The following is a 57,671-nucleotide window of genomic DNA, read 5'->3' on the forward strand; positions in this document are numbered from 1 at the left end:
GCTTGGACTGTTCCGTAGCCTTTTGGCCGAGAATCGTCTCGGCCGGATCTCCAGGAATGGCATGAATAATAGAGAAAACAATAATCGTCATGCCAATCAATACAGGAATTAAAACCATGACTCTTTTTAATAGGTAGGCATTCAAAGTCAGCTCACCTTCCAAAGGTGTAATGGTACCCTAACGATGGTTAAAACCATACACAGGTTAACACGGCTATTCAAAATACACTTCGCTATAATATTCCGTGCCTGTCGGCCCTGGTACGAAGCCCCTCAGATTAGCCTTGCCGGCCAGAAGCGGTGTCGTGTGCACCAATGGAACCCACGGAGCATCGGCTTTGATAATTTCCTGCGCCTTCTTATACAAGTCGGAGCGCTTGCCCTGATCTGTTTCCTTCTGAGCGCCAACTAGCAGGGTATGCAGTTCTTCATTGACATAGAAGGTCCGGTTATTACTTGGAATGGCGTCTTTGTCGAGCAAAGTATAGATAAAATTATCCGGGTCACCGTTGTCGCCGGTCCAGCCGAGCATATAGATATCATCTTTCTCGCCCACCTTGGTATCATCCAGATACGTAGCCCATTCCGGAGATTCAATCACCGTTTTTACACCAATTTTCTCCCAATCCGCCTGAATGGCTTCTGCCACCTTCTTGCCATCAGGCATATAAGGACGAGGTACAGGCATAGCGTACAAGGTTACAGGGTCGGGCAGACCATTCGGATACCCCGCTTCTGCAAGCAGTGACTTGGCCTTGTCCAGATCAAATTCATAATCCTTCACGCTGTCATTATAGCCCCACAGTGAAGGCGGCATTGGATTGACGGCTGGCTTAGCCTGACCAGAGAAGAATGCATCAATAATGGCTTGTTTGTTCACCGCATGATTAAGTGCTTGTCTAACCTTTACATTATCAAACGGCTTCTTCTTGAAGTTAAAGCCTAGATAAGAAACGTTAAACGGCGGGCGCTCAATCTTTTGCAGGTTACTGTTGCCCTCCAGCGTGGACAGATCATCCGGACTCAAATCTTCCATCAGGTCAATCTCGCCGTTCTGCAAGGCGGTGAAGCGGGCTGAGTTATCCGGTATGGAACGCACGATCACTTTGTTCAGCTTCGGCAATCCCGATTTCCAATAGGCGGTATTCTTCTCCAAGGTGATGGAATCATTGCGTTTCCATTCCTTGAAAACAAACGGCCCCGTACCGACCGGCTCATTCTTGAAGTTCGCCTTCTTCTCCTTGATCGCAGTAGGGCTGGCAATCCCAAAGGAGGTCATTGCGATGTTCTGCAGGAAAGGCGCCTGCGGCTGGTTTAGAATAATCTGCACCGTTTCGTCATCTACTGCCTTTACTTCTTTAATGACACGGCTGCCTTCTGGACCAAACATGGAATCATAATAATCGAATGAGTCGCCCTCAAATTTGAATTCACTCTTCGGATCATTCCAGCGTTCGAAGTTAAACACGACTGCTTCGGCGTTAAAATCAGTGCCATCATGGAACTTTACCCCAGGGTGCAGTTTGAATGTATAGGTCAAACCGCCCTGAGTTACTTCCCAACTGTCGGCGAGGGAAGCCTGTACTTCGGAAGTACCTGGCTTATATTCCAGCAAAGAGTCGAATACCTGATGGGAAATCTTCAGGGACTCGCCATCTGTGACAATAGCCGGATCAAGTGAAGCAGAATCTCCGCCTCGTCCCAGGATTAACGTATCCTGAACCTCTTTGGGCTTGTCCGTGGCATCTGCCGGAGCATTGGTTGCCGCTGCGTTGCCTCCAGTATTGCCATCCTTACCTGCATTGTTGCTACCTCCGCAGCCGCTCAGCGTGAACGCCAGGCTAAGCGTTAAGACCAGTACAAGACTACCCCATTTCTTCATTTCATCGAAAACTCCCTTCTGCTATTGAAAGTATTAAAGTGTTTATATAGAGCTGTGCCAAAGCGCAGCCATAAACCGGTATCTATGCTTTCTAAGCTGTCAGACTAGCGAGCTATGAATGGGTTGTTCCGTCCTGTAAATGACAGGCGGTGAAATGGGAGGAGCCCGTCTCCAGCAGTGGTGGCCGTTCCTTGCGGCAGACCTCCATCACCTGGGGACAACGGGTATGAAAAGAGCAGCCAACCGGCGCATTAGCCGGGCTTGGCACCTCACCCTGGAGAACGATTCGCTGTTTTCGGATATCAGGATCAGGTTCGGGAACAGCAGATAGCAAAGCCTTGGTGTAGGGGTGCTGAGGGTGGGAGTATAACGAGTGTTTGTCCGTGATTTCAATGATTCTGCCCAGGTACATAACGGCAACCCGGTCGCAGATATGCTTGACGACACTAAGGTCGTGGGCAATAAAAAGATACGTCAATCCAAATTCGCGCTGTAAATCCTGCATAAGATTAATGACCTGGGACTGTATGGATACATCCAGCGCGGAGACCGGCTCATCGGCCACAATCAGCTTGGGCTGAAGGGCAAGTGCTCGTGCAATACCAATCCGCTGTCGCTGCCCGCCAGAGAACTGATGCGGATACCGCTGCAATTGGCTCTTCGCCAGTCCCACCACATCAGCAAGCTTGTCCACGGCGGCACGGCGCTCCCTGGCATTGCCGGTACGGTGCACAATCATAGGTTCCTCTAGAATCCGCTCTACGGTGTGCCGGGGATCTAGTGACGAGAACGGGTCTTGGAACACCATCTGCATCTCGCGGCGCTGCTTGCGCAAATCTCCAGCAGAGAGCTTAATAATGTCCTGGCCTTCAAAAAGAATCTCTCCTGCCGTTGGCTCCATCAGCCTCAGCAGCGACCGGCCTACGGTCGATTTGCCGCAGCCGCTTTCCCCCACGAGTCCGAAAGTCTCTCCTCTGCCGATCGTGAAGGAAATATCATCGACCGCCTTCACGAACCCGGCTGTAGAATTAAGAAATCCTTTTTGCACCGGATAGTATTTCTTTAGTCCCTTGACTTCCAGCAGATTTCCGCTCATACCGCGTCCTCCTGACTTCTTTCATGCAGCCAACAGCGGCAGCTGTGCTGTTCTTCCTGCAGGGTGAGCTGCGGAAGGGATTGGTGACATATTTCCATGGCCTCGGAACATCGCGGTGCGAACCGACAGCCCTGCATTTCTGTACTGAGTACAGGCACATTGCCCGGAATGGAGTATAGGCGCTCGCGGGTGTCGTCCATTCTCGGTACGGATTGAATCAAGCCACGCGTATAGGGATGCAGCGGGTGCTTAAAAATATCATGCACACTGCCCTCCTCTACTACTTTGCCCGCATACATAACGGCCACACGATGGCACATCTCCGCAACTACACCCAAATCATGGGTGATCATCATTACAGCCGTTCCCTGCTCTTCATTCAGCCTGCGGATCAAATCCAGAATCTGGGCCTGGATCGTCACATCAAGCGCGGTGGTAGGTTCATCGGCAATCAAAAGCTCCGGATTGCAGGAGATGGACATTGCGATCATAACTCTTTGGCGCATACCGCCCGACAATTGATGGGGGTATTCGTCAATAATGGACTCCGGTCTTGGAATGCCAACATTGCGCAGCATATCAACGGCATGGTCCCGCGCTTGTCTTTTGGACATTCCCCGGTGCAGGCGCACAGTCTCAATAATTTGCTGCCCGACAGTAAATAGTGGATTAAGCGAGGTCATCGGCTCCTGAAAGATCATCGAAACTGTATCTCCGCGGATCTTGCGCATCTCCTTTTCCTTGAGCGTTACAAGATCCTGGCCTTTCAGAAAGATTCGGCCTTCTACAATCCGGCCAGGGGGACTGGGAACCAGTCTTAGCACAGATAGTGAGGTTACGCTTTTGCCACAGCCGGATTCTCCAACTACACCCAGCACCTCGCCAGGATTAATGTAAAGATCAACGCCGTCAACAGCCGGAATTTCACCGCGGTCAGTAAAAAAGTGGGTATGCAAATTCTCAATTTTTAAAATGGGCTCAGACAAGGAATGATACCTCTCTTCTGTTTAAAAATTGAACAAAGGTCAAATGAGGGCGAACAAAATAAAAAATCGGGAAGTTTAAGTAACCTGTAGTTAACATATAGTGGAAGTATATAACCTTATGAGGTCGTTATTTCTAATTAATGTATAACATTACTATATAAATCCAAGGTACACAAGAAAAATTTGTTATATAAAATTACCCTATAAAATTAGTCAGAATATACCTTGTGCAAAAAAAAAGACTGCGCTATTTATACAGCGACAGCCCTTTCTCTAATTGATACCGCATGACTTCACGGTAATATGATGGTTCCACAAGTTCAGCTTCTTCTCCAAACTCGAGTATCCAGCGTACGAATGTGATTTCCTGATCCACCGACACTTTAAACTGAAAATAACGATTCTCTTGATCTACCTTGATGGGCTTCATCAACACCCCCTCTTTCCTGATCCGCTCCATAGACCATTCAGAGAACTTGATTTTAAATTCGACCTGTAGGCTATCCTTGTCCAGCGCCCATTTATGTTTCATAAAAGCCTGCAGATCAAAATTGTCTTTTGAAAATCCGTACTTAAGGGGTTTAACATTGGATAGCCCGTTCGTATGAAAGGTACGAATGACCTCAAAGTGGTGACAATAACCAATTAAATAAAATCGATTTTCCAGCAATATAATATAATAGGGATCAATAGCGATCCCCTTTTCTTCGTGCGCATTCTCGTTATAATCGGCCTGGATGCTTTTCTGCTTCAACATGGCGACGAACAGCTCGATCAAAAAAGTAGGCTGCTCCGGCTGCAAGCCGCCTCTTTCCATCCAAGCGGTTCCTGCCTCTCTTCCCACGATCTCCATCTTTTCTTCTTTTTCAGCTCTATGCTTATATTCAGCCGCCATTACTTTCTCATAGGCACTCTCAAAGCCCGAAGGCAATAGCGGTTTAATGTCATCCATAAGGTTGCGAAGCTGGGCAAATGCCATCGCTTCTTCGTCTGACCAGTCCAAGGGGTACAGCGCAAAATTCCCGATAAAGGCATATCCTTTCCCATGACCCAAATGGGTGATCGGAATATGCATGGCACTGAGGGCATCCATATCCCGGTAAATCGTCCTTTCACTGTTGCCGCATCGTTCGGCTAGCTCCCGAGCCAGAATGCCCGGTTTGGCCTGAACCAGCGTAATAATGCGCATCAGCCGGATTAATCGGTCTGTCATATTCAGTTCTCCTTGATTCATGGTAAAATAGACCCATTATTTTAAATTAATTAGTCGTATATATCTAGAAACCAAGGAAGCAATAACCGAGATTAGGAAAATATAATAGAACTATTTTACTATTTTACCGCAATTATATATCACATTCCCGGTTTCCTGTTTTTGCAAACATGAGAAATAAGGCTATTTATGTATAAAGTTTTTTTCGTATATATGCATTATCTATGTTCTGTCCCGACAACTTTTCCTTTCGGCTTCAGCTCTCTGTCACTCCGTTTATACAGCGCTTCCGCTTCTTTGAGCAGAGATAAGTCACCAGATCTAGCTGCCAACAAGAGCAAATTATCGGCATGACGGCGCAGGTGCTCTGCAGCCTCGATGTTCTGCCCCTTGTCCTTTAGAAACGTAATTTCATCAAGCATGATCGGTATTTTCAACAATTCCAGGTGCTTCTCTACATGAAAGCAGACGGTGTCTCTGGCCACCGCTGTGTGACGACTATAATCCAGGCTTAGTTTTTGCAAGGGCAGTTCACGAATTCGTCCTCCTGGCGGCTGTTTGTAAAGCCACTGCACCCATAGGGCATCATGTTTGCCGGCCGGCATGGCGCTTGTGGAAAATTCCAATGCCAAATACTTCTGCTGTCCGCAAAGAATATTTCCCAGGTTTAGCAGCAGTGAGCGTCCTTCTCCTGCTTCTGCCCTGCAGCCATGGCATGCGGTGAGGTTCAGGTGGGGTTCAAGCCATATTCGCAGTTCGATGTCACGTGCGGCTATTTTATGGCTTCGTTTACGAAGTTGATCTACTTTTACAATACCTCTCCATTCCACCAGCAAAACAATATTATGGGTCCCACCTGCAAAAATATGTTCTTGACTCCAAGTAAATATCGGCTGAATACTTGCTTGCATATTTCCACCTCTTTCTTTTTTTGGTTCTTCTATTAATGTACCAATAATGGCGGACAACTCCTTGTCATGGAATATATGTTCGGGGTTATAAAATCGACAAAAAAAGAGCCAACTCCGTCAAATAGACCAAGTTGCCCCTTAAAAGTGAAATCACAAATGTCGATATATGTAGATAAATATGCATCCCTGCCGCTAACCCCTTTTGCCTGTACGTACCCGCTGGGCTTTGAAGAAAAACTCCAGGGCCCATTTCGCGCACAGCAGAGAAAACAGAAAGAACAAAGCCGCCCAGAAAAACGACGGGACTCCCGTCAGTCTTGCCAGGTTGCTAGCATCGCCAGCCCGGGACGGAGAAGTCACCGAAGCGGTGACCAGATAAAGTGTCCCGGTCACGGACTCTTCCAGAGTAAGGAAGGCCAACAGTAGATAGTAATACTTGCTGACTTTGTCCCAGAAGAACAGCATCACGATATTCAGGGCGATAAATCCGCCAAGCCACATCATTCCGAAGCTGCTCCGGACATACAACAGCAGCATAATTAACGCTACACCAGTGGCCAGTCCCAGACCCCAGTGTATCTTTCCTTTTCCATAGAGAAAGAACAGCAGCAACGCAAACAGAGACGCAAGCGGATACCCCGCCAATGCCACTCCAATTGCCCGGCCCCCCGCCTGGATTGCCGAATAGGTTACTCCACTATGATCGGCATACAGCTCAATGCGTAGCACCTTGCCCGATAAAAGCAGCGTAACCAGCGCATGGCCGAATTCGTGAATCATCGTGTCCAGATTACGGAACAGAGACGAGAACGGAATGAACCGTGTCAAGAAGGCTGATCCGGCCAAGATTAGCAGTGTCTTCACCCATTTATTCATCATGCACCTCCTCTTTCCGTCCAAAGTATACGATAAACCCCTTCTGTTCTCAATGAAGGATGCTCAGACAGGAAACGCTTGTCTTCTCTATACGTATTATCGTTTAAAACCTTTGCCACCCCTTGCTGGAAACTGTCGAACACTGTAAAGCTATGGTAAAATAAAAGGAGAACAAGCCTATTCAGGTGGTGATGCAATAATGAGAAAAAAGATAATACACCCAGGGTTTAAACTCTTTTGCTCAGCTCTGCTGCTGCTCGGAATATTCGTATGTCTTCCGGCCCCTTCAGTGCAAGCTAATTATTTCAGCGATCTATACAACGGATTTCAGAAATTCTCCGAGCTTCCCGGAGAGGTCAATAAGTTACAGGAAAGCTACCGTCAGACGTTGGAAGAGCTCGAACGAACCAAGAACGAACTCGGCGAAGCCAAAGATCAACTGGGTGCAACAGTATCACAGAATGCTGCCCTCCAGGAGCAGAACCGTCAGCTCAGCCAAATGGTCAATGAGTTAAGAGATGACCGCCAGGCGCGCGACAACAACTTTAACCGAATTAAGGTTACTATCATTACAGGACTGTGCCTGATCCTGGGCTATTTCCTGCTGATTCGGTTGGTTCGTCTAGGGATGCGCAGCCGCTCCAGAAGAAGTGACCGCCTCCGGTAAAACAGGAATGGAGCGTATATAGATAATGACACAGAAGCAAGGGGGAAGGCCGGATGAATATTGATGTTCAGGATGAAGGCAACAACAGTGGACAAGCCCTGTCCTTCTCCGTCAGTGAAAATGAAACGGTACATGTGCTGCATCCCCAGCAGATCATCGCTTATCAAGGGCCTTCGTCAGGCCGGGCGGACCGGCTGATGGATGTGAAAGGGATCTATCGCAAGCGTAAACTGATCCGTTCCGATATGTCCGGCCCTTGCCGCTTCGTAGCGGCACTACCCCCAGGCTACCGGGTTAAGACGCTCGAACTGGAAGGCAACAATGATCTGCTTTACGATTTCAGACACCTCTTCTACTACAGCGAAGGCATAACCATGCAGACACGCGTGCTCAGTATGAAGAATATGTTCATCACACGTGACATCGTTAAGATCAAATTCTCTGGTAGAGGAAGCATCGGCATTCTAACGGAAGGCACAGTATGCGAAGCCGAGCTGCACCCTTATGAACCTCTGTATGTAGACGCCGGCAGTATTATTGCTTACCCTGAGAACGCCAAGCTGGAGCTTACCGTGTATGGTAATCATCTCGCCAGCCAGCATATGAGCTATCACTGGAAAATGACTGGCCATGGACCCGTGCTATTTCAGGCTGGAGTTCAAAACCGGCGTTTTGAACGGGACAACAACGATGACGGGATTATTAAACGTTTCTTGCGGGAAGCCCTGCCGTTCGGAGGCGTCTTCATTAAGTAGTCATTTCTCAGACGATATGGGTCACATCACCCGCCTTGGAATCCAACTGCTGCGCAGAGGATAGAATGTTGCTGAACTCATTCATGGCAACTTCAATCTGCTGCTGGCTCAGGCTCACGTAATGCTGTACCTCCGTCGTCCCTTTGGAGATTTTCGTTATTTCCCGTGCAATTCCCTCAACACTGTCTCTGATCTCAATGATGGACTCATGGGCCCTATTCGACAGTTTCCTCACTTCCTTGGCGACTACATCAAAGCCCCGGCCATATTCTCCGGCATGTGCGGCTTCAATAGCGGCATTCAGTGACAGCAGTTGGGTCTGGGAGGCGATGTCACGAATCGTCTGCACCACTCCCTGTATGGATTGTGCTTGTGCCCGCAAGCCTGCCAGTGTTGCTGTATTATTGGAGGATACGCCCGCAATCACAGAGATACTGTCTAGCAGCTCCTGGCTGCGTTCAATTCCCTGCTCGGCACGAGCATTCAGGCTGGTGGACATCTGCTTCAACTCTTCCACAACTGTGGCGATATGATTTTGACGATTCGTAATATTGGTCGCAATCTTGCATACTCCCAGCATATGCTCGCCAGCATCATCATAGATTGGCATGTACGTGGCCTCTAGCCAGATAGGATGACCTTGAGCATCTTTACGTTCAATCTTGTCCTGAAAGCTTGTGCCACCAATGATGCTATCCCAGAATTGTTCATAAGCAGGACTGTCCGTGAATTCGGGAAAGCACAATTCCCGGTGCAGCATCCCCTGCATTTCTGCTGGTGTATATCCCATGGTGTTGGCGAATATTTCATTTACATACGTCACCCGGCGCTGCAGATCGAAGCGGATCATCGCCAGATTACGATCCAGCGCCTTGATTATATTTGCTTCATTGATTGAATTCTTAAGTTGTTCAATAGTCATTTTCAATCTCTTCCTCCATACCTCAAATCAAAATGATTTGTTAGCCTCTGCGCTGCTCCATTCATTCAGCCCTGCCCGGCTTGGGACAAAAAACTGCTGCTCCACATCGTTAGCGGATAAAGGACGGCTGTAAAAATACCCCTGAACTTCATTGCAATCCTGTTCGGCCAGGATGTCCAGTTGTGCTCTGGTCTCAATTCCTTCCGCAATGACGTCCATATTTAACTGCCTCGCCATCGTAATGATCGTGGAGACAATCGCTTTATCATTTGAATTCACAGCCAAATCCTGAATGAAGGAACGATCGATCTTCACTTTATGAATCGGGAACATTTTAAGATAGCTGAATGAACTGTAACCTGTGCCAAAATCATCCAGACTGATCCGAATACCATATTCAGTCAGTTGATTCAGAATATCGAAGGATAGCTTCGCGTCCATCATCATGCTCTCTGTAATTTCAAGTTCCAGATATTGCGGGGAAAGTCCTGTCTCTGACAGAATCTGCTTAATCTGTTCTACCAAATTGGGCTGATGGAACTGCTGAGAGGACAGGTTTACCGCTACTGGAACTACGGGCCCGCCAGCTTGGTGCCATTCATGCATTTGGCGACAGGCTTCATACAGCACCTGATTTCCCAGCTCCATGATCAGCCCTGTCTCTTCCGCCAGCGAGATGAATACATCGGGCGACAATAATCCGTGTACAGGATGATTCCACCTCACCAGTGCCTCAACGCCGACCATGTGGACATCACCTGTCCGGATCTGCGGCTGGTAGTACAGCACAAGTTCCTTGCGCTCCAGCGCTTTTCTCAGATCGGCTTCCAGCTCCATTCGTTCCTGGAGAACAGCATACAACTCCACGGAATAAAACTGATGACCGTTTTTCCCATTCTTCTTAACTTCATACATCGCCGTATCTGCATTCTTCAACAGCTGTACGACATCTTGACCATGCTCCGGGAAGAGCGCAATCCCAATGCTAGCCGTGACGTAAAACTCATTATCCTTCAAGTAATAAGGTTGTCCTATCTCCTGAATGATCTTATCCGCCAGAACTGCGGAGTTCTCCACGTCCGTATCTGGATAAAACAATACTGCGAACTCGTCTCCTCCCATGCGCGCCAGCATCGCCTGTCCACTATTTACAATTCGCAGAATCCGGCTGCTGACTTCCTGTAAGAAAAGATCCCCATAGATATGCCCCAGTGAATCATTGATTATCTTGAATCGGTCGATGTCCATAACCATCACGGCGAAGGGCTTCTGATCCTGACTTCGGACTTCTATCATTTCCGATATGGTCTGATTGAACTTACGCCGGTTAGGCAGACCCGTCAATTCATCATGAAATGCGAGATAAAGATGTTTCTCTTCCGCCCGTTTCTCTTCAGTAATATCGCGCAGGATAATGTAGTTCCCCACTACCTGTTCATCCACAATGACAGGCGCCAGTACGACACTGACATGAATTCTGTCGTGACTGCCATGCCTGAGCACAGTCTCGTAACGCACAGCTTCACCATCAATCGTTCGCAGGAAGAACTCCCGGATACGTTCCTGTTCTTCTTCGACGACCAAAGTCAGGAGTGATGATGCGGGCCTGTGCCTGAATTCCTTCTCCTGGACGCCGGTTATCCGCGCGGCTGCAGGATTGATACCGATAATCTTTCGGTGCAGATCGATGGAGACAATACCGTCCTGATTGTGTTCATAGAGCGACCTGTACCACTTTTCATTCTCCTGTTTCTCTAGCGCCTGTTTGGAAAATAGCCTGGAGATGTAGAGTCCGATTAACGATAAACCCAGCGTAAACAAGGTACCGGCAGCGATGATATAACCTAACTTTGTCTGGTCCAGGATCTGGCTTAGGGGCGACAGCATTCGATCCGCAGACGTTTCTGTCTCATAATGGGCTGCCAGCATCCCGGTATAATGCATACCAGCAATTGCTGCTCCCATAATTAAAGCACTGCCAAATTTCTTTATAAAACTACTGCGTCTACCCTGCTGGACAAAATAAAGGGACAGCCATAACGCAGTAATGGATGCCACAAACGCAACCAATATAGACAAAGCCACATAGCCGATGTTATACGAGATATTGACTTGCATAGCATACATGCCGATGTAGTGCATGGCTGAAATGCCGAATGCGAATAACGAGGCACCCCCAAGCAATTGACTCATGGACAGCTTTTGCCTGCCCAGAATTAACAAGGCCACGAAGGATGCCACAACTCCTACTACTACCGAGAGAAGTACAACCGACAGGTCATAGTAGACAGGAAACGGCAGCTTCATGGACATCATTCCAACAAAATGCATGGACCAAATCCCCATCCCCATGACAATGGAGCCGAAAAAGTGCCATAGCCAGCGCCTTCTTCCCTTGGTGTTGTTAATCCCCTCCGCCAAATCCAAGACGTTGAATGAAGCAGCAACCGCAATGAGATAAGAAATGGTCACCAGCATGTAATCGTGCGAACTGTGAATATGATTCATCGTTAGGCCTCTTATTTTCTTAATAATTACCAACATTATAAGGGATCGACTTGAAAGATTTCTGAAATTGTATCCCCATGCCAAATAGACCCGCTCGCCAAACAAGTGGGTCTAAAACATAATGCATCCACTATTCCGTGTTAGCATCTCCCGGCCCTTCCCGTTTCCACGCCTCAAACCATCGCTGCACCTTCGGATGTGGCACCATATCCATATCCCGCCGCAGCATTCCGGACAGCAGTCCGTACTGGTATTCAACCGAACGCCGCTCCCCCATGACGTTGTATAGATGCATCAACTCGAAGTAAATGCCCTCTTCATTCGGCAGCACCCGTTGAACTTTAAGATACAGGGACACTGCTTCCTCGTACTGCTGTGCATCCATATAATAACCCGCCAGCTGACGGATATGCCTTACCCAGAGGACACGTAGTCTTGTCTGCTCCATCTCAGCCCATTCATAAGCATAATCTCCAAAGTAGTCTCCCTTGTACAGCGAGGCAATCTGTAAGTGAGCAGGCAATGTGGATTCATTCAGAGCCGGCGCCATGGCCATCTGTTTCTCCCAAAGCTCAATATCCACTACGGCGCCATTCAGTTCAAGCATGTATCCTTCCTCCAGATTGGATATCTGGATATTAATATACTCGGTCTGCAGTTGCTTGCGAATCTGGTAAATGGCTGTGTAGAGCTGGGTTACACCACGCTTCCAATCGACGCCCGGCCACAACCGTTCCAGTAGCACTTCCTTTCGGACAGGCTTGCCTCTATTTTGAAGCAAAAAGCAAAACAGCTCCTGAGCCCTGAATGTTTTCCAGCGCACAGTTGCTGGGGGCTCTCCGGCTCGTTCAAACTTCAGGGGACCGAAGCAATGAATTTTAAATACCGGGTCGGTTGCGAGAGCTGTACCGGTTGCGGTTGTGGTTACGGTCGCGGCCAGCCGCGAAATCGTCTTGGACAACCGTTCCGTCTGGAGCGGCTTCAGGAGATAATCCAAAGAATTCAGCTCGAAGGCTTTGACTGCATATTCATCGAAGACCGTGACAAAAACAATGTGTGTATGTGGAAGCTGCTGCAAAATATGCTCGGCCAATTCAATTCCGCTCATCTCGGGCATCTCAATATCCAGAAAAACAACCTCCGGTTGTTCCTGGAGAATATGTTTCAATGCCTGCTTTGGGCTTCTGAACGTTCCAATAATCTCAATTTCACTTAAACGCTGCAGCTCCTCCGCCAGATGTGTCAGAGCAAGGGGTTCATCATCGATCAATATGGCTCTCATGGATACCCACCTTTTCGACCGGAAGTCGGATTTGAATTTCTGTTCCCTTATCAAGCTCGCTATGGATGAGGAGTCCATATCCGAATAGCTGCTTGAGCCTACGATCAATATTGCGGATACCTATGCCACCTTCTCTAGAGTCCGTGTCAAGCAGATTAGCTACTGTCTCTGGGGTCATTCCTATCCCATCATCCTTGATGGAGATCCAAATGTACTCGATGTCACGACTAACTACAATCCAGAGGGTGCCCCCCTCAGACCGGCGCATGATCCCATGCCGCACTGCGTTCTCCACAAGCGGCTGAATCGTCAGCGGCGGAATCCGGAATTGGGTGGATGTGGACAGCTCGATCTCGAAATTTAGCCAATCCTCAAAGCGGACCTTCTCAATATGAAGATAGGATTGGACAAGCTTTAATTCACGCTCAAAGGGCGTCAGCGGTTGAGAACTGTCAAACCGGAAGCTTTCCCGCAAATAATGCCCTAATTCGGCCAGCAGTTGATTCATCTGCTCCGGTCTACGCTTGCTCAGCGCAGCGATAGAGTTTAGGGTATTAAACAGAAAATGCGGCTTGATCTGCGCCTGCAGGAAACCCAGCTCCATTCGGATCCGTTCAGTCACCGAGCGTTTCATCTGCACAAGAGTGCGGACACGGACACGCAGTTCGGAAGCCTCAATCGGTTTTTTCAAAAAATCATTAGCCCCGGCCAGGCTCGCTTCAATCGCCTGGTCCGCATGTCCCGGGGAAGTCAGCAGGAGAATCGGTAGTTCGAACAATGTATATTGCTCACGAATGACGCGGCAGATCATAGACCCTGTGGTGCCTGGCAATGTACGGTTAACAATCACCAGATCTGCCTTGGATAACTCGTGGAGCCGGTCCCTCAACTGCTCGGGGTCTCTGATTACGGTAATCCGATGTTGATCCTGTGCAAGGATAGCACGTACTAGTCGCAAATTCAGCACATCATCATCGATCACAAAAATACTGCCTTCAGAGAAATCCATCTCGCAATCCTGATCCTTCTTATGAATGTCCCAAGGGCTGTCCATCATAACGGCGTCGTTCTTAGATTCAAGCGTAGGCAGGCCCGGGATTAACGTATCCTCTTCATTCCTCCCCACCAATGGGAACGTCATAATGAACGTGACCTCCCGGTCAAATTCCGTAACAATCCTTGACGTCCCCTGATGCAAGTCAACTAGTCTTTTAATCAGAAACAGACCGAGGCCATCATTGCTCTGCATGAAATTAGAATCTGCCGCCTGGCCCCATATCTCCCTGACCAAAGCTTGTTCTACAGAGGTGATCCCTTTGCCATACAAATATATCCGGATTTCGGTACATTCCTCGTGGGAAGTTCCATCAACGGTAATGGCTCCCTCCCTAATGAGCTTGATTCCCTGCTGAAGAAATCCTGTCAAAATCTGATATAGCCGCTGCTCATCTGCAATCATCGGAGACATCGTCTTCTCAATACGATTGGTAATCGTAATCGAATCGTTATAGATCATGTAGCGGGTATGCTCCATAACCTCATCCATCACTGCATACAAATCCACTGGACGAAGATTTAGTCTTATCTCCTGCTCCTGCAGACGGGAGAAATCCAGCAGATCATCAACCAACCGCCGCATCGTCCACCCTACAGATGTCACTAGCTGCAAATCTGCCCGTTGCTCCGCCGTCAGCCGCTCATCGGAATGCAATCTGGCATCGGCAATGCTAATGACCGCATTCAGCGGTATCTTCATCTGTTCCGATACACTGGCAGTGAAATCATTATTTAACCGCTCCATCCGCTTGATCTCGGAGGTCAGCATCTTCAGCTTGCGATAGGCTAGCAGAAATTGATGCATAAACATCAGGATGAAAAAGCTTGTGAACAGGAGGATCTGCAGGAAATACCAGAAGCCGATATGATTAACGCCAATCTGCACCAGCATGTTGGAAAAACAATGCGCAGCAAATAGGAAAAACGACAAAAATTGATACACACTATATCGGTCTTCATTCTTCATCGCACGCAAAAGGATAAATAGAACATAACCAAAAACGGCTATCGTTTCGAAAATTAACACTGGAGTCAGCCGGGTTAATACCGATAACGGAAGTCCTAGCATCAGACCAATAAACAGGATATTAATGATGATAATTCCACGTTTAACCCGCTGACTTGTCCCCATATTCTCCTGAGTATACACAAACATAAACATCCAGAAGGTGATGCTAAGGATAGACAGCCAGTAGAGTATTAACATCATGCGGAATGAAATTCCCGGCCAGATCGTAAATATCCATCTCGTCCCTTGGAATACGACTGGAAAAATCAAGCTCAGGAAAAACAGCGAAATATAGATCCACCCATTCCGTGGCGCTTGAAAGTGCATAAACCCGAAGAAAAAACTTAAAAAACCAAAGATAACAACGATACCGAATTCCAAAGCGGCATCTCGCTGCTCTCCTTTATACAAGGAATCCACCGTACCCATCTGAATGGGGAGAATGATTCCCCCACTGGTTGCAAAATCATAGTTAGCCACCTGGACATACACATCCAGAATGTCACCCTTAAGTTCAGTATGCGATATGTATGGTGCGACACCGGACTTGTAGCCTTTGATCTCTGGAGAAACAATGCCCTTGGCGCCAATCTCCCGTCCATCTACAAACAAACGATGAGCTGTACGGATAAGCGGAACCCGAAAGCCAATCTCATCCTCACTCTCTTCCAGCAGTACCTGCAGCCGATACGTGCCATATCCCAATGCGTTCTTGTGAAAAACAGGGTCGACGGCTTTCCTCCAGTTTCCAGGCACCTGAATGAAACGCATATTAGAGCCTGTCGTCTCTTGCTCTGTCCCGGTTAGGAGTTGCCCAGGATAGAACATCCACTCTCCTAACAGAGCAGTACTTGCACTGTTCAGACCTTTCCCTGAGCGCAAATCCAGTACGCCTTTCCGGGCCACCACCTGACCTTGGGACTGGAGACAAGATAAAAGAATCAGCCCAAAAAACAACGCAACAACACCCACTACAAACCATCTATATTTTTCACGACTCAATAGGCTAACCCCATCTAGTAAAATATATTTATCGTATGTTTGCGTACTTATGAAAGTATCGTAACACAAATAAAGGGTCTATTCATTAACAGACTGCACCATAATATACTGTCAACGGCTCTCGAGGTGCTGTCTGGAATAAGTTGCTTACCTTGAAGTTAACCCCAATAACTATATTGTAAAAGTCGCTACTCATAAAATATCTTCATTGCATCTCGTATATCTGTATATGCCCTCGAATCACGACAACCTTGTTATTTATACTTAGGCGCAGCAAAAAAACACCCATGCGCGTTAACCTGCGCAGGGCGCTTACTTGTTTATATATAGGAATTACAGCAGCAGTCTTAGCCGAGATAAGCGTTCAACATCCAGGCGTGCTTCTCTACACTGCTTCTGATGCCAATCAGCAGGTCCGCTGTAGGCTGGTCGCCAAGTTCTTCCGCAGCACTAATCGCTTCCTTGCTCTCTTCGGCGATGGAAGCAAAGTCCTTGACCAGCTCTGCTACCATATCATGGGCGTTCTCGCCACCACGTGCTTCTTCCAATCCGGAGAGGGCTAGGTATTGCTTCATCGTTGAGGCAGGTTGTCCACCAATGGCCAACAAACGTTCCGCCAATTCATCCACATATCCGGCAGCCTCATTGTAGAACTCCTCAAACTTCTCATGCAGCGTGAAAAAATGCGGTCCGCTCACATACCAATGATAATGATGCAGCTTCACACCAAGCAGGGTCCAGTTGGCGGTCTGACGGTTCAACGCAGCTTGCAATTCCGTTTGATTCTTCAATTGTGTGCTCATTAATAAAACCTCCCAAAGTTATTTATTATATTTAGACTCGTTCTAAATCTATATTTAATTTAACACATCTTTAAACCTTTTGCAATCTATTCTCCTAGGCGGGCGTTTCACTCCTACAGTTCCAAACTTCCCCCTTCGTTCCTACTCGCTTTGTATTACTTTCTTTTGTTTATCCTGTACAGAACCAAACGTAGCATAACCACTTATTCATCGCATATTATTTGCGTCACACTAAAGAAAAATCCTTCCATTTTCAAAGCAAATTGGCACTCCCCCGATTGATTCCCTCATCGTGGATGAAAGCCAGGGACAGCAGTCCAAGCTATACCGTATGTTCCCTTGCCGCCTTTCTCGGACCGCACCGGAAAAGAGCCCGCATCTCCTCCCGCTTGGCCTTCGGACTGAGCACATATACCGTATCCCCGGGTTGGATCGTCGTGCTGCCATGCGGGGTCACGATGTTCTTGTCACGAATAATGGCCGTAAATAGAATATCTTCCGGCAGTCCCATATCAGCGATCTGCTTGCCGGCAATGGGCATCAGTGAGTCGATCCCGATGTGATTGAACTCGCAATCCGTTCTTCCTAAGGCCACCAGCTCCATAAGCGAAGGCTGAGTGTTATCGTCCTGTCCGATAAGCTTCAACCTTGAGGCCAGGGGAGAAATCGTCGTCCCCTGGATAACTGCAGAGGTCAGCACAACGAAAAAGACAACATTAAAGAACAAACGGCCATGATCAAGGCCAGCCAGCAGCGGATAGGTAGCGAGTACAATGGGGACGGCCCCGCGGAGACCCGCCCAGGAGATCAGCGTCTTCTCCCGCAGGGAGAACTTGGCGAACATCAGGCTCAGAAATACCCCGATGGGCCTCGCGACGACCATCAGAATGACAGACAGCAAAATACCCTGCCAGGCGATAGAAGACAGCTCCTCTGGGAAAACAAGCAGCCCCAGCAGAATAAACATGGCAATCTGCATCATCCAGGCAAACCCGTGATTGAAATTCATAATGGTCCGGTGATACACCAGTTCAGAGTTGCCTAAGGTAAGGCCCATAACATAAACAGCTAGCAGACCACTGCTATGCGTCAATGCCGCCATCCCATAAGTAAGCACGGCAAAGCCGATGGCCAGCACCGGGTAAAGCCCCGAGGATTCCAGGTTAATTCGATTGATTAGATAGACAGCCAGCTTGCCGAGCAGAATCCCCAGCAGTAAGCCTAGCCCCATTTCCCATACAAAAGAAAATATCAAACTCCACCACGCCGCATTTGGATGCTGAATCCATTCAATCAGTGTTACCGTCAGAAATACAGCCATAGGATCATTGCTGCCTGACTCTGCTTCCAGCGTAGAGGTAAGGCGTTTGTCGATGTTTTTGCCGCCAAGCACGGAAAAAACAGCCGCTGCATCCGTTGAACCTACGATGGCCCCAAACAACAGACTTTCTGTCCAGGGGACATCAAGGACAAGTCTGGCAAATACGCCAACTACACCGGTAGTCACGAGCACGCCAATTGTAGATAACGACAGGGCAGGCCAGATCACAGGCCGGATATCCTTCAGACTCGTCTGCATGCCGCCCTCGAATAGTATGACAACCAGGGCAAAAATACCGGCAACTTGTGTCAGTGATGCATTGTTAAAATAAATGAAATGGCTCAGGACCATTCCTGCAGCAATAAAAAGCACAAGCGCTGGCATGCCAAAGCGTGTGGAGAACTTGGTAGACAGCACCCCAATCAGCAGAAGCGCCGCCAGCAACATAATAACTTGATCCGCCAGATGACTCATCGAGATCTTCACACCCCTCCTGTATTCGGCAGGCCGCACGGCTGCGGCTGTATCCATCCATTATTACCCGCATATCCGTCTACTTGAGACACTTGGTAGTATGGACAAGACTGGATATTAAATCTCACTGTCCTTATACTTTAATTATTAAATTCCACCGATTACTTCATTCCATACCAGGGGGCAGACTATAAATGCAACTAAGATTAATCAGAAACAACGAGCTAGATCAAGCCGCGGCACTGGCAGACGCCATTTTCCGAAATGAGGGTGATCTCTCCATGAAGCATCTGTTCCTGGCGATCTTTCAGCCGGGAATCAGCCATTCTTATGGTGCTTTTACCAGTGATGGTACACTGGCAGCATTCATGGGGCTTGTCCCCTCTGTTATTAAGAGTGGGGAAGCGCTGCTGGAGGTCTTCTCCATTGGGGCAGTATGTACTGCCCCGGCTTATCGGGGCGTCGGCTTGGCCGGACAGCTGCTGAAGCTGTGCCAGGCCCATGCGGCCAGAGCCGGAGCGTCACTGATCTTCGTGTCCGGCGACCGCTCCCTGTATGAACGCGCGGGCTGCGTACCCTTCGGAGCAGCCGTGCATGCCGAGCTGACGCAGGACTCGGCACAAGCCCTTGCCGCTGCAGCCGGGAACGCTTGGACGCTGCGGCCGATGCAGCCGGGCGACCTGCCCGCGGTCAACCGGCTGCTCCTGTCCCGGCAGGCCGGACATGTCCACAGTCCGGCCGAGCTAGGTCTGCTGCTGGGCGCCGCGGCGTATGCGGGTGTGCTGGGCTTGCCCCAGCGCACCCTCGTCGCCGAGCGGGACGGCAGCATCGAGGGCTTTGTCGCCGTTGCGGTGCCGGCGGCGGGCGATGGCGCCGGGGCTGGGCGGCCGGCGGCGGACAGTGACGCCGGAGCCGGGCGGCCGGCGGGAGTGAGTGACGCGCCGAACCAAGGGACGGTGCTGGAATGGGCCGGGCGGCCGGAAGCGGTAGCTGCGCTACTCGCCAAGGCCGCCCTGTGCACGGGCACCGGCAAGCTGCAGGTGCCCGTGCCATGGCAGGAGCGCAGCCTGCTGTCGCTGCTGCGCGATGCCCGCGCCGCTGTGACGAGCGGCGCGAACAGTGGCACGGTCTGCATCGCTGACCGTGGGGCCTTGCTGCGGCAGACCGAAGCGTTCCGGACCAGCCGGAACATCGACCTCTCCGCCGCAATAGATGACCGCGGGCTGATCTCGCTGCTCTTCGATCCCGCCAGCCCGCTTCTCTCGGCTGGAACTCCGGAAGGGGACGCTACGCTGCCCCTACCTTATTTGGCCGGGCTGAACTTTATTTAAACAGGGACAAGGCCACGTTGTCCCTTCATTCAATCCAGCGTGCTAAATACAGCACAGGCGTGATGACAAAAACGAATAAGCCTCCGATCCGCTTAATCTGCGGATGGAGGCTTGTTTGTTTTATTATAATGATATTTAAAACGCATCTAAAAACACAACGTCATTTCGAAAATAGACATCGACATCTAGATAACACGCTCTTTTGTCCTAAGGCATAAAATGAGCCCTTGATTTACAAGGATTACACTCCTTCAGATGACAATTCCACCGGAAAGCCCAACTTTACTCCACAGGGCATGGGAATAACGGGAATGATTCCTGTTAATTTGATTAAATCTTCTTCTTTTCTAAAGATAACTGGAAAAACTCCCGTTAAATCACTTCTAATCCACCCAATGACGGAGAAAAGAGGCTTTTTAACGGGAGAAATTCCCTTTATTTTTCACAAATAAGGCGAAAGAAAATAATTAAAGGTATTTTTTCCTGTTATCAAAGCCCCTCTTATTCTCGAACGTGATGCCTCAAGTTACACCCTTGTATAGCAAGAGTGTTCCCTAGCCTGAATGTTAGACTTTTAAGTTCGTACTATATAGAATAATTTCAAGTTGCTCTAATCTCTTGAGTAAATTTGCAGCTCATGAATCGACCAGTAATTTCCTCCACTGCCTGTCTGCAAAATCTTCACATAGCGCGCCCTTTTCGGAGCAAAAGTAATGGTCGTTGCTTCTGTTCTGCCTTTGCCCGAAGCAATCCTGCTCCAGTCCCCGCCATCTTCCGAGACATAGACTTCATAACCTCTAGGATAATCATAGGGGGACAAAGTATTATCAAGATCCAGTCTCTCAATGCTGTGGACCTCGCCCAGATCCACCTGATAATACTCTCCAGAGGCTTGGTGTTTGCCCGTATCCCAGCGGGTTCGGCGATCACCGTCAAAAGCGCTTCGCGGATTAGATGTCCCGCCGCTTGCGTTGGAGGAGGCTTGCCATCCGCTACGGTCCAGCGGCACCAGTCCGGTAGCCGTGATCTGTACGGGCTCCGACATTACCGTGGAGCCAGTAACACGCACCCTGTAGGTATAGAGAGTGCCCTCCCGCAATTTAACATCCGTATACTGCGTGCTCTGAACACCAGAAGCGATGACCTGCAGCGCACTGCCGGTACCTTCGCCTCGCAGCACTTCATAACTTGCACCCGGCGCTTCCAGCCAGTTTAGCTGAACGGCTGGGCCCTTGAGGGCAACGGCCTTCAGATTCTGTGGCGCTGACGTTTTCACCTCAGCTGAAGGCTGCAAAATATATTGCACACCCTCCCCTGGCGCCAGCGTCTCCTTGAAGGACAGTACCGGAGATGCTTTTTTCCCCGTTACATAACTCCGTGCTTCTTCATAGGTATTCCCGTTGCCGAACCGCTCTCCCTCATAGACTACCGCCTTCGGCATGGTCACATTCACGGACACCGTCTGCACCGTGTTCTCGAAATTCACGAGGTTCACCAGCACCTTGTTCGAGGTCGCGCCACTACCGGCAAGCGGGTCCAGCGTGGAGGTATCTACGGCACGGACGTAGACAAGTTTATCATCCAGAGCTGCTTTATTCGTAACCTCATAGGTCAGCGGAGCCCCGTGTGTAGCATAGGCCAGACTCAGACGACGCATAATGCTGACCCGGGAGTCCTCATTATTTTTCGTATAATAAATCTCTGTCTTGGCAGGGTCATGCTCTTCTAGATTAAATCCGTATTTGAACAGGCTGAAATCCTTGAAAAATGCAGCGTGCTGGATGAACATATCCGCATAACCGATATGCGCCCGCATTATCCGGTCGAATACGGCAGCCGTTCGTTCGGTCGCGCCATATTGGTAGGCATCCACATGACTGTCTGAGGTTCCAAATTCGGTAGTCAGCATTTTTTTGGCCAGACCGTCCGCAGCTCCGCCAAAGGTTTTCAAATTTTCCGTGAAGCTCCCGCCGTTGCTGAAAATATATGAATCGCCATAAGAATGTCCATTCGTCAGATCCGTTACTTGTTCTAGCTCCAGCCGCTGCCCAGGATCTCGTTCCCACCCATCCGGGTCTCCGCACTCACGTACTCCCCCCTTCTGGTTACCGCAGGAGTTCTGCTGGTATTCCGGCCAATACGCCCAGCCTGGGGCTACCGTCTTCAGGTACGGCGCAATCTCTTTCCCTTCAGTATTCAGCCATTGGGCGACAGCCAAGTTAACAGCCTTAGAACGATTGAACAGCCCGGGCTCGTTATCGACTTCGTAGTATTGGAAATACGGGCTATACTGGCGGAAATAATCCGTCAATTTCTTGGCCGCCTCATCAGATAGAGAACCATCGTCCTTCAGCTTGATGTCGCCGGTGTATAAATAGAGCGCAACTGCCTGCATGTTGTAATCCTTTAGCACCTTATAATAGTCCTTCATGTTAGAGCAGGACCGGCCCACGTCGCTGGCGCAGCTGGCACGCATGATGTTTCCGCTGTAGGCCACTCCCAGCCACTTCATAACATAAGGCAGATGCGCAACTGCACCATCGTCAAAATAAAACTGCTTGTTGTTCACCATCGTTCCGGTAAGCGTATAGCTTCCGTGAATCGGTTCCTTAATTGGTTCATTCAGTGACTCCAGACTAAGATCATCCCAAGTCCACCAGTTGAACTTATCCTCTGCACTAGAAGAATATAGACCGCGGGTCACCTGAAGCTTCAGTTCATTGCTCCCGACCTGTAACTGTTCCTTCGGGATGTAGAGCTCGTAGGTTTTGCGGAAATTGTATTGGTCTTCTGCTCCCGCTACACCGGCAATCTGAATAATGCCCGACAACTGTCGATTGGAAAAGACACTCATCTGTGGAACGGCTTTGTAGGCATCCAGGATACTAACGCGAAACAAGACCCCGTTCACCGGGATCTTGTCCAGTTGATAGTCGATGCTCAGTTCGGGCTCTGTCGTCCCATCCAGACCGGAGGGAATGCTCTTCAGCGACGTCGCCCTCACTCCGGAAGAAGCTACCTGAAACTCCGCTTTGGCACCGGATGAACCACTGACAGCGAATTCACGCGCCGAACCGTCATGCTGACCCAGCCTCCAAATTAAGGTGCCGTGAGGAATTACAGGACCAGTATCATTGGCGGCGGTAAGCTTCGACATATCGACCTCCACCTCACCGCTGCGCGTGCCATCCTTTCCAAACACAGAGACAGACAATAGAAATAAGACCGTCAAGGCAATAAATTTTAGTGTGGCAAGTAAAGGTTTGCGGGTTGATCTAGTTACGCTCATTCCCTTGTCCTCGCTTTCTTTAGGTGATGTGCCCTGAAAGCTCTGCTTCCATTATGGTAAGAACAATGCATTCTGCGGTACAACGGCTTCTTTCAGGTGCGGTCCTGCCCACTTCAGAGAGATGCTGGCATCTCCACGATTTTCATAATACTCCACCTTAATATCATATAAAATATCTTTGCGCAGCTTCATGCTCCCGGTCCGATCCATTCCGCTTCGGTTCTCCCAGCTGTCTATGATCAGCTTGCCGCCAACCCAGAGTCTGACTCCATCATCTGCGGACACCAAGAAGGTGTAGTCTCCACTGGATGGCGGTTTGATTTTCCCTTTCCAACGCACAGAAAAGGTATCCGCGCCAATACCTGCCGCCGGAGAGCCTCCATGCCAATTAAAATCAATCACGCTGTCTTGGCGGATAAGCACCGGCTTTCCCATCAGCTCTGCATTATTAAAGTATGCTCCGTTCAGACCATTTGTTGCAGTGAGCTTCTCAGACAACGAGGCTACGCCTACTGTACGAATATAATCATCCCTTGATACCGTATACGGACTGCCCATAAAGCTTTGAATCTGCCCGGTACTGTTGTTCCCGGTCAGCATCTTGCCCCAAGTCATCATATATACCCAGCGACTTTGAGTCTTGGACAGAATCTTCGGGTCCGGCAGCTCGCCGCTTTCGCCTATACCGATTGGCTTGCTCCCAGCCAGCTTCAGCAGGTCATCGTAGTAGGCTTGCTGATAGTCATTATTATAGATATCGGCCGCCAGCACATCGACGGTCCCGGGGCCTGGATAATACTCGCGGTAAGGTCCCGCGGTTGGTCCCGGCGCGTTCGGATTCCATACCCACAACAGATTATTCAGCTTGTGTATATGGGTAAAGCGGTCGTAAACCAGATTCCAGAGCGTGGCAAAATTGCTTTTGTCCCCCCACCAGAACCAGTCTCCATTCATCTCGTGATAAGGACGCCAAAGGACCGGCACCCCTGCGTCCCTCAACTCACCCAGATATCCGGAAATATCGTCTAGTTCTGCAATCAAGCTATTGTATTGTGGAGTACCAGGGGTAACGTAGGCATTGAATTGCTCTTGGCTCAACTTCATGGAAACATTAGACCATACTGGAGGAGTTCCCGGCAGGTTCTGATGAAAAGTCATGGCGACAATGCCGCCCCCTTCATACCACTTGATGGCGCTATTCACTACAGACTGGCGCTGCATAGCAATCTTCTCGGCAGACTGATGGTTCAAGGCCCCTAGTTCATAGCCATGAAGCAGAGCATATTTTCCACTGGCTGACTTCAGTTTATTATTGAATTCATCGGGGCTTTCAAGATAGTCATGTTGCCCGGAGATGATGCCCTGACCGCTAAGGCCCGTCAAATATTGCAGCAATCGGCGGGCCTCCGGCGAAGCCGAAGGATTGACCGGGGCTATCGCCGCTTTATCCTCGGGCGAGACGCCCGAATCGGGAACATCGCCCCAGGAGGGCAAGAGAGACAGAAGCAGAAGAACCGGAAGCAAGGTCGTAAGCAGCCGAAAATTACGGGATGGCTTCATGTGTCATCTTCCTTTTGGTAGCCGTGATATCAGTCCGGTCGTAACTAAACTGACCTTCATCTAGGTCAATCACTCTCTTCACCCGGAGGCCTATAGTGCAGTAGCCCTGCCAAAGAGCAGGGCTACCGATCGGCTGAAAAGAATCCTCATTGCTGTTATCCTTTAGACGCGTAATACCTAGATAACGGAATTCCCAGTTCCTAATGCACCCTTAAACAATGCGCTTTCCGGAACCGTCTCCTTCACCTGACTGGGGCTCCCCCACATCAGGCGCACCCGGGCATCACCCAGATTCTCGTAATACTCCACTTTAATATCGTACAACTGCCCGGCGTTCAGGGCGATGTTCCCCTGGTGCTCAGCTCCGCTCTGATTATTCCAGCTGTCAATGACCGCCTGCCCGTTGATCCATACCCGAATGCCATCATCGGATTCGGTGTAGATCTGGTAATCCTCGCTATACAGCGGTTTGATTTTCCCCGTCCAACGGATAGAGAAATTATCAACGCCGAGCAGGGCTATATCCGGTGATCCCTGCCGCCAATTATTATCAATTACTGCATCATCCCGGGTAAGAACGGCCGCACCGGAAAGCTGCATATTATTGAAGTATTCTCCCGTTAACCCGTTAGCCGTCTTATGCGTCCCCCCCGTTCCAGCATTCCCTGTAGGGTTAGATGGAGCAGGAGGCTTCGGGGTGATTGATGGTGTTGCAACTGGTACTGGAGGAGCCGGTGGGGTAGGCGTAGGTGCCGGTACCGCTCCAGCCGCAATCTTGTCTCTCGTTACTGTGTAACTATTGTTCATAAAACCTTTAATATCATCGGTGTGGTTATTATCATATAGCATTTTTCCCCAGGTCATCATAAAGGTCCATTTGCTTTGGGTCTCTCTCAGCTTGGCTACGTCTGGCATTTCCCCGTTCTCTCCGATACCGATCGGCTTCCCGGCCGCCAGCGCCAGCAGACTATCGTAATGGCTTTGTTTATAATCGTTCTCATATATATCTGCCGCGAGAATGTCTACTTTATCCGCACCCGGATAGGTCAGGGCATACGGATCAGCCCACGCATTCGGGGCATTCGGACTCCATACCCAGAGCAGATTATTCAATTTATGAACGTTAACAAAACGGTCATACATAATATTCCAAAGTGCGGCGAAATTATTTTTCTTCCCCCACCAGAACCAATCTCCGTTCATTTCGTGATACGGGCGCCATAATACGGGCACCCCTGCATCACGCAAGCTTTTCAAAGGTACAGCCACTCTATCCAGTTCGGCAATCAGGTTGTTGTACTGTACCGTCCCTGGTGTAACGTACTTGTTGAATTCCGCTTGGCTGAGACTTCTGTGGACATTGGACCAATCATAGCTAGTCCCAGGCAGGTTGGCATGGAAGGTCATGGCGACTACTCCACCGCTCTTGCTCCAGTTGATGGCGCTGTTCACTACATTCTGGCGATACCAGGCAACCTGGCTCTCATTCTGGCCACTGATGGCCCCCATTTCGTAACCGTGCAGTGCGGCATACTTACCGCTGGTGTCTTGCAGCTTGAAATTGAACTCATCGGGACTCTCCAGGTAGTCATGCTGCCCTGCGATAATTCCTTTACCGGATAAAGAGTACATATAATTAAGCAACTTTACAGCTTCAGGCGAGGCAGCGGGATTAACCGGAGTACCGGAGCTTGCAGCTCCTGCCGCAGACGGGACGATTCCCATTCCAAGGGGAAGGGCTGTCAGAAACAGAACAAGGGACAGGAGGGCTCGCAACAAACGATACTTACGGTAAGCTTTCAACATACATCTCCCTTTCGGTAGCCAGGCTGCCATTCTTGCGAAAGGCCCTGTGGCTTTGCGTCCCTATCTTTCGATAGGTTTGCCTTTGTCGAATTAGAGGATTTTTTCCTCTTACCGTAAATATCGACGCTATTTAATTATTTTTTAGTGCATTTATGAAAAAAATATCATTTTTGAGTCTTTATACCTGTTTTGTAAATTTCGCATTTGGTTAAATAGATAGTTTGTTCTATTAAAATCCCTAACACCGTAATCCGGTCCTAGGAGATAAACTGATGCAGCTCAATATCTTCCCAATTCAGAGTGATACGGATATTATCTTCCTCCACCAGTTCAGAGCCTGTCTGCACTTCAATAAACTCCACATCCGTCAAAGCCAGGATGGCATGCTTGGTGCCCTCCGGAATACGGACCACATCGCCCGCCTTCACGTTGTGCATTTTCTCATTCAGAACAATGCTGGCTTCCCCACTAATAATAGTCCAGATCTCACTGCGTTTGCGGTGCAACTGGTAGCTGATATTCTTCCCTTGTGAGATGCAAATCCGTTTCGTCAGCACCTCATTGCCTTCTTCATATTTCACATAATCAATGACACGATAATGGCCCCAGCGACGTTCCTCGTACATCGGGCGCTGATCAAACGACTTCAGCACCTCTTTGATTCGTGGGCTTTCCGCCTTATGGGTTACGAGAATACCATCAGGACTGGCAGCGATAATTAGATCTTTCGCCCCAATGACCGTTATAGGAATATCCAGTTCATTCACGAGGCAGGTGCCTTCGGAATCAGCTGTGACAACACCTTTACCAACATGATTACTGCTCATCTCTTCCGTCAATGTATTCCACGTGCCAAGGTCCTTCCAGAAGCCGTCATACGGCTGCACAACAATCCGCTCTTCCTTCTCTACTACTTCATAGTCAAAACTGATGGAGGACAGCAGCTTATACTGCTTCTGCAATTCCTCATAGTTGAGAGGCAATCCTTTGCGTTGCAGAATATCCAGCAGATACCCGAGACGGAAAGCAAACACGCCACAGTTCCACAGCGCATTGCGGCTGATTAGCTCCTCGGCCTGAATGCGATCCGGCTTCTCCTGAAAATGGCTTACCTGCATAAAACCGCTCGCCGCAGGCTCATCGGAGGTCGGGATGATATACCCGTATTTCTCCGAAGCATGCTCAGGCACCACACCCATCAGCGCCAGATTTGCGCCACTCTCCTCTATCGTATGTTCAAGCTGGGCTACGGTTTCGAAGAAAGAAGCCTCAACATAAGGGTCCACTGGCAAGATAGCCACCGTCTCAGCAGGCGATACACCCGCCACGGTATATAAATAAGCCGCCGTCAGCGCAATAGCCGGGAAGGTATCGCGGCGCTCCGGCTCAACGATAATCGGCACATGGCCTCCCAATTGGCTCTGGATCATTTCTACCTGCCCGCGGCCTGTAGCCAGATAAGACGAATCCGCGAGTCCAGTCTCTTCGAGCTGTCTCCACACTCGCTGCACCATCGATTCCGGCTCACCTTGCGGGCTTTCCAGTACCTTCAGAAATTGCTTCGAACGTGAATCATTGGACAACGGCCAGAGCCTCTTACCTGAACCACCTGATAAAAGTACCAGTTTCATATGTGAACCCTCCTCATTCGTATGGTAAACAGAAACCAATTCTTACTTGCTGTATATGCGATATAGAAAGGCCGATTGAGCCTCTATAAAGTAATCCCGGTAAAACAGACTCCAGCACATCGCTCGCTTAAGGGTAGTCTGCATGATGAATCTTTTAACGCCAAGATCGACCTAATCATTCGTTTCTCTCGCCTGTATTTCATAAGCGAATAAACAGAGAAAGTTCACAAGAAGTGTTAGGATAAACGTATTGGCGGGTAAAATAAATAGATAGTGATAACTCGGGTGTACTTGCTGTGCTAATCGAACAAAGTGTCGTTGGGACGTACTAGCTAGCGCTCATCGGTTAAAGTCTCGCTGAGTGGATTAAGTGGTATCAACGGTACTAGATAATGTTGTTCGGTAACTATATAGGTCTTTAAATGGGATGCTGATTCTTCCGTTTTCTTATAAGTGGTCACAATAGGCTCGACTCTACGTTTGGATCACCTAGGGTGCACTATAGACGGTGGCTGTTTCTTAGAAAATAATAATTAACAGGAATTTCTCCTGTTAATTATTCACTTTTTGTAGCCTTCCACAAAATAACGGGATTTTCTCCAGTTAATATTGTCTGTGCGTCCGAAAAGTGGCTAGAACGAATGAATTAACGGGAGTTTTTCCTGTTAATTCTGTTATTTTGGGCTAGAGCGCCAGAATAACTGGAGTTTTTCCTGTTATTCGTTCTATCGCCGGACAGACGGAGCCATATATTCTTAAGAGCAAGGATTGCGTCAGCTAGTACGAACCCACATTAGTGTTTCTCCTTCGCATCAGCTAGTACAAGCTCCACTTGAGTTCACCCTGTACATCAGCCACATCAACCTTAGGCCCGCACCAGCCAGGCTAATGCAGTCATCCAGCTTCGCCACCCTAGCCTGGCTAGTGCGGCCACACAGCCTTGCCAAACCGGCCCAGCCTGTGCAGCTCCTCCGCTTATACCGCGCCGGCTACGCTTGGCGAGTAGCCGCTCAAGCCGCCCATCTGCGGACGGCCAACGGAGTGGTACTCCAGTCCGGTGCCTTCGATTTGCTCCTTGGAGTAGACGTTGCGCCCATCGATCAGGACCTGGCGGCGCATGCTTTCCGCCAGCCCGTGCAGATTGATATCCTTGAACACACTCCAGTCTGTCAGGAGGCAGATCGCATCGCTGCCTGCGGCAGCTTCTTCCGGCAGTCCGCACCAGCGAAGCTGCGGATGGTCGTATTGCTGCCGGAAGTTGTCGGCGGCAATCGGGTCATACAGCTTCACGGTAGCCCCCTCGGCTACCAGTGCTTCTACGATTTCACGTGCCGGAGCCTCGCGGACATCATCGGTGTTGGGCTTAAATGCAAGGCCCCACACACCGATGACGGCCCCGCGCAAGCTGCCGAGTGATTCATGCAGCTTGGAGATAATCATGAACCGCTGCCCTTTGTTGACTTCGACAACGGATTCTAGCAGCTTGAATTCATAATCGACGTTGCCGGCGATTTGAATCAGGGCATTGGTATCCTTGGGGAAGCAGGAACCACCGTAGCCAATGCCAGCCTGCAGGAAGGAAGAGCCGATACGGCGGTCCATGCCCATACCTTGCGCGACTTCAGTGACGTCGGCGCCCACCTTTTCGCAAATATTGGCGATCTCATTAATAAAGGAGATTTTCGTCGCCAGAAAAGCGTTGGATGCATATTTGATCATTTCCGCACTGCGGATATCGGTCACGAAAATGTTATCCGTAAAGCCCTGGTGAAGCTCGCGCATGAGCGGCTCCAGCGCAGGATTATCCAGGCCGACAATGATCCGGTCCGGGTGCAGGGTATCCTGGATCGCTGAGCCTTCGCGCAGAAACTCAGGTGCAGATACAACATCGAATGGATGCCGCGTATGCGTAGAGATAATCTGACGGATTTTCTCGTTCGTTCCCACCGGCACGGTCGATTTGGTCATGATGATTTTATAGCCTTCCATCGCCTGGCCAATCTCTGCGGCAGCTCCTTCGATATAACGAAGGTCGGCCTCTCCACCTGGCAACGAAGGTGTTCCTACAGCAAGGATGACAATATCGGAGCGGCGCACCGAATCCCGGAGATCTGCGGAGAAGGACAATCTGCCCTCCTGAGTGTTCATCTCGATCAGCGCTTCGATGCCCGGCTCGTAGATAGGGGATTCCAGTTGGTTCAGCTTGCCTATTTTCTCCGCATCCTTATCCACGCAGATGACTTGATTTCCATTGAGCGCAAAACAAACGCCAGACACGAGGCCTACATAACCGGTGCCGATTACTGCCAGCTTCATACAATCATCCTCCTTTTAGAAAATTGACATATGCCTGTTCCACATACTGCTTAAACCGGGTCATAAACGCCTGCTCATCGAATTTCTGGGCATGACCGATAATCCCGTCGATATTCCAAGCATGGTCCTCCACCTCATTGATAGCTTCCAGCAGATCCTCCACCTCTTGATGGCGGAAGAACACGCCGTTGACATAAGGGACAATCGTGTCCAGCGCGCCCCCTGCCTGATAGGCGATGACCGGTCGTCCCGCAGCATTCGCCTCCAGCGGCGTGATCCCGAAATCCTCTTCCCCGGGAAAAACAAACGCGCGGCACTGAGCCATCAGCCCGGTGACCTCATCATCGGCCAACCGACCCAGGAAGGACACATTGCCCTTCGCCATGCCTTCTAGACGTTTGCGGTCCGGCCCATCGCCAACGATATACAGCTTCAGTCCGTTCCGGTTGAAAGCTTCCACTGCCAGATCAATCCGCTTGTAGGATACCAGCCGAGAGACGATCAGGTAATAATCTCCGATAGAGTCCGAGCTTGAGAAGCGAGACGTATTAATCGGTGGAAAAATCACATCCGCATCGCGGTGGTAATAGTTCTGTATCCGCGTCTTCACGACAGAGGAATTGGCGACGAACTGGTTTACATTTTTGGAGGTCCGTTGATCCCAGCTCTTAAGCTGCTCCATGTACACCTTGAGCAACTTCTTGAACAGATTGGAATTGGACTCCCGTTCCATGTAAGTATCGTAATCCCAGGCGAACCGCATAGGCGTGTGACAGTAGCACAGGTGGAACGTCGCCTTCGGCACCTCAATGCTCTTCATAAAAGCGCTGCTGGAGCTTACAACGATATCGAACCCACTGAAATCCAGATCGCGGACAGCCATCGGATACAGCGGCAGCACATTTTTGAAATTGCTTTTCACACCCGGGATTTTCTGCAGCCAGGAGGCCCGGATGTCCGCGTCTTTGAGGTTATCGGTCAGACGGCTTCCGTTAAAAACCGTGGTGTATATCGGAGCTTGCGGGTACATATGGTGAAATACCTCCACCACTCTTTCCGCTCCGCCCATCTGAATCAAGTAATCGTGCGCTATCGCAATTTTCATGTGAATCATCCTCAAAGTTTTATGGAGCATCATGATCAGAAAGTTATTTCATCGTCAAATTGTCAGCTTCATGGGTTCGCTCCGGTCAAAGCCGAAGATTGATCAGGGGGCGCTCAGGTACCTGCCACCAGGCCTTTGTAGTAATCTACAATATCCTTCACCGTGTTCTCGATCACAAAATGCTCCTTCACACGTTTCATGCCATGTTCCGCCATCACGCGTCTTTCTTCCGGATGATTCAGCATCCAGGTGATGGCCCCCGCTAGAACAACCGGGTCGCCAGGTTGAATCAACAGCCCTGTCTCGCCTGGAACTACGATCTCCACCGGACCGCCTTCATTCGAGGCAACAACCGGCAGGCCTGCTGCCATGCCTTCGACAATCACCTGGCCGAATGGTTCAGGGGTCACCGAGGTGTGAATCAGTAAATCCGCTTTAGCCATGAGGCCCTGAATATCCTCTACATGCCCTAGTAAACTCACATTGGACAGCTTCTCGCACTCGATGGTCGTGATCAGCTCATTTTTGTATTCCGCTTCACCGAATAACGCATCGCCAGCCAGCCAGAACTTCACCCGTTCGTCGTGTTTGAACGTCTTCGCAGCTTCCAGCACAATATGCTGACCCTTCCAGTGTGCCAGCCGACCAACCAACAGAACGTTAAAGTCTTTACGATCCTTGCGGCCGATTCCAATCCCGCTGCCGATGGCTTTAGCAAAGGCCGAGTAGACCACCAGCGTCTTTTTCGACTTCGGTAGCTCCAATGCGCTGAGCGTGGAGTGGGAATTCGCAATAACGCCGTTCGGGAGTAGGCGGGACAGCAAGCGGATGGCTTTAGCAACAATTGGCTTCAAATAAGGGGCACCGATATGGTCACGGATATGCCAGATCAGCGGAATTTTCGCTTTCTTGGCGGCGATTGCTCCGTACAGTGCCGACTTCAACGAGTTGGTATGCACGCAGTCCACCTTCTCCTGCTTCAGGATCGGTGCCAGCTTGCGGCCATAAGTCAGCAGGCCCAGCGCGGCGGCCGGGGCACCCAGATTCACTGCATTGCGGCCTCGGGTACGAATACTCTCATCGAGCGGAATAATCCGCACGTCAATGCCTTTTTCCCGCAGTCGATCGGCCAAGGTTCCCTCTTCGGCTAAAATAACTAACGGTTCAATCTGTCCGCCAATATTCGTAAGGATGTTGAACAGCGCGACTTCCCCGCCGCTCCACTTGGCGGTATGGTCGATGTAAGCAACTTTTAGCATCCTGCTGCCACATCCTTTTCGAGCGCTTGCTGGAAGACGGATTCAACCTCATCCGCCACATGTTCCCACGTGTACTTCTCCAGGGCATGTTCCCGGCATTCCTCCCGGCTCGGGAGCAGCTTGCGGTTCCCAAGCATGTGGATGATGCCGTCCGCTATATGCTCGCTGGACGGACTCTTGAACAGCAGCTCTGGCCGGAAGCCCTGCAGAATCTCCCGGTTGCCACCGATTGGAGTCGCCATAACCGGCAGTCCGGTGGCTAGCGCCTCGACGGTAATCAGACCGAAGCCCTCCAGTGCCTGTGAGGGCACTACGAACATATCGGCAGACTGATAATAGCCAGCCAGATCCTGGTCGGGAATATAGCCAAGGAGACGAACCTTATTGTTCAGTCCATAGTCGGCTATTTTCTCCTCCAGCTCTCCGCGCAGCGGCCCCTTGCCGCCGATGAGCAGAACCGCATTTGGGAAGCGCTCCGAGACCTGCTTCCATGCATCCAGCAGCTGCAGCAGCCCCATCCGGTTCACCAGCCTGCGCACAGTAAGCACCGTCGTGGCACCCTCCGGCAGGTTCAGCGCCCGGCGAATCGCCAGCTTGTTGGTTGCTGGATGGAATCGATCCACATTGGCGGCTCCGGGAATGACGATGATCTTATGAAGCGGAACCCCGTGCAGTTCATGCAGAATGTCACGGAACGTCTCGCTGAGTACGATAAATTTATCTGCGAGCTTATAGGCTTTGCGTTCGATGGATTTAGCGAGCGTCGTTTTGACCCGGTGCTTGATACCCCGGCCTTCGATCTTCATCTCTTCATTCCATGGACCGTGGAAGGTCATGATCACCGGAATGCCGCGTTTCTTAGCCTCAATCGCCGGACCAAGACCATAGGGTGCAAAATGAGAGTACAGCACATCCACTCTTCCACTACCGCTTCCCATCAGCTCCGCCGCTTTACGTTGGAATGCATCCCTGCGCTTCCATATGGAATCCTTGGGATCACCAGCGTTGTGAATAATGAGCTGGCCCTGAACCTGCGGCGTTTCCTGACTGCATATCAGGGCATTCACCCGGTTGCGTGAGGAGAGCTGCTCACAAATGGATTTGAAGTACGTATTCAGTCCACCCGGCTGTAATGACGGCCAGCTAAGGCCTGTTGTCATAATGTTCAATCCGTCATTGTACGGCATAACTTCTCTCCCCCTTCTTATCCTTCTCTGCCTGATTCTCGGCCTGAATTTGCGCCTGGACCTCGGCCAGTGTTTGATTGTTTGCCAGCTCATTATGCTTCGCCAGCTTTTTCGCGCTTTTTAACTCGTAATGTTTGAAGGCAACCATGAATTCATACATCACCCAAAATACGGATACGGCGAAACCCGCCATCCCTTTCTTGAACAATCCATGCATAAAATACTTCTGCAGAAAACGCGCCGGAGGTCTCAGCAGCAAATGGCTGATTCGAAACGGCTTGCCGCTGTCATGGGCGCTTTGCGCCTCAAGGTCGGTATACTTGTTGAACCGGGCCACATGGTCATTAATGCTGCGGAAGCCCTGATGCCACAAGGTTCCTTGCAAGCGGACGGTATCCTTCTCTGACACATCCGGCATTTCATGGACCAGGCTGTTGCGGATGCCATATTGGGTGCGATTGTACAGCCGCACCAGACGCTCTCCACGATCCAGCCATCGGCCTAAGAAATCTCCGATCCGGTATAACGAATAGGCCACGCCGGGATCGGACAGCCCGGGCTTTCGTTCAAGAATATCGGCAGCCAGTTCGTCGCTGACCACTTCATCGGTATCAATAAGAAAGACCCAATCATGGACGGCGCGTTCCACTCCGAATTCCCTTTGCTTCGCATATCCGGGCCATGGATTAACGAACACCCGGCAATTCAGGCTCTCGGCGAGCCCTACCGTTCCGTCTTTGCTGCCTCCGTCGATGACTACAACCTCGTCGGCAAAAAGTCTGCAGGACAGAATGGCCTTGGAAATGCGAGTTTCGTCGTCCTGAGCGATAATGACAGCCGAAATCGGATAACTACCCGGGCTGCCAAGCACGCTTGTCACTGAATCCATGAGGGGTTCCTCCTTCTATTACTTAAGTTCTCTTGCCCTTAACTTTGGGCATCCGCAGGTTTCTTGCGAATGTAGGAATTCATCGTCGTCTTCATCCAGCGGATATCCTGCCTATTAATCAGCAGTCGCGGAATCTTGACCTTCAGGCTGTAGCGAATATTCAGAATGATAAAACCAAACCGTAATACAGCCGACGAAAGCATTGCCGCACCGGCACCGAACAATCCGAACCGTGGCACCAGGATAAATAGCAATGGAATCACCAGTGCCAAACCTACACCTTGAAGAATGGATACGAATTTCGGTTTGCCCAGCGCCATGAACGCCTGCGCGAGGATCAGTGTACCGCCGCTGATCGTAACTTCCAGTAGTAGCAAGCGGAACACGGTCAGTGCCGTATTGAAGTCCTTGCCGTACAGTAAAGGAATCACGAACGGGGCTACAACCATCAGGAATAACGATCCCAACAGGGTGAACGTTGTACTGATGCGAAAGGCCCTGAACGTCAGTGCGATCGCCTCATCCTTGGGCAGCTCGGATGCTTTGGGGAACAGCACAATCGTAATCGAGGTCGAGAAGAAATTAACCATTCTCGACAGGCTGACCGCCACCGCATACAGCCCGAGATCCGCAGGTCGCAGCAGACCTGCAATGATAATTTGATCAATATAGTACGAGAACTGTCCCAGCAGATCATTACCATAAGAGCCCATCCCATAGGTGAACAATCGCTTGAAGTTCAGGTAGGCGTCTCTCATCTTCACCTTGTAGGCACGAAGCAGCGAGATTGTAATATAGATATAGATCGGTACAGCCGGCAGCAGATAAGCCATTGCTGTAGTAAAGGGACTGATGGTTTTCGTAAATATCAGAATCCCGATCATCACCAGAGTGAGCAGTGGAACCAGATACCGCATCCAGTTGAATCGCTTGTAATCGCCTCTGAATTGGAACGTGGCATTGTTGACCTGTGAAATCACAATCAGTGGACACAGGAGCATCGACCACTGTGCGAAACGGACGACTTCCGGGCTGAAGGATTTCAGCCAGTAGGGCAGCACCACAACACCAACCACAGTAGCGGCTGCGCCGAAGCAAAGCCCGATCAGCAGCGACATCCGGTACAGGATGCCGGCATCCTCCGGGTTCTTCTTGGCGTTATAGATCAGCGCCGACGGAATGCCGAAGCTCATGCTGAACGCCAGGAATTGCGACCAGTTCACCATCGCGGTTTGCTCCCCGCGACCGGATGGGCCAAGATAGCGAGCGGTCAACACACCCGTCAGCATGTTCAGCACCAGAATCAGAATACTGACGAACATGGTTTTCACAGCAGCCGAGCTATTATCATTGCTCTTGGTGAACTGCCGGACGGAGGACCATATCGAGCTAGCCGGAAGTGATTTTGCGTTCAATTGCTGCATGAGGTGCTCCCTTCTTTCTGCTCTCTATAATCTCTTTGCCGCTGAGGCCAAGGCCAATCAGCATCCAGATCAGGTATCCCTTGAGTCCCGGGAACCCGTTATCGGACATCAGCGAGGCGATTGCCCCCATCCAGGCCGCCAGGGACAGCCGAGCATACGGCTGCAGGCTATCCCTGCTGGCCACCCTGACCACAATCTGCTTCAGTACCGCTCCCAGTGCCCAGAAGAAAAACAGTCCGCCCAAGGCACCAAAGGTCAGCAACAAGGCAATGAAGCCATTGTCCATGTTGCCGTACTCCCCAAGCTCGCCACCATTGCCGATCTTCGTCCCTTGGCCGACACTGCCGATTCCCTGCCCTACCGGATTGGAAGCGACCATCGGAACCATACGCTGCCAGAGGTCAAGGCGCTCATTATAGGAATGGTCTTCCTGAACAGAGCCCAGGGTCTCCATCCGTGCCACCAGCCCTTCGGCACCGGGCAGCTTAGGAACGATCCAGAAGAGCGCTGCGGCAACGAATATGAGCTGGAGCAATGTCTTCCATTTCCCCTTGGAAGGGGAAGACGCAATATAGACGAGTAGCATGACCAGCAGAACCAGCCAGGATGCACGGACCAAGGTCGTCAGCAGGCAGACTACAACGAGCATAACGCCGACCCAGCGGAGTGTTCCCTGCCAGCGTTTCTCCAGAATCATCGGCACCAGCGCGAAGACGAGAAAGGCTGCGGCCGGACCGGGAGAATTCAGCGTAGAGAAGACCCGGATTTCCAGTGGAACCGGAAAACCAATCGAGATCATCTCTGCGTGGTTCATCCAGAAGGCATCCCATGGCGGAACCACCAAATACTGCACGATCCCGTAAATCGAGACCAGGACAGCTATATTCGCGTAGTCGTACAGCAGACGATCGATGTCCTTGGCGGTGAAACGCATGACCGCAAAGTACGGAATCAGCATCAGCGGGACCAGGTAGTTGGCCAGATCATAGACGGAGCTCATGCCGTTCTTCGCCAGCCCAATCAGGGCACCGTAGACAAGCGCAGTTCCGAACAGAAGAATGATGCGGGCGGAAGGCTTCTTGATCTTATGAATCTCCCGCAGCACTGGAATAGCCAAGGTCGCCCCGGTCAGCAGAGGTGCCAGGCTGAGCATGGATACGGAATGGTACACGCCCTCCGACCAGTCGGAGATCCGCCGCAGCTCCGGGGCAATGGCCCAGATCAGCAGCGTGTAGGCTAACAGCAGACGTGGCTTCAACAGTGCCAGGAGGAATGCCGGGAATAATACGCCCGCCAGAATCGCCCCCTGCAAACTGTTGGCAGGACTTAGCTTGGCGCTGGCAAAGCCAATCGCCAGCGGAAGCACAAGGCAGATAGCAGCCAGTACCCAAGTGTTCCCGGCCGTCTTTAAGGTCGCCAGTGAAGGCAGGGTCAGGCTGTTCTCATCCCGGTTCATCATGATTGTCTCCCCCCTGCTTCCATCCGTCGATTACGCGCCTGGCGGACAAGGAAGGCCTCCCGGAACTTTCCCGTCCCGCCTGCTTTCTCCGCTGCTACGTTCATTCCGCTCTGCCTCCCTTCGCTTTATCCCGCTTCCGTAACTCCTTAAGGAGCAGGATCAGAAACTGCGCGTCATCGACCAGATATCTTTTCCACAATCGCCTTGGCTCCTGACTCAGACGCCAGAACCATTCAAGGCCTGCTCGCTGCATAAAGCTGGGTGCCCGTTTCACCGAACCGGAGAGGAAATCGAAGGTCGCACCCACACCGATCGAAATCGGTGCCTGATAAGAGGTGTAATGGCGATAGATCCATTTTTCCTGCTTGGGTGCGCCTACCCCGACGAACACAATATCTGGCCGACTCTCGGTCAACATTCTCACAATGCGCTCGTTCTCTTCCTCGTTATGCTCAAAGCCATAGGAGGGAGAGTAAGAACCGACGATATTCATACCGGGATACGCCGCCTTCAAGTTACGGATCGCTTTCTCCGGCACGCCTTCAGCTGAGCCGAGTAGGAACAGCCGGTATTTCCGCTGCTCAAAGGCGTTGCCTAGCCGACTGAACAGATCTGCGCCGGACACCTTCTGCTTGAGCGGCTTGCCGAGCATTTTCGAAGCCCAGATGAGCGGCATTCCGTCTGCCACCACCGCACCCGCCTCTGAGTATACATTCTGAAATTCCTTGTCCTTGCGCAGCTTGATCACATGATCGACATTGCAGGTCAGGATGTAAGATTGGCTCCGTTCCCGAATCGTCTTGTCAATGTAATCGAGCAGATCCATGAAATCATAGTTATCAAATTTGACATCGAACATATTTACTTGATTCATCGTATCACTTCTTTTTGTGGGGATCGGCCTACCGTGAAGATCGATACAGGCAGTTCAGGTACCAACAGAACGGGATAATGAATTGGACCGTCGACAGCGTGTTGTCGGAGAACGAATAGATCAGGAACGCTGCAATAAAAAACACATAATACGGTTTGACCGGCGGTGCCAAAGCTCTGTAAACCAGAAGAAATACAGCCAATAAGGAGAGCATCAACAGGCTGGCGCCGATATACCCGCCATCAAAATAAAACCGGATGTACTCGTTGTGAGGAACGACAAAGCCTTTGTACAAAGAGCCGTCATTCGCCACAGTCACTGCTCCCAGTCCTCTTCCTGCCCAAGGGGAATCCTCCGCCTTGTTCAGAAAATACGTCCAGGCCTCCGTTCGCCCTGACAGATCCACTCCCGTTTCCGTCGTCCGTTCAAAAGAACGCTTTTTGAGATTGTCGAGCTGCATATATACAGCGGCAAAGATCAAAAGAAACGAGCAGAGCAGCGGAATCAAGTACAGGGTTTTTCCTTTCAAATATTGCTTCAGAATATCGTAAAAGTAGTACAGAACCATGAGTCCCAGGGCCAGTATCGGGCCGCGTGTTCCTGTTCCGATCAGAATGAAAAAGTTCAAGCCAAGCAGGGTGTAAAAGAACTTGGCGCGCTGCGGGCAGCGCTTAATCTCAATAAACGGGATGGCGACTCCCAGAAAGGCCAGCATCGCCAGATGCGAAGGAATGTTGGCACCCTGCACCCGTACCGCCCCTGTGAATTCAACATCAAAGAAAGAATGCAGATGTGCAGCTTGCAGCAGTGCTCCAGCCAGCAGGCTGACCAGCGGCAGCAGGCAGATGATACGGATTTGCTGCTCGGCGACTTCTTTTTTCCAGTTGATCAAGAGAAACACAAAGGGAAGCGACAGACCGATAAACGCCTTAACAGCGATGGATGAAGTCATCTGCGGCAGCCAGATCGAGAACCCGAAGGTGATGAACACCAGTGCGAGTAAAGCCCATAAAGGCTGACTCAACTTGAACCGCAGACCATTTACCAGGATACACGGCACCAGCAGGGCCAGAATAGCCAGCTTGTAGAGCGATAGAATCTCTATCCCGAAGAGGCTGCCCTCATACAGAAAGTTGACAGAGATTGCCGTCGTCAGCAGCACAAAATAGCTGATCCATTCCGGTCGCGCGATTGAGATTCCCAGCAGAATAATCAGTAGCACGACAGCGGCTGCAAGCAACGGCTGGTAGATCACCGCTGTTCCCAGAAGCAGGGCGGAGATGAGATAGAGCACCCCGTACGGCACAGCGCCTGCTTTGAAGCTCCATCCAAAATTAGTCATGTCCTTCCCCTCACCCCGCTGCGGATTCTCTCTTCCGGTTCCAGATCATGTGCAGGGTTCCCCGGATACTCTCCAGTCTGCACTTGTTCAAAAGCCGTTTTCCCCGGCTTCGTGAAAGAACTGAATCCGCCATGATGTACAGCACTTTTGCGGCTGTTGCTCCCAGCAAGACCACTCTGTCCTTAAAGCTTTCGCTTTTCATGGCATTGGAAATACCCTGGCTGTAATACCGTTTCAGAATCCAGTCCTCGGTCAGACGGCTCTTCGGAACAAAATGATCCACCGCCATGTCCGGATGGTACAGGATCGCATGCCCTTGGCGCTGGATTTGCCCGAACAGCCAGGTCTCCTCGCCCGACAAAAGGGATTCACCCTTTCGACCCAGATCTAGTGGAAACAGGCTGATATCAAAGACTGGCTTGCGCATGGCCATATTGGCTCCGCACGGATGCTGTCGACCTGGATACTCCTTAATCCTGTTGCCGAGATCGACAATGGTGTAAGGCAGCTCGAACGGCTTGATTAGCCACTCCGGCCGGCCTGTCTCGAAGATCGGGGCAATTTTACCTCCCATGGCCATCACTTCCGGACGTTCCTCAAAGGTGGATACAATCGTTGTAATCCAGGTCCGGCAAGGAATAGCATCATCGTCCAGAAAGGCAATCAGGGAGGATTTGGAGGCCAGTATCCCTGTATTTCGGGCAGCCGACAATCCTTGCATCGGTTCGAAAATGTAGCGAATATCCATCTCTGTTCTGTAATCTTCGATAAACGTCCTGACCAGGGACGCTGTATCATCCTTCGAGCGGTTATCCACCACGATGATCTCTGCTTGCTCCAAATTCTCCAGCGGTACCAGAGAATGGAGGGTCTTGATCAGTAGAGCTGCCCGGTTATATGTGCAAACGATGATGGAAATCTTGGGAGCGACTCCGTGTTCACGCATCGGCATTCACCTAATTTCCACAAGATTAATAAGCATCTTTGGACCCCAGAAGCATGAGGCCGGTCTTCAAGATAATTTTCAAATCTAGCATCGTGCTGCGGATATGAATATAAGTCAAGTCGAGCTGCACCATCTCGTCGAAACCGACACTGTTACGGGCATTGACTTGCCAGTAACCCGTGCACCCCGGTGTGACGGTAAGGCGTTGTTTGTCATATTCTGTATACTGCGCTACTTCTTCCGGTAGCGGCGGACGTGGACCTACCAGGCTCATATGACCCAGCAACACGTTCCATAGCTGCGGCAGTTCATCTATGCTCGTCTTGCGCAGGAATCTTCCTGTTCGTGTGATCCGCGGATCGTTCTTGATTTTGAACATCGCTCCGCTTACTTCGTTATAGGCCAGCAGTTGCTCCTTCAGCTCCTCGGCGTTAGATACCATGGATCTGAATTTGTACATCGGAAACTGCTTTTCGTGCTTGCCTACACGGTTCTGCCGGAAGAATACTTTCCCCTTGGGATCTTCCAGCTTGATCATAGCAGCCACTACCAGGAACAGCGGCAGCAAGACGAGAAGGCCAAGGGCAGAACAGAAGACATCGATCATCCGTTTCATTACCAGATAGGAATCGGAATCTTTAGCCTCCTCCTTGGCATGCAGCATGTAAAGTTTCGGCAGGACGTACTCATAGTCTTCCGGCAGTTTTTGCATGCTCAACTCTCCTCATGTTCACAAATTTTGTTAGCTTGCCGGATCATTCCGGCGGGCTGAAGCTTATCCTGTCAGGGTGGTTTGTCCGGCTTTGCTTAGCCATTCCGCCATAGCATCCATCACGGGGTAACGTAGATCCTCGTTTTGCAGCGCGAATTCCAGGGTAGTCAAGATATACCCGAGCCGTTCGCCAACATCATACCTTGTACCGTCGAAGTTATAAGCGTACACTCGCTCACTCTGGTTCAGCTTTTGAATGGCATCCGTCAATTGAATCTCGCCACCGGCGCCTGTTTCCTGCAGGTCCAAGTACTTGAAAATCTTCGGCGTAAATACATAACGACCCATGATCGCCAGATTAGAAGGGGCAGTGCCGAGCGGTGGCTTCTCTACAAAGTTGTTCACCCGGTACAGCTGTCCATCCTGAAAATCAGGCTCAATAATCCCGTAACGGCTCGTTAATTCTTCCGGAATTTCCTGCACACCGATCACCGAATTCTGCGTCTCTTCATATTGGTCAATCAGTTGCTTCAAGCATGGAGTTCTGCCAGTGACAATATCGTCGCCAAGCATAACGCCAAAGGGCTCATCACCAATGAAACGTCTGGCACACCAAACGGCATGACCCAGACCCTTCGGTTCCTTCTGGCGAATGTAATGAATCTCCACCTTGGAAGAACGCTGAACCTCCTTCAACAGCTCCAGCTTACCGTCTTCCAGCAGGCGGGACTCCAGTTCAAATGCGTTGTCAAAATGATCTTCAATGGCTCTCTTCCCTTTACCGGTAACAATGATGATGTCCTCAATGCCGGAGGCAATAGCTTCTTCCACGATGTACTGAATCGTGGGCTTGTTGATAATGGGAAGCATCTCCTTAGGCATGGCCTTTGTGGCAGGAAGAAAGCGCGTACCCAGACCTGCTGCAGGGATAATTACTTTTTTCACCTTTTTCATCGCACTCTACCTCCTAAAAGTTTGGATAGCCTGAATGTATCGTTATTTACTCTGGTTCATGGTAATACCGAGAATGTTGGAGCCGGTCTGCTCCAGTAGTGCCTTCAGCTTGCGTAATGAATCACGCTTGGTTCTCCCATACTTGGCGACAAGGATCACTCCATCCGCCTGGGGTGCCAGAATTCGGGCGTCACTGTAAGCAACGGCTGGAGGCGAATCCACCAAGACGAGATCATGACTGTCTTTGAGCACCTTCAGTAAAGCGGACATCTTATCACTACCTAGTAGATCCGGCGGACTAACTACGGCGTGCCCTGCCGGGATGACAGTAAGATTGTCGAGCTTCCCCAGAACAGGAATCTCATCCGCTTCTTTTAGCCCGTCGAGGTAAGCTGCTAGCCCATCGCCGCCGTCTACCCCGAATACAGTGTGAAGTCCCGGATTTCGCAGATTACAGTCGACCACTGCCACTTTCTTGCCATCCTGCACAAAGGATACCGCCAGATTCGACAAAATCGTCGTCTTGCCTTCGCCCCTCTCTGCTGAAGTAAAGAGCAGCACTTGGCCACCGTCTTTGTGCAGCAATCCAAGCTGCCGGATATAGGTACGTAACGAACGGAACGATTCCGAAATATGTGAAGAAGGATTAAAGTCTGTAATCAAACTGCTATTTAGCGGCAGCATAGGTGCCCTCCCCTACTCTCTCATTGAGACCCGCACCCTTACTCAGATCGCGCTTGCGAATGGCCGGGATGCTGGCGATGACCGGAAGACCAATCTCAATCTCTGCTTCCTTCTCCGAGCGGAGCGTGCTGTTCAACGTCTCCATAAGGAGAATGATGCCGAGCGCCGCCATGACCGAAACGACAAAGCTGATGACAATATTCATCAGGATACCTGCATTTGCTGCAACTGGCTTGTTGGCCGGATCAGCCGGTGTCAGAAGCATCACATTGTCCAGCTTCATCAGTGATGGCAGGCTGCGGATGAAGGTCTGCGACACGGCATTTACAATGCCGGCTGCTTTGGTATAGTTCTCATCCTCCACACTGAGATTAATCACCTGGCTTTTGTCCGAAGACTTGATCTCCAGCTTCTTTCTCAGCTTCTCTTGCGTCAGGCCGAACTCGGGATGATCAGCCACAACCTCCTTCAAGATCGTTGGAGATTTGATGATCTCCTTGTAGCTCTCGATGAGATTGAGGCTGAAGTTCAACTCGTTGAGGTTGCTACCTGCGGGCACATTTGCAATGTTGTTAACAAGCAACTGTCCGGAGGCGGAGTAGACGGGTACAACGAAGTTTTTGCTGACGTAGAGGGTTGTAGCACAGGAGATCAGTACAAATACCGTAATCAGCCATAACCTTTTCTTGATCAAATGAATATAGTCCAGAATCGTCTTTTCCACAGTAACCCTCCTTCCGCATAAAATGCTTTGAAAGCATCCATGAAATTTTCAGTTATCTTACTTTTATTCTACCGATCACTTCACGTCCCCACATGGGCCATATCTTTACTTTCCGTTTCACTTTGGGATAAGGTGGCATACGCCTTTAGAGGGGGGGATGGTATACTTTAGTGCCATATAGATAACATAAGACACTGTTCAGAAATTGTTCAGGTTAAGGTGCTAAGCTGTGTAGGCATAAAAAAAGAACACGGACCCGGTGTCCGTGTTCTTCTGGTAATCCCGCCTGAGGCGAGTTGCCTTAATCATATGACATTTCGAATTTCGTCAGTCCAACCGCATTGGCATATAGCGCCGCCTGTGTACGGTCGGCAACCTGCAGCTTCGCCAGGATCTGGCTGACGTGCTTCTTCACTGTAAATTCACTGATAAAGAGTCTTGAGGCAATCTCCCGGTTGCAGGCCCCCTGCCCAAGTTCGATCAGCACTTCCTTCTCCTTCGGCGTCAGCTCGTCGGTCGGGCTGCTGCCCGTCATCCGCATCTTGTCCTCCATCAGTCCGGGGTCATAATATTTCCTCCCCTTGTGTACCAACTGGATGGCGAACAGCAATTCCTCAGGTAGTGCCTCCTTAAGCACATATCCGTCGACGAGCACCTCCTCTGCCTTAAGGAAGTCTTCCCTACTAGCAGACGAAGTTAATAGAATAAATTTGCTGGAAATCCCGCGTGTACGTGCCGCCTTGATAACATCCAGTCCCGACTCATCGGCCAGCTTTAGATCAATCAGCACAAGATCCGGCTGCGTCTCCTCAATCACAAGCAACGCTTCCTGGCCATTTGTAGCCTCGCCTGCAAACTGCACATTAGGCTGCATCGAAATGACCGCTGCCAATCCTCTTCTCACCAACGGGTGATCATCTACAATGACGATTTTCACTCAAACGACCTCCTGCCTAAAATTTATGCATTTTTCAGTTCCGCCGTGCCGACAGGTATCAGGATCAATATTTTGGTACCTGCATTCCTACTGCTTGATAATTGAAAATCGCCACCCAGCGACTGGGTGAGATACTGCATATTCTTCATGCCGAGTCCGCCAGTACTTTCTTCAGATTCGATGTGTAGCAGAGCCGCATCGAATCCGGTCCCATCATCAGAAATGGACAATCTGATCCACTTGGGCTTCAGAGAAAGTTCAACTTCCACTCGACTTGCCGCCCCATGACGGATGGCATTGCCTGTAGCTTCCGAGATAATTCGAAACAACGCCTTATGGTAAGGGTAAGGAAGACTGAAGTCGTCCCCCGTTATTTTAAGTTCAATCTCTACATCATTCAACCTGGATAAGCTTTTTAGGTGCGAACGAACCATACCCAGCCAAGTAGGCCCACCGCTTTTCTTGGAACTGAGACTGTAGATGGTGATTCGCAGCTCCTTGGCAACCTTGGTGGCTGATTCATGAATCAGGTCTATCTGCTCCTCCAGCTGATAATCGGGCAGCTTCCTCCAGGTCTGCTTCAGAGAATGCGTCGCGTAGACGATCCCGAATAGGCTTTGCGACACACTGTCATGCATCTCGTCGGCAATTCGATTCTGTTCATTCGTGATGATCAGCCGGTTTTCGATAACGCCCAGCTCATGACGCTCAAGAATGATGGCACTCAGTTCCGACAGGAACATCAGCTGCTGAATGTACCATCTTCGCCCTTCCAGACCCTCCGCGAATTCCAGCTTCACGCCGATCATACCTACAAATCGGGTACTCATGCGGACAGGCATCAGCAGAAAGTCACCCAGTCCCGGTAGACTCTTGAATACGGGATCACGCTGAAGCCGCCACTCATGTTCATGCTTCTCGAGTTCGGAGAAAAGGAACAGCTCATCCTCCTGATGCCAGCCCGTCTGCCGGCTCTCCGGTGCAGGCTCCCCGCTTTTTTTGGCAAACCAGAACAACGCCTTATCCAGCTTCGTAAGCTTCACCACATAGTCCGTAATCACCTGGCCGATATTCATGAAATCATGCTGGCTGGAGGTCTCAACGATATGGTATAGCGATTTGATCTGTTCGAGCGTCTCTTTGGTCCTAGCGTTGGCTTCCTCCCGCTGACGTTTGATTCGGGCCACCATCTGCATTACTATAAGAGTAAGTACTAGTGCCAGAAACAGGTTCCCGTTCTCAAGAACGGCTGCGGCGAAAGACTTATTCGCAGAATTGAGAAAAAGGTAACAAAAAGCGATAACTATGCCGATATAACTAAGAAGCAAACTCCAACCAAAGTATAAGGACAATGATCCTGCAGCGATGAGAACGGGATTAAGTACATAAAGCCTAAATGGGCTGTCATAGCCCCCAGTAAGTAAAGTAAGCAGAATAATCAGCGTCATCTCTGTGCTCACAGCCAACATTAGGATCCGCGGTCTGTTTCGGAGCCTTCGGTAGCCCATAACGAAGCCTTGGGCCAAGATAAATAACAGAATGATAATAAGGGATTTGTATAATACGGAAGGTCCCGTCGGTTTAAAAAGAAACATCAATGACGTTAGGGACAATGAAAAACATCGGTAAAAGGCAACCATTTTGTCTTCCGCAGTTGATTTAATATTCATTCCCACCACCCTGTTCCCCCAGTTTTGTGGAAAATGTCAGCTAAATTTGTGCTTTGTTAAAAGCATCATACATGAGAAAAATCACAATAACAAGTTGAAGGCATTGTTGTGAGCGTTTACATTACAAATAAATAACGTGAAAACGCCCTTCTTTTCTGGTGGATAAGCTATTTGTATCCAAATATCGAAAAGAAAGCGAATTCAATGTGAAGAATATGTAAGATTCTTATCACAAACAGCCTATCCAATTTGTGGACAGGCTGTTTTTAAGTTTATTTTCGATTTCCTCCAAAAAACATTGCATCCGACGGCTATTCCGACTGCTTGGCAACAGCATCATACGAATTCGAGGAATCACATATACAAATTTGATAACGTTGTCCCTCCACAATATGATACCCCGTGGAAAGGATGCGCAGTGATGATGCTCTGGTGTCTACACTATGGAGATTGTGACAACGGATGCAGTAAAATTCCCTCATGACCTTCATCTCCGCTAATAGTACGTAAGCACTAAAGTAAACTCACTTATATAAAGTAAACAGTAACATTGTTCTATAAAAAAAGTCAACAAGAAACTGCAAATTACGACAAAATAAAGAGGAATAAGCGGAATTAATGTCGTTTTATCCTATGTTTTGGCGACAAAACAGTGGTGAAATGCCCATGTACTTTTTAAACAACCGGGAAAAATAAAAAGGATCGCTATAATGTAACAGTCCCGCAATCTCCTTCACCTGAAGTGAAGTATTGAGTAGCAGATGCTTCGCTTCAGCCATCTTTAACCGGTGAATGTAGTCCTGCAGAGGAAACCCGCTGCTGCGGCGAACCAGACGGCGCAGGGTAGACATGGAGATATGGTGCTTCGCCGCAATCTGGTTCAAGTCCATCGTCCCATAGACACAAGAATTCAGGTCCTCCCTGATCTGAGGCATGGGACCAATCTGAGATGGTCGATTTTTTTCTTCTATTATATATGAACAATCCAAAAGCATCCGTTCGAGACACAACGCTGCCCGATCAGCGTCCTCCGGCGCACCCCCTTCCATCTGTCCAAGTACAGTTTCGAAAACCTCCTGTAGACCCTTGACACCTTCCGCCTGAAATACGATGCCCCCGGCAATAAGACCTGACTCCAACCATTCGGCAATACGCGTACCGCTAAAGTTGATATAGTATTCATCCCAGCTTCCTCCCGGAGCGGGGCCAAAGTTGTAGGTAAATCCCGGACGGAAGAAGAACAAACTACCTTCACGTACCTGCTGCGCCTTGCCGCTGTTCTCCATATAAGTTCCGCTACCGGAGACGATATACACAATCGCCCACTGTTCAAACACAACCTCTGAACGAAATAGTGTTCTTCCTGGCAAATGACCCACCTGCCCGACTCGAATAGGCCTCAGCTTCAACCGAGAGGCATCCACCTTGGGATCTATGATGACAATCGGATAAGGGCTGATCGTATAATCCATGAGCTTGGGCACCATATGCATTCCTTCCTTGGTTTTCTAGTGATATCGTTAAAGAGAAGATGATCATATTCTACATGAATAAGAGGTGGCTACGCTATGCCTAACTTTGTCTCCTTACAGCTTCTCCCCCATCCCAAGTCCTTGGATGTGACCGAAGGGGTCTATGTCATCCCGGCCAACGGCCGAATCGTTATTGCCAATTCTACACCGACCGGGATTTTGCCGGCTGCGCGTAGACTTCAGCGGTTGATTAAGCAAACCTTGAATTTCGAGTTGGCCCTGTCCATTGGTACCCGGTCGATGGTTCAACCAGCTTTCCTATTTAATCAAGATCCCGCTCTGCCCCCGCAGGCGTACGAGATTCATTCTGGAGTGACTGGTGTCCACGTGACTTACAGCTCTCCGCAGGGAGCTTTCTATGCCGTAGCAACACTGAAACAGATTCTGAAGCAGACCGGGAGAAACTTTCCGTTCCTTACGATCCGGGATGAACCGGACTTTGGTGCACGGGGCCTGATGATTGATATTAGCCGGAATAAAATTCCGAAGCTCGACACCCTATTCAAAATCGTGGATCTTATGACGGATCTGAAACTCAATGAATTGCAGTTGTATATAGAAGGTGCACCTTTTGCCTACGAGTCTTTCCCTCAGGTATGGGAACTGGAAACTCCAATCAGCGGTGAAGATATCCTTCAACTGGATGCCTACTGCAAGGAGCGCTATATCGAGCTTGTGCCTAATCAGAACAGCTTCGGACATATGGAGGGTTGGCTCACCCGGCCGGAATTCAATCACCTGGCTGAGATCCCGGAAGGCTTCTCACTACCGGAAGACATGTACTACAGCGAATTTTATCCCGATGGACTGCCTATGCATCCTGGTACCTTTGATACGGAAGACCCTGAGGTACTTAAGCTGCTGGAGAAAATGTACGATGATCTGCTGCCCTACTTCAGCTCTTCCAAATTCAATGTAGGCTGCGACGAAACCTACGAGCTTGGGCTCGGAAAAAGTAAAGCGCTGGCGGAGGAGCAAGGCAAGGGCTCACTGTACTTGTCTTTTCTGCAAAAGATTCAAGAACTGGTGGAAGCCCGCGGCAAAACCATGCAGTTCTGGGGCGATATTATTATCCAGCATCCTGAGTTAATCCCAGAGCTCCCCAAGAATATCATCGCGATGGAATGGGGCTATAGTGCCGAGCATCCATTTGAAGCGGACACACTGAAATTCCGCGAAGCGGGTATTCCATTCTATGTCTGTCCCGGAACCAGCTCCTGGAACTCCCTAACCGGACGTACCGACAACATGCTGGCCAACTTACGTAGTGCTGCTGTTCACGGCAAAACCAATGGTGCCATCGGCTACCTCATTACAGATTGGGGCGATCATGGACATTGGCAGCAGCTCCCGGTCAGCTATGCCGGATTTGTCTACGGCGCTGCACTTGCCTGGAGTGTTAACGATAATCTGGAGGCCAATGTTCCGGAATATCTGAATCAATTTCTCTTTGCGGACCATTCTTCAAGCATCGGACAACTGCTGCTGGATCTCGGCAACTACTATACACTAGAAGCCACCTATCACGGCAACGACTCCGAATTGTCCATGCTGCTGCGCAGTGATCTGGACAATCTGCGGATACTCGGGCAGCTTACGGCAGAGCATTTCGACAAGCTGGAGAGCTACGCTGGGGATATCGCTGAGCGGATCGAAGGGCTGGCACTGCAATGCGAGGATGCAGAACTCGTGCTGCGGGAGCTGCGCAGTGGGGTACACTTCATAAGCCATGCAGTGCATCTTGGCAGATTGAAGCTTCAGCTGGCAGCGGGCCAGAATCAAGTGGACCGCGAGTTGCTCGCCGCGCAGATCCATGATCTGGATCTGCTGCTCCACGAGTACCGGTTGCTCTGGACGCAGCGCAACCGGCCGGGCGGCTTGGCGCTCAGCACCGCCAAGCTGGTCCGCCTGCGCGGCCAGTATGCAGCGCTGGCGTCAGATCTTGCGGAGCCGGCACGCGTGTAACAGTGCCGCACGCCACAAGCTGTGCCTGAAGCATCGGCACAGCCATACAATACAGCAGGCCAGCCTCCGAGATCAGGAGGCTGGCCTGCTTGTGCAGCTGCAAAGCTATCTTGCTGCGCAGATGCGCTTTTGTTCCACTCTATCTTGCTGCGCAGATGCGCTTGTGTGTCGCTCTATCTTGCTGCGCAGATACGGCTTGTGCATGGCTTCATCTTGCTACGCAGATGCGCTTGTGCGTACCGCTTCTTGCTTACGCAGACGCGCTTTTATTCCGCTCTATCTTGCTGCGCAGATGCACTTTCTTCCCGCTGCACGGCGCCATCTGCTTCAAATTTCGGCAGATGGCTTGCAGCAGATTCTCCACACTACCACACCACGCGGTAGTGTGATTGTGTCTCAGCCTTGCAAAGCCCAAGGCTGAGTCTCTGAGGTCACAGCTGTGCCTGTGGCGACAGCCTGATCCAGCAGCAGGGACAAATAATGATCCTGGCTGCCTTCGGCCAGGCTGTAGAAGGACGGGCCGCCCCGCACATAGTCAGCCATCCGGGCCAGACTCTCCGCAATTGCGATCTCATCATCCGTCAGCCGGGCCGGGATAAAGCGATTGCGGTACAACCATTCTCCGTCCGCCACAATTCCTTTAAGATAGAAGCCTTCCAGGTTTCCACCATGTCCCGCATCCATGCGGCGCAGGTTTGTGTACACCGGATTGTCAAAGCTCTCTAACCAAGCGACGTCATGATTAACAATCTCGCCGCGGTCCCCCCGGACAAGAATCCGGTTGCTGCGAATCCAGGAGAAATATTGCTCGCCCGTGAAATCGAACAGGCCTAGCTTGTTCCCGAAATCGAAGAAGGCAATCTTCTGATCCGCCTCCACTGTCTCTTCCACTGCCGGAGGGCCGCTACGTTGCGATCCGTTGATAATCGGGGACAGGAATTCCCGGCCGCTGATGGTCACATTCTGAAAGTCAATGCCCAGTAACTGCCGCATCAGACTGATCCCGTGGTAGCCATGTGCCGCTGAAACTTGGGCCTGACTAATCTCTCCTAGCCGGCCGGATCGGGCCAGCGCAATTCTGGCAGCATGCATCGGTTGGAACAGATATTGCTCGGCAACTTGAATTTTGGCCGCAGCCCCGCCTACTGTCTCCCAAAGCGAGATCAGTCCTTCCAGATCTGAGGCCGGCGGTGTTTCCGTCAGCACAGGAATCTGTGCCGCAGCAAGTCTTCCTATAAATGACGGAGCAACCTCCCGGCTCAGAGAAACTACTGCGAAGGAATAACCTCCTGCCACGATGAACTGCTCCAAATCCGTATATACAGTCACGCCCCAAGCTCTGCTCAAGTCGTCAGCCTTGTCCGGATTCCGCACGTACATCGCGCCAACTGAGAAATGTTCCGGTAGCGCTTTCGCAATCCGCAAGAAAAACTCGGCTCTCCAGCCGCCGCCAACTAATCCGAATACAACCTTATCCATGTTCTCCACCTCTTCCTGTATTCTCTGCTCTACTACGCCGCTCTATTAGATATTCCCAGCGCAGCTCTTCGTATTGGTTTTCAAGCATTTCCCTTTCCTTACGCTCCATTGCTTCGCGCTTTCCAGCCTCTTCTCCACTCTCTTCATCTTCCTCAATCCTCCAGAGATCGGTGAAAAGATAGTCCCTAATCTCTACAATTTTACCGTCCTGGCGTCCACCCTTCCAGAACAATCCTCCGGAGGAACGGTGTAGGGTTCGTCCATCCGGTGTCACGGCTTTCTGACCAATCCGGATCGCCATCAGCATTTGCCCGAAAGTATACCACTCCATGGTCCTATATCTCCCTAAATTAAGATTGAAATCGTCGTAGCGGAACGCTATAATCAGGACAAACGTCCCATTTTATTACATAATATTTAATTTTATGACAGGAGAACCGCCTATGGACTGGCTTTACGCTTATGAGGAAGAGCTTCGCTTAGTATTCGAAGACAGCAGGCGTACCATCTCTGCATTTCCAGAGCCGTTACAAGGTCAAGGCATGTCCTACCTTGATCATTTTAACGTATTTACGGCTGGGAGTCACAAGAACTATATTTGTTATCTGCTCCCCTTCTGGATGAGGGACGGCTACGGTCTACCGGCTGAGGTCACCCGCCAGATGTCACGAGGCAATGTGTTCCTCATGCTCTACTTTTTTATTCAGGATGACATGATGGACGGCCACGAGTCCTTTGCCCGTTCACATTTGCCACTAGCTAATTTGTTCTATGTAGAATTCCTCAAGATTTATCGGCAGCTGTTCCCTTCAGATTCCCCTTTCTGGTCGTACTTTAGTCGCTATATTTCCGAATGGGCCGACAGTGTCAGCAATGAATACACGAGCGATTACTTCAACAACAACCGGGTGAAAATCTCCCATAAAGCGAGTCCGCTCAAGCTCTCCAGCACCGCCGCCTTGCTTCTGACCGGTCATAATGAAGTCGTGACTTCTTCCGAGGCGATGATGGATGATGTATTGTTCACCTTGCAGATGCTGGATGACTACGAAGATTGGGAAGAAGATTGGACATCTGCCAGCTACAACACGTTGCTCTCCCTCGCGAATAGCCATCGACCGGAAGCGCAAAGCGAACTTACACTCGGGGAGGTTAGGAACTTCATTTTCACGACAGGGGGAATGGAACGCTTCGCCGACATCGCAAGAGCTACCAACGACGGACTTTTAGCCTATGCTCTGAACGCCCCTCATTTATATGACTTTCATCAGTTGTTATCAGAAAATTTATCACATATTTCTGCTGCTATCGAGGAAGAAAAACGTCTTTTACAGGCCGGAGGACTCTCTTACTGGCTCTCCAAAAATATGACATATATGCCTAAATAGTAATAGAATTAGAGTAGGCCTTATGTTATACTGATGAGGAAAATATAACCATTTTGGGAAGGTGATTATTTTGTCAGAAGCGATTCTTAGAAATCAATTGATTCAAAAGGCATGGGAAGATCCGAGTTTCAAACAAAGACTGCTCAGCGATCCGAAGTCAGCCATCCAAGAAGCTCTGGGCATCATCATTCCCGACAGCATTACATTAAAGGCAGTAGAGGAAGACTCCAATGAATTCTATCTTGTCATTCCTCCAAGTCCGGCTACTGGCGCCTTAAAAACCGACGTTAAACCACTTGGTTCCTGGTAATACACCAAGATCAACTTCATAAGGAGTGGGAAGCATCCGGACGATCTGCCAGCGGCAGTGTCGTAATGGATTCGGTTCCTGCTCCTTTTTTGCTGGAGAACATAATCTTACCCTGCATAGCCTCAATAATACGGAAGGTTACCATCAGCCCAAGCCCGGTTCCCTTCGTCTTGTTAGAGAAATACGGCTCCCCCAACCGATTTAGCACCTCAGGCTCCATCCCTTCCCCGTTGTCTCTTATATGAATGTGCACTTTATTGCCTTCACCGTACGCCATGATTTCGATGTGACCTTCCTCACCCATGGCCTCGATACTGTTCTTGATAATATTGATAAAGGCCTGCTTGAATTTAGAGGAATTCCCCTTTACCCACAGCTCCCCCCGAACATTCAGATCCATCTTCCCGTTACTCAAATGGCATAGCGGCTGCATAATACTCTCGATATGATGAAATTCCTCATTCATATTCAGGACGCTGATCTGTCCGAATTCCGGCTTTGCAAAGGTCAGGAAGTCAGTGATGATATTAGAGGCCCGGTCCAGCTCACTGATGGCCATATTCAAATATTTCTTCTCGGCCCCATGTGATTCTCCGCCAAGAAGCTGCAGAAATCCTCTTGTTACCTGAAGTGGATTGCGCACCTCGTGCGCCACAGAAGCCGCCAGTTCACTGATGATCTCTAGCTTCTCTGACCGCTGTAGTTCATTGTTGAACAATTCAAGCTCCCGCGAATACTTGATTACCATCTGGTGATTCAGCATCAAGCGACGACCCAGAATGACAAAGAGAGACATGATGAATACGACTAATGCCCATTTCCAATAAACTAAGTCATAGTCTCCCTTGCGAACATAGTACCAGATCAGTTCCACGGCCCCGGTAAGCGCAGCTGTACCGAAACCAATAGCAAAGATAATAGCTTCCTTATTACCCTTGACCGAATAAATGATGACACAGCCAATGAGCAGGATGAACTGAACAATGAGGATAAGTCCCACAATATTCGTGGAAATAAAATAATAGAATTCCACAAAGCGGTTCCCGGATAACCCATTAATCAAAAGCCAGGCCAGACAGAACAAAGAATAGGCGACCTGGAATTTACGAAACCGCCGGATTACTGCACACTTGCCGCTTCCGAAGATTCTCTCGAACAGGAAGGTCAAGGACGGTAGTAATGATAGAAGCGCTATATCCAGCATGACGATACTTACACTGCCAAGATAGCTGTAAAAGGTATAGATAAATGGAGAATAGGTAATGGATAGCACACCTGTGGAGAAAATAACGATGGCCAGGGCCACGATACTGGAGAAATATGCCTGGTTCAGATAAAACACACATACAAACAGAACTAAAGCTACAAAAATAAAGGCGCTGCCCAAAATGACATCCATCAGTCCGTTTCTAACATAATTGTTGAACAATTCGTTATGCTCGCCAATGATCACTTTATCCTTGATGCCGATTCGGTCCTGCAGCGTTTCCGTCCATACATATAACATCTTCCCGCTGTCTCCACTACCGAGCGGTAGAAGTAGAGAATAGTTATCCTTGATGAACGAGCGGTCCCCTTCAAAAATAAGGCGGTTATCCACGAACACTTTGACATGCAGTGCATACAGAGTCTTAATGTACAACGAAGGAGACGTAAAATGTAACTCCGGGATCATCATACGGCTCCAGGCAGCAGAAATACCCGGGGGCAGCGCCATACTGCCTTGACTACCATCCACGGTTGTCCAGGCTTGCCCGTCCGTGATACCCGAAGGCAGTACTAGGCCTGGGACCGGAGCTTGCGGACGACTTTCCCATTCCATCTGCCACTTGGTCATCTCATACGTTGTTCCGGAATTCGCCGCAGATGCCAGTAGTGAGCTACTGATCATCAGAAGAAGGGAAAGTGCCGCTGTTATATGAAGACTTTTCACAAAGACTCGCATTCAAGCACCTCGCGGGGAATATTGGGAGACTCTTTCATGTTCTTACCTTCTATTTCGCGCAAGCGACCGCCCAATCCTTTAAATACGGAATAAAATCTATTCCGGGTCGGCCGCTGGAAATTTGATAAGCACCTCTGTGCCCTCGCCCTTCTTGCTCTGGAACTCCAGAGTTCCCTGCATCGCCTCCACAATACGGAACGTTACCATAAGCCCAAGCCCTGTACCTTTGGTCTTGTTGGAGTAGTACGGCTCGCCCAGGCGAGACAGCTCACTAACCTTCATTCCTTCTCCATTGTCCTTCACACTAATCAGAATCTGATCCCCTGATCTCCAGGAGGTGATGACGATCATCCCCTCTTCGCGCAAAGCTTCAATGCTGTTCTTGATGATGTTAATAAAAGCCTGCTTGAATTTGGAGGAACTTCCGAGCACATAGAGACAAGGCTGCAACTTCAGCTCAATCTCCCCTCCCTGCATATGAGCCAGCGGAAGCAGAATACCCGACACATGTCTGAGTTCTGCGGAAACATCAAGCTGGACTACCGTCTCCATGCCTGGCTTCGCGAAGGTGAGGAAGTCTGTAATAATTAGCGAGGCACGGTCCAGCTCTGCCACCGCCATTTGCAAATACTCCTTCTCCTTCTTGCCGGAGCGTTCCCCCAGGATCTGCAGAAAGCCTCTGGTCACCTGTAGTGGGTTGCGTACTTCATGTGCCACCGACGCAGCCAATTCGCTGATAATCTCCATTTTCTCAGAACGCTGTAGATCGTTGTTGAACATCTCCAGTTCACGTGAATATTCCACCACTTGCTCATGGTTTCTGGCGAACCCTCTGCCCAGGATCACGATCAGTGAGATGATGAATACCACCATCCCCCATTTCCACCAGTAGAAGTGATATCTCTCATTCGTAGCAAAGAACAGGGATAACTCTGTCAACGACAGCAGGGCAAAGACGGCAAATCCTGTAGTGAAAATGATGGCATCCGAATTGCCGCGATAGGCATAGATAACCGCCAGGGTTAGTAAAAAGACAAACTGGACAATCATCAGGACCCCAACAACACTGACCGTCATGAACCGATAGATCCCGTCCAAGCGATAAGATGTGGCTGCATTCAATATCCAGAGCGACAGACTTAACAAGGAATAGCCTATCTGAAATTTCCGGAAGGGAACAATAAATCTGTTCTTGCTGCTGTCGAATATACGTTCAAAATAAAGTGTAAATGTCGGAAGTAGCGTAAACAAAGCCAGATCAAACAGCAGCTCTGTCAGCCGACCCTGGCTTTTTAATACAAGTGGCAAGAGCGGTGAGTACACCACGACCAAAATTCCGCATGATAAAATAATCAGCATCAGCAATAAAGCGCTGGAGAACGGCTCCTTCTTAAGAAACAGGGAACACACGATCAAGACGGAAGCCATAAAAATAAGCGCCGTACCAATGACGATATCCATAAAGTCCTGTTTGATATAATAATCCAGCAGTTTCCCATAGTTGCCCACCAGGATACGGCCCTCAATCCCGGGTCCTTTACTGCCACCTCCGCTGCTCCACAAATATAGCTGCCCACCGGAGGTTTCTTCGCTTAAGGGAATCAGAATTTTATTCCCGCTGAAGCTGCTCTTTCCTGGCTGATCATAAACAAGCTTATTATTTAGGAATGCCTTAATTTGCTCTCCGAATACTTTATCAATAAGCACGGCTGAATTCTCTGTCAGCCGTGGGACTGTCACCCGCAACCATGCTGCATGGGCTCCCTCCGGGGCCGCTGGCATTGGTGTTTGTTCAATTACTTCTATCCATTCATCACCCCTGGATGCTGCCGCCTTCATAGCATCGGGTGCAGTTGTATTCTCCCATTTCAGTTCCCAGCCGGGCAATGCTCTACCGGATGGTCCGCCCCATTCCAGAGCGATCCCCATAGGAACGATGGCCGTCAGCAGCAACAGCACAAAAACTACTAACGCTGTTTTTTGTAATGGCAACTTCATCTGGACACCTCAGTAAGTCGATAGTTGTATGTATAGTACGTACGCTTCTTAATTTCGACAGCCTTCGAGTTATCCCTCCCTATACTTGCAAATAACCTCAAAATTAGACGATTTTACCCCAAATCTGGTTAATGCAAGGCTGGAATGAATATATTATGGATGGGGTCTGTTCACCAGTCAGATTACGATTCG

Annotated in this window: 46 protein-coding genes and 1 riboswitch (1 of these 47 cut by a window edge); of the genes, 8 read left to right on the forward strand and 38 right to left on the reverse strand. The window is 50.0% G+C overall.

The window, feature by feature from the left end:
- From ACFVRY_RS23935 to ACFVRY_RS23965, 7 genes are all read right to left on the reverse strand, one after another.
- Positions 1–145: the 5' portion of an ABC transporter permease gene (locus ACFVRY_RS23935; protein WP_387502805.1), read on the reverse strand. Its footprint begins 860 nt before the window's first position; only the first 145 of its 1,005 coding nucleotides appear in the window; the start codon lies at positions 143–145; its stop codon lies beyond the left edge, outside the window.
- 69 nt (positions 146–214) lie between these two features.
- The gene (locus ACFVRY_RS23940) at positions 215–1,882 is read right to left on the reverse strand and encodes an ABC transporter substrate-binding protein (protein WP_387502806.1); all 1,668 of its coding nucleotides are present in this window, start codon (positions 1,880–1,882) and stop codon (positions 215–217) included.
- Positions 1,883–1,994: 112 nt separating this feature from the next.
- Entirely contained in the window at positions 1,995–2,978 is a 984-nt protein-coding gene (locus tag ACFVRY_RS23945; RefSeq protein ID WP_387502807.1) for an ABC transporter ATP-binding protein, read from the reverse strand.
- Positions 2,975–3,964, reverse strand: coding sequence for an ABC transporter ATP-binding protein (locus ACFVRY_RS23950; protein WP_387502808.1), 990 nt, complete (start codon positions 3,962–3,964; stop codon positions 2,975–2,977). Before ACFVRY_RS23950 ends, ACFVRY_RS23945 begins: the two co-directional genes overlap by 4 nt.
- Before the next feature lie 247 nt (positions 3,965–4,211).
- Positions 4,212–5,177 (reverse strand): helix-turn-helix transcriptional regulator, encoded by a 966-nt coding sequence (locus ACFVRY_RS23955; protein ID WP_387502809.1) that lies wholly within the window; start codon positions 5,175–5,177, stop codon positions 4,212–4,214.
- A 218-nt stretch (positions 5,178–5,395) separates the two neighbouring features.
- Positions 5,396–6,088 carry a hypothetical protein gene (locus ACFVRY_RS23960; RefSeq protein WP_387502810.1) on the reverse strand — a complete coding sequence of 231 codons (693 nt, stop codon included), beginning with the start codon at positions 6,086–6,088 and terminating at the stop codon, positions 5,396–5,398.
- Between the two features lie 192 nt (positions 6,089–6,280).
- Positions 6,281–6,964: a M50 family metallopeptidase gene (locus tag ACFVRY_RS23965; protein ID WP_387502925.1), complete on the reverse strand. Its 684-nt coding sequence runs from the start codon at positions 6,962–6,964 to the stop codon at positions 6,281–6,283.
- Between the two features lie 199 nt (positions 6,965–7,163).
- Between ACFVRY_RS23965 and ACFVRY_RS23970 the strand changes: the two genes are divergently transcribed.
- Together ACFVRY_RS23970 and ACFVRY_RS23975 are read left to right on the forward strand one after the other, a co-directional pair.
- A complete protein-coding gene (locus tag ACFVRY_RS23970; RefSeq protein ID WP_387502811.1) occupies positions 7,164–7,631 on the forward strand; it encodes a coiled-coil domain-containing protein in 468 nt (155 codons plus the stop codon).
- Between the two features lie 53 nt (positions 7,632–7,684).
- Entirely contained in the window at positions 7,685–8,386 is a 702-nt protein-coding gene (locus ACFVRY_RS23975) for an AIM24 family protein (RefSeq protein WP_387502812.1), read from the forward strand.
- Positions 8,387–8,393: 7 nt separating this feature from the next.
- On the opposite strand, the gene ACFVRY_RS23980 is transcribed toward ACFVRY_RS23975, so the two are convergent.
- The 6 genes from ACFVRY_RS23980 to ACFVRY_RS24005 form a co-directional block, all read right to left on the reverse strand.
- A complete protein-coding gene (locus ACFVRY_RS23980; protein WP_387502813.1) occupies positions 8,394–9,308 on the reverse strand; it encodes a methyl-accepting chemotaxis protein in 915 nt (304 codons plus the stop codon).
- 27 nt (positions 9,309–9,335) lie between these two features.
- The gene (locus tag ACFVRY_RS23985; protein WP_387502814.1) at positions 9,336–11,816 is read right to left on the reverse strand and encodes an EAL domain-containing protein; all 2,481 of its coding nucleotides are present in this window, start codon (positions 11,814–11,816) and stop codon (positions 9,336–9,338) included.
- A 130-nt stretch (positions 11,817–11,946) separates the two neighbouring features.
- Positions 11,947–13,098, reverse strand: a complete 1,152-nt coding sequence (locus tag ACFVRY_RS23990) for a response regulator (RefSeq protein ID WP_387502815.1) — start codon at positions 13,096–13,098, stop codon at positions 11,947–11,949.
- Positions 13,076–16,165: a hybrid sensor histidine kinase/response regulator gene (locus tag ACFVRY_RS23995; protein ID WP_387502816.1), complete on the reverse strand. Its 3,090-nt coding sequence runs from the start codon at positions 16,163–16,165 to the stop codon at positions 13,076–13,078. The genes ACFVRY_RS23990 and ACFVRY_RS23995 overlap by 23 nt, the downstream gene beginning before the upstream one ends.
- Positions 16,166–16,512: 347 nt before the next feature.
- A complete protein-coding gene (locus tag ACFVRY_RS24000; RefSeq protein ID WP_387502817.1) occupies positions 16,513–16,968 on the reverse strand; it encodes a Dps family protein in 456 nt (151 codons plus the stop codon).
- Positions 16,969–17,290: 322 nt separating this feature from the next.
- A complete protein-coding gene (locus tag ACFVRY_RS24005; RefSeq protein WP_387502926.1) occupies positions 17,291–18,763 on the reverse strand; it encodes a potassium/proton antiporter in 1,473 nt (490 codons plus the stop codon).
- Positions 18,764–18,957: 194 nt separating this feature from the next.
- Here ACFVRY_RS24005 and ACFVRY_RS24010 point away from each other — a divergent pair, with 194 nt between their 5' ends.
- Both ACFVRY_RS24010 and ACFVRY_RS24015 read left to right on the forward strand, forming a co-directional pair.
- Positions 18,958–20,094, forward strand: coding sequence for a GNAT family N-acetyltransferase (locus ACFVRY_RS24010; RefSeq protein ID WP_387502818.1), 1,137 nt, complete (start codon positions 18,958–18,960; stop codon positions 20,092–20,094).
- Positions 20,095–20,321: 227 nt separating this feature from the next.
- Positions 20,322–20,546: a hypothetical protein gene (locus ACFVRY_RS24015; protein ID WP_387502819.1), complete on the forward strand. Its 225-nt coding sequence runs from the start codon at positions 20,322–20,324 to the stop codon at positions 20,544–20,546.
- Positions 20,547–20,704: 158 nt separating this feature from the next.
- Here ACFVRY_RS24015 and ACFVRY_RS24020 read toward each other — a convergent pair whose 3' ends face one another.
- From ACFVRY_RS24020 to ACFVRY_RS24120, 21 genes are all read right to left on the reverse strand, one after another.
- Positions 20,705–23,251, reverse strand: a complete 2,547-nt coding sequence (locus tag ACFVRY_RS24020; protein WP_387502927.1) for a discoidin domain-containing protein — start codon at positions 23,249–23,251, stop codon at positions 20,705–20,707.
- 183 nt (positions 23,252–23,434) lie between these two features.
- Positions 23,435–24,943: a glycosyl hydrolase gene (locus ACFVRY_RS24025; RefSeq protein ID WP_387502820.1), complete on the reverse strand. Its 1,509-nt coding sequence runs from the start codon at positions 24,941–24,943 to the stop codon at positions 23,435–23,437.
- 177 nt (positions 24,944–25,120) lie between these two features.
- The gene (locus ACFVRY_RS24030; protein ID WP_387502821.1) at positions 25,121–26,749 is read right to left on the reverse strand and encodes a glycosyl hydrolase; all 1,629 of its coding nucleotides are present in this window, start codon (positions 26,747–26,749) and stop codon (positions 25,121–25,123) included.
- A gap of 10 nt (positions 26,750–26,759) precedes the next feature.
- A riboswitch (cyclic di-GMP riboswitch) is annotated at positions 26,760–26,840 on the reverse strand.
- Between the two features lie 166 nt (positions 26,841–27,006).
- On the reverse strand, positions 27,007–28,380 hold the full coding sequence (locus ACFVRY_RS24035) for a sugar phosphate nucleotidyltransferase (protein WP_387502822.1): 1,374 nt from the start codon (positions 28,378–28,380) through the stop codon (positions 27,007–27,009).
- Between the two features lie 975 nt (positions 28,381–29,355).
- Positions 29,356–30,696 (reverse strand): UDP-glucose dehydrogenase family protein, encoded by a 1,341-nt coding sequence (locus ACFVRY_RS24040; RefSeq protein WP_387502823.1) that lies wholly within the window; start codon positions 30,694–30,696, stop codon positions 29,356–29,358.
- A 4-nt stretch (positions 30,697–30,700) separates the two neighbouring features.
- Positions 30,701–31,801, reverse strand: a complete 1,101-nt coding sequence (locus ACFVRY_RS24045; protein WP_387502824.1) for a glycosyltransferase — start codon at positions 31,799–31,801, stop codon at positions 30,701–30,703.
- A 113-nt stretch (positions 31,802–31,914) separates the two neighbouring features.
- Entirely contained in the window at positions 31,915–33,060 is a 1,146-nt protein-coding gene (locus tag ACFVRY_RS24050; protein WP_387502825.1) for a glycosyltransferase family 4 protein, read from the reverse strand.
- Positions 33,054–34,247 carry a glycosyltransferase family 4 protein gene (locus ACFVRY_RS24055; RefSeq protein WP_387502826.1) on the reverse strand — a complete coding sequence of 398 codons (1,194 nt, stop codon included), beginning with the start codon at positions 34,245–34,247 and terminating at the stop codon, positions 33,054–33,056. The genes ACFVRY_RS24050 and ACFVRY_RS24055 overlap by 7 nt, the downstream gene beginning before the upstream one ends.
- On the reverse strand, positions 34,234–35,136 hold the full coding sequence (locus ACFVRY_RS24060; protein ID WP_387502827.1) for a glycosyltransferase family 2 protein: 903 nt from the start codon (positions 35,134–35,136) through the stop codon (positions 34,234–34,236). Before ACFVRY_RS24060 ends, ACFVRY_RS24055 begins: the two co-directional genes overlap by 14 nt.
- Positions 35,137–35,174: 38 nt before the next feature.
- The gene (locus ACFVRY_RS24065) at positions 35,175–36,560 is read right to left on the reverse strand and encodes a lipopolysaccharide biosynthesis protein (RefSeq protein WP_387502828.1); all 1,386 of its coding nucleotides are present in this window, start codon (positions 36,558–36,560) and stop codon (positions 35,175–35,177) included.
- Positions 36,526–38,019 (reverse strand): O-antigen ligase family protein, encoded by a 1,494-nt coding sequence (locus ACFVRY_RS24070; protein ID WP_387502829.1) that lies wholly within the window; start codon positions 38,017–38,019, stop codon positions 36,526–36,528. Before ACFVRY_RS24070 ends, ACFVRY_RS24065 begins: the two co-directional genes overlap by 35 nt.
- A gap of 100 nt (positions 38,020–38,119) precedes the next feature.
- Positions 38,120–38,893: a WecB/TagA/CpsF family glycosyltransferase gene (locus ACFVRY_RS24075; RefSeq protein ID WP_387502830.1), complete on the reverse strand. Its 774-nt coding sequence runs from the start codon at positions 38,891–38,893 to the stop codon at positions 38,120–38,122.
- Between the two features lie 28 nt (positions 38,894–38,921).
- Positions 38,922–40,235 carry an O-antigen ligase family protein gene (locus tag ACFVRY_RS24080; RefSeq protein ID WP_387502831.1) on the reverse strand — a complete coding sequence of 438 codons (1,314 nt, stop codon included), beginning with the start codon at positions 40,233–40,235 and terminating at the stop codon, positions 38,922–38,924.
- Between the two features lie 10 nt (positions 40,236–40,245).
- Positions 40,246–41,181 (reverse strand): glycosyltransferase, encoded by a 936-nt coding sequence (locus ACFVRY_RS24085; protein ID WP_387502832.1) that lies wholly within the window; start codon positions 41,179–41,181, stop codon positions 40,246–40,248.
- A 25-nt stretch (positions 41,182–41,206) separates the two neighbouring features.
- Positions 41,207–41,899 (reverse strand): sugar transferase, encoded by a 693-nt coding sequence (locus ACFVRY_RS24090; protein WP_066377223.1) that lies wholly within the window; start codon positions 41,897–41,899, stop codon positions 41,207–41,209.
- Positions 41,900–41,956: 57 nt separating this feature from the next.
- Positions 41,957–42,847, reverse strand: coding sequence for a UTP--glucose-1-phosphate uridylyltransferase GalU (galU, locus tag ACFVRY_RS24095; RefSeq protein ID WP_066377222.1), 891 nt, complete (start codon positions 42,845–42,847; stop codon positions 41,957–41,959).
- A 42-nt stretch (positions 42,848–42,889) separates the two neighbouring features.
- Positions 42,890–43,531: a CpsD/CapB family tyrosine-protein kinase gene (locus tag ACFVRY_RS24100; protein ID WP_387502833.1), complete on the reverse strand. Its 642-nt coding sequence runs from the start codon at positions 43,529–43,531 to the stop codon at positions 42,890–42,892.
- Complete coding sequence (locus ACFVRY_RS24105) at positions 43,515–44,255, reverse strand: YveK family protein (RefSeq protein WP_387502834.1); 741 nt, start codon at positions 44,253–44,255, stop codon at positions 43,515–43,517. Before ACFVRY_RS24105 ends, ACFVRY_RS24100 begins: the two co-directional genes overlap by 17 nt.
- Positions 44,256–44,556: 301 nt before the next feature.
- Complete coding sequence (locus tag ACFVRY_RS24110) at positions 44,557–45,192, reverse strand: response regulator (RefSeq protein WP_066377216.1); 636 nt, start codon at positions 45,190–45,192, stop codon at positions 44,557–44,559.
- A gap of 23 nt (positions 45,193–45,215) precedes the next feature.
- Positions 45,216–46,661 carry a sensor histidine kinase gene (locus ACFVRY_RS24115; protein WP_387502835.1) on the reverse strand — a complete coding sequence of 482 codons (1,446 nt, stop codon included), beginning with the start codon at positions 46,659–46,661 and terminating at the stop codon, positions 45,216–45,218.
- 827 nt (positions 46,662–47,488) lie between these two features.
- Positions 47,489–48,349 (reverse strand): AraC family transcriptional regulator, encoded by an 861-nt coding sequence (locus ACFVRY_RS24120; RefSeq protein WP_387502836.1) that lies wholly within the window; start codon positions 48,347–48,349, stop codon positions 47,489–47,491.
- 81 nt (positions 48,350–48,430) lie between these two features.
- Between ACFVRY_RS24120 and ACFVRY_RS24125 the strand changes: the two genes are divergently transcribed.
- Complete coding sequence (locus ACFVRY_RS24125; protein ID WP_387502837.1) at positions 48,431–50,359, forward strand: beta-N-acetylhexosaminidase; 1,929 nt, start codon at positions 48,431–48,433, stop codon at positions 50,357–50,359.
- A gap of 91 nt (positions 50,360–50,450) precedes the next feature.
- Positions 50,451–50,780, forward strand: a complete 330-nt coding sequence (locus ACFVRY_RS24130; RefSeq protein ID WP_387502838.1) for a hypothetical protein — start codon at positions 50,451–50,453, stop codon at positions 50,778–50,780.
- On the opposite strand, the gene ACFVRY_RS24135 is transcribed toward ACFVRY_RS24130, so the two are convergent.
- Together ACFVRY_RS24135 and ACFVRY_RS24140 are read right to left on the reverse strand one after the other, a co-directional pair.
- Complete coding sequence (locus ACFVRY_RS24135) at positions 50,756–51,838, reverse strand: Gfo/Idh/MocA family protein (RefSeq protein WP_387502839.1); 1,083 nt, start codon at positions 51,836–51,838, stop codon at positions 50,756–50,758. The two genes, ACFVRY_RS24130 and ACFVRY_RS24135, sit on opposite strands and share 25 nt — an antisense overlap.
- Positions 51,831–52,169, reverse strand: a complete 339-nt coding sequence (locus ACFVRY_RS24140) for a hypothetical protein (RefSeq protein WP_387502840.1) — start codon at positions 52,167–52,169, stop codon at positions 51,831–51,833. Before ACFVRY_RS24140 ends, ACFVRY_RS24135 begins: the two co-directional genes overlap by 8 nt.
- A 112-nt stretch (positions 52,170–52,281) precedes the next feature.
- Here ACFVRY_RS24140 and ACFVRY_RS24145 point away from each other — a divergent pair, with 112 nt between their 5' ends.
- Together ACFVRY_RS24145 and ACFVRY_RS24150 are read left to right on the forward strand one after the other, a co-directional pair.
- Positions 52,282–53,226, forward strand: coding sequence for a hypothetical protein (locus tag ACFVRY_RS24145; protein ID WP_387502841.1), 945 nt, complete (start codon positions 52,282–52,284; stop codon positions 53,224–53,226).
- A 67-nt stretch (positions 53,227–53,293) separates the two neighbouring features.
- Entirely contained in the window at positions 53,294–53,536 is a 243-nt protein-coding gene (locus ACFVRY_RS24150) for an NHLP leader peptide family RiPP precursor (protein WP_387502928.1), read from the forward strand.
- A 16-nt stretch (positions 53,537–53,552) separates the two neighbouring features.
- Here ACFVRY_RS24150 and ACFVRY_RS24155 read toward each other — a convergent pair whose 3' ends face one another.
- Both ACFVRY_RS24155 and ACFVRY_RS24160 read right to left on the reverse strand, forming a co-directional pair.
- Positions 53,553–55,427: an ATP-binding protein gene (locus tag ACFVRY_RS24155; protein ID WP_387502842.1), complete on the reverse strand. Its 1,875-nt coding sequence runs from the start codon at positions 55,425–55,427 to the stop codon at positions 53,553–53,555.
- Between the two features lie 150 nt (positions 55,428–55,577).
- Complete coding sequence (locus ACFVRY_RS24160) at positions 55,578–57,479, reverse strand: ATP-binding protein (protein ID WP_387502843.1); 1,902 nt, start codon at positions 57,477–57,479, stop codon at positions 55,578–55,580.
- Positions 57,480–57,671: the final 192 nt, after the last annotated feature.

Origin of the sequence: Paenibacillus sp. NPDC057934, assembly GCF_042887565.1 — a bacterium.
GTDB lineage: Bacteria > Bacillota > Bacilli > Paenibacillales > Paenibacillaceae > Paenibacillus_AQ.

Excerpts from the sequence above, each read along its gene's own strand:
- ACFVRY_RS24100 (WP_387502833.1), bottom strand. The coding sequence starts at position 43,531 with ATGCTGCCGCTAAATAGCAGTTTGATTACAGACTTTAATCCTTCTTCA.
- ACFVRY_RS23965 (WP_387502925.1), bottom strand. The coding sequence starts at position 6,964 with ATGAATAAATGGGTGAAGACACTGCTAATCTTGGCCGGATCAGCCTTC.
- ACFVRY_RS24000 (WP_387502817.1), bottom strand. The coding sequence starts at position 16,968 with ATGAGCACACAATTGAAGAATCAAACGGAATTGCAAGCTGCGTTGAAC.
- ACFVRY_RS24065 (WP_387502828.1), bottom strand. The coding sequence starts at position 36,560 with ATGCAGCAATTGAACGCAAAATCACTTCCGGCTAGCTCGATATGGTCC.
- ACFVRY_RS24060 (WP_387502827.1), bottom strand. The coding sequence starts at position 35,136 with ATGGATTCAGTGACAAGCGTGCTTGGCAGCCCGGGTAGTTATCCGATT.
- ACFVRY_RS23980 (WP_387502813.1), bottom strand. The coding sequence starts at position 9,308 with ATGACTATTGAACAACTTAAGAATTCAATCAATGAAGCAAATATAATC.
- ACFVRY_RS24025 (WP_387502820.1), bottom strand. The coding sequence starts at position 24,943 with ATGAAGCCATCCCGTAATTTTCGGCTGCTTACGACCTTGCTTCCGGTT.
- ACFVRY_RS23985 (WP_387502814.1), bottom strand. The coding sequence starts at position 11,816 with ATGAATCATATTCACAGTTCGCACGATTACATGCTGGTGACCATTTCT.
- ACFVRY_RS24070 (WP_387502829.1), bottom strand. The coding sequence starts at position 38,019 with ATGATGAACCGGGATGAGAACAGCCTGACCCTGCCTTCACTGGCGACC.
- ACFVRY_RS24020 (WP_387502927.1), bottom strand. The coding sequence starts at position 23,251 with ATGTCGAAGCTTACCGCCGCCAATGATACTGGTCCTGTAATTCCTCAC.
- ACFVRY_RS24155 (WP_387502842.1), bottom strand. The coding sequence starts at position 55,427 with ATGATCAGTAGCTCACTACTGGCATCTGCGGCGAATTCCGGAACAACG.
- ACFVRY_RS23960 (WP_387502810.1), bottom strand. The coding sequence starts at position 6,088 with ATGCAAGCAAGTATTCAGCCGATATTTACTTGGAGTCAAGAACATATT.
- ACFVRY_RS24115 (WP_387502835.1), bottom strand. The coding sequence starts at position 46,661 with ATGTTGGCTGTGAGCACAGAGATGACGCTGATTATTCTGCTTACTTTA.
- ACFVRY_RS23970 (WP_387502811.1), top strand. The coding sequence starts at position 7,164 with ATGAGAAAAAAGATAATACACCCAGGGTTTAAACTCTTTTGCTCAGCT.
- ACFVRY_RS24010 (WP_387502818.1), top strand. The coding sequence starts at position 18,958 with ATGCAACTAAGATTAATCAGAAACAACGAGCTAGATCAAGCCGCGGCA.
- ACFVRY_RS24085 (WP_387502832.1), bottom strand. The coding sequence starts at position 41,181 with ATGCGTGAACACGGAGTCGCTCCCAAGATTTCCATCATCGTTTGCACA.
- ACFVRY_RS24125 (WP_387502837.1), top strand. The coding sequence starts at position 48,431 with ATGCCTAACTTTGTCTCCTTACAGCTTCTCCCCCATCCCAAGTCCTTG.
- ACFVRY_RS24050 (WP_387502825.1), bottom strand. The coding sequence starts at position 33,060 with ATGCTAAAAGTTGCTTACATCGACCATACCGCCAAGTGGAGCGGCGGG.
- galU (WP_066377222.1), bottom strand. The coding sequence starts at position 42,847 with ATGAAAAAGGTGAAAAAAGTAATTATCCCTGCAGCAGGTCTGGGTACG.
- ACFVRY_RS24145 (WP_387502841.1), top strand. The coding sequence starts at position 52,282 with ATGGACTGGCTTTACGCTTATGAGGAAGAGCTTCGCTTAGTATTCGAA.
- ACFVRY_RS24040 (WP_387502823.1), bottom strand. The coding sequence starts at position 30,696 with ATGAAGCTGGCAGTAATCGGCACCGGTTATGTAGGCCTCGTGTCTGGC.
- ACFVRY_RS23975 (WP_387502812.1), top strand. The coding sequence starts at position 7,685 with ATGAATATTGATGTTCAGGATGAAGGCAACAACAGTGGACAAGCCCTG.
- ACFVRY_RS24140 (WP_387502840.1), bottom strand. The coding sequence starts at position 52,169 with ATGGAGTGGTATACTTTCGGGCAAATGCTGATGGCGATCCGGATTGGT.
- ACFVRY_RS24080 (WP_387502831.1), bottom strand. The coding sequence starts at position 40,235 with ATGACTAATTTTGGATGGAGCTTCAAAGCAGGCGCTGTGCCGTACGGG.
- ACFVRY_RS23955 (WP_387502809.1), bottom strand. The coding sequence starts at position 5,177 with ATGACAGACCGATTAATCCGGCTGATGCGCATTATTACGCTGGTTCAG.
- ACFVRY_RS24005 (WP_387502926.1), bottom strand. The coding sequence starts at position 18,763 with ATGAGTCATCTGGCGGATCAAGTTATTATGTTGCTGGCGGCGCTTCTG.
- ACFVRY_RS24075 (WP_387502830.1), bottom strand. The coding sequence starts at position 38,893 with ATGAATCAAGTAAATATGTTCGATGTCAAATTTGATAACTATGATTTC.
- ACFVRY_RS24120 (WP_387502836.1), bottom strand. The coding sequence starts at position 48,349 with ATGGTGCCCAAGCTCATGGATTATACGATCAGCCCTTATCCGATTGTC.
- ACFVRY_RS24135 (WP_387502839.1), bottom strand. The coding sequence starts at position 51,838 with ATGGATAAGGTTGTATTCGGATTAGTTGGCGGCGGCTGGAGAGCCGAG.
- ACFVRY_RS24030 (WP_387502821.1), bottom strand. The coding sequence starts at position 26,749 with ATGTTGAAAGCTTACCGTAAGTATCGTTTGTTGCGAGCCCTCCTGTCC.
- ACFVRY_RS24055 (WP_387502826.1), bottom strand. The coding sequence starts at position 34,247 with ATGCCGTACAATGACGGATTGAACATTATGACAACAGGCCTTAGCTGG.
- ACFVRY_RS23945 (WP_387502807.1), bottom strand. The coding sequence starts at position 2,978 with ATGAGCGGAAATCTGCTGGAAGTCAAGGGACTAAAGAAATACTATCCG.
- ACFVRY_RS24045 (WP_387502824.1), bottom strand. The coding sequence starts at position 31,801 with ATGAAAATTGCGATAGCGCACGATTACTTGATTCAGATGGGCGGAGCG.
- ACFVRY_RS23990 (WP_387502815.1), bottom strand. The coding sequence starts at position 13,098 with ATGAGAGCCATATTGATCGATGATGAACCCCTTGCTCTGACACATCTG.
- ACFVRY_RS24035 (WP_387502822.1), bottom strand. The coding sequence starts at position 28,380 with ATGAAACTGGTACTTTTATCAGGTGGTTCAGGTAAGAGGCTCTGGCCG.
- ACFVRY_RS23940 (WP_387502806.1), bottom strand. The coding sequence starts at position 1,882 with ATGAAGAAATGGGGTAGTCTTGTACTGGTCTTAACGCTTAGCCTGGCG.
- ACFVRY_RS24160 (WP_387502843.1), bottom strand. The coding sequence starts at position 57,479 with ATGAAGTTGCCATTACAAAAAACAGCGTTAGTAGTTTTTGTGCTGTTG.